The organism is Nocardiopsis nanhaiensis, from assembly GCF_054778635.1.
On record NZ_BAAGZJ010000004.1, the window covers coordinates 1 to 55,924 of the forward strand.

Annotated in this window: 56 protein-coding genes (1 of these 56 cut by a window edge); 21 read left to right on the forward strand and 35 right to left on the reverse strand. The window is 69.8% G+C overall.

Translation table 11 applies throughout. From position 1 onward, the window contains the following. Positions 1-141: 141 nt before the first annotated feature. Both ACYVD1_RS02585 and ACYVD1_RS02590 read left to right on the forward strand, forming a co-directional pair. A complete protein-coding gene (locus ACYVD1_RS02585) occupies positions 142-684 on the forward strand; it encodes a group II intron maturase-specific domain-containing protein (RefSeq protein ID WP_460767391.1) in 543 nt (180 codons plus the stop codon). Positions 685-1,253: 569 nt separating this feature from the next. Beyond that, complete coding sequence (locus tag ACYVD1_RS02590) at positions 1,254-2,585, forward strand: HNH endonuclease signature motif containing protein (RefSeq protein WP_460767394.1); 1,332 nt, start codon at positions 1,254-1,256, stop codon at positions 2,583-2,585. 608 nt (positions 2,586-3,193) lie between these two features. Here ACYVD1_RS02590 and ACYVD1_RS02595 read toward each other — a convergent pair. The 4 genes from ACYVD1_RS02595 to ACYVD1_RS02610 form a co-directional block, all read right to left on the reverse strand. After that, complete coding sequence (locus ACYVD1_RS02595) at positions 3,194-3,454, reverse strand: DUF6504 family protein (RefSeq protein ID WP_460753942.1); 261 nt, start codon at positions 3,452-3,454, stop codon at positions 3,194-3,196. Positions 3,455-3,512: 58 nt separating this feature from the next. Beyond that, positions 3,513-4,445, reverse strand: a complete 933-nt coding sequence (locus ACYVD1_RS02600) for a M48 family metallopeptidase (RefSeq protein ID WP_460753945.1) — start codon at positions 4,443-4,445, stop codon at positions 3,513-3,515. Between the two features lie 156 nt (positions 4,446-4,601). After that, a complete protein-coding gene (locus ACYVD1_RS02605) occupies positions 4,602-5,390 on the reverse strand; it encodes a DivIVA domain-containing protein (protein WP_460753948.1) in 789 nt (262 codons plus the stop codon). 186 nt (positions 5,391-5,576) lie between these two features. Then, on the reverse strand, positions 5,577-6,479 hold the full coding sequence (locus ACYVD1_RS02610; protein ID WP_460767398.1) for an N-acetylmuramoyl-L-alanine amidase: 903 nt from the start codon (positions 6,477-6,479) through the stop codon (positions 5,577-5,579). A gap of 540 nt (positions 6,480-7,019) precedes the next feature. On the opposite strand from ACYVD1_RS02610, the gene ACYVD1_RS02615 reads away from it, so the two are divergent. From ACYVD1_RS02615 to ACYVD1_RS02625, 3 genes are all read left to right on the forward strand, one after another. Further along, positions 7,020-8,081: a hypothetical protein gene (locus ACYVD1_RS02615; RefSeq protein WP_460767401.1), complete on the forward strand. Its 1,062-nt coding sequence runs from the start codon at positions 7,020-7,022 to the stop codon at positions 8,079-8,081. Between the two features lie 682 nt (positions 8,082-8,763). After that, positions 8,764-9,777 carry a DNA primase gene (locus ACYVD1_RS02620; RefSeq protein ID WP_460767403.1) on the forward strand — a complete coding sequence of 338 codons (1,014 nt, stop codon included), beginning with the start codon at positions 8,764-8,766 and terminating at the stop codon, positions 9,775-9,777. A gap of 403 nt (positions 9,778-10,180) precedes the next feature. Next, on the forward strand, positions 10,181-11,443 hold the full coding sequence (locus ACYVD1_RS02625) for a hypothetical protein (RefSeq protein WP_460767406.1): 1,263 nt from the start codon (positions 10,181-10,183) through the stop codon (positions 11,441-11,443). A 148-nt stretch (positions 11,444-11,591) separates the two neighbouring features. Here the strand turns inward: ACYVD1_RS02625 and bldC are convergent, their stop codons facing one another. Continuing rightward, the gene (bldC, locus tag ACYVD1_RS02630) at positions 11,592-11,795 is read right to left on the reverse strand and encodes a developmental transcriptional regulator BldC (protein WP_013155387.1); all 204 of its coding nucleotides are present in this window, start codon (positions 11,793-11,795) and stop codon (positions 11,592-11,594) included. Positions 11,796-12,502: 707 nt separating this feature from the next. Then, positions 12,503-13,336: a hypothetical protein gene (locus tag ACYVD1_RS02635; RefSeq protein ID WP_460767409.1), complete on the reverse strand. Its 834-nt coding sequence runs from the start codon at positions 13,334-13,336 to the stop codon at positions 12,503-12,505. Between the two features lie 253 nt (positions 13,337-13,589). On the opposite strand from ACYVD1_RS02635, the gene ACYVD1_RS02640 reads away from it, so the two are divergent. Further along, on the forward strand, positions 13,590-13,817 hold the full coding sequence (locus ACYVD1_RS02640) for a DUF3073 domain-containing protein (protein WP_460753972.1): 228 nt from the start codon (positions 13,590-13,592) through the stop codon (positions 13,815-13,817). Positions 13,818-13,970: 153 nt separating this feature from the next. Here the strand turns inward: ACYVD1_RS02640 and purM are convergent, their stop codons facing one another. The 3 genes from purM to ACYVD1_RS02655 form a co-directional block, all read right to left on the reverse strand. After that, positions 13,971-15,035 carry a phosphoribosylformylglycinamidine cyclo-ligase gene (gene purM / locus ACYVD1_RS02645; RefSeq protein WP_460753975.1) on the reverse strand — a complete coding sequence of 355 codons (1,065 nt, stop codon included), beginning with the start codon at positions 15,033-15,035 and terminating at the stop codon, positions 13,971-13,973. Between the two features lie 113 nt (positions 15,036-15,148). Continuing rightward, positions 15,149-16,645, reverse strand: coding sequence for an amidophosphoribosyltransferase (gene purF, locus ACYVD1_RS02650; protein ID WP_460753980.1), 1,497 nt, complete (start codon positions 16,643-16,645; stop codon positions 15,149-15,151). A gap of 56 nt (positions 16,646-16,701) precedes the next feature. Next, positions 16,702-17,142 (reverse strand): sterol carrier family protein, encoded by a 441-nt coding sequence (locus tag ACYVD1_RS02655; RefSeq protein WP_460753984.1) that lies wholly within the window; start codon positions 17,140-17,142, stop codon positions 16,702-16,704. A 481-nt stretch (positions 17,143-17,623) separates the two neighbouring features. Here ACYVD1_RS02655 and ACYVD1_RS02660 point away from each other — a divergent pair, with 481 nt between their 5' ends. After that, positions 17,624-18,241, forward strand: coding sequence for a DUF47 domain-containing protein (locus tag ACYVD1_RS02660; RefSeq protein ID WP_460753989.1), 618 nt, complete (start codon positions 17,624-17,626; stop codon positions 18,239-18,241). Positions 18,242-18,286: 45 nt separating this feature from the next. On the opposite strand, the gene ACYVD1_RS02665 is transcribed toward ACYVD1_RS02660, so the two are convergent. Further along, on the reverse strand, positions 18,287-19,846 hold the full coding sequence (locus tag ACYVD1_RS02665) for a PucR family transcriptional regulator (RefSeq protein ID WP_460753993.1): 1,560 nt from the start codon (positions 19,844-19,846) through the stop codon (positions 18,287-18,289). Positions 19,847-20,003: 157 nt separating this feature from the next. Between ACYVD1_RS02665 and ACYVD1_RS02670 the strand changes: the two genes are divergently transcribed. Together ACYVD1_RS02670 and ACYVD1_RS02675 are read left to right on the forward strand one after the other, a co-directional pair. Next, positions 20,004-21,260 (forward strand): NAD(P)/FAD-dependent oxidoreductase, encoded by a 1,257-nt coding sequence (locus tag ACYVD1_RS02670; RefSeq protein WP_460753996.1) that lies wholly within the window; start codon positions 20,004-20,006, stop codon positions 21,258-21,260. A 124-nt stretch (positions 21,261-21,384) separates the two neighbouring features. Further along, complete coding sequence (locus ACYVD1_RS02675) at positions 21,385-21,828, forward strand: GreA/GreB family elongation factor (protein WP_460754001.1); 444 nt, start codon at positions 21,385-21,387, stop codon at positions 21,826-21,828. Positions 21,829-21,879: 51 nt separating this feature from the next. Here the strand turns inward: ACYVD1_RS02675 and ACYVD1_RS02680 are convergent, their stop codons facing one another. After that, positions 21,880-22,866 carry a hypothetical protein gene (locus tag ACYVD1_RS02680; protein WP_460767412.1) on the reverse strand — a complete coding sequence of 329 codons (987 nt, stop codon included), beginning with the start codon at positions 22,864-22,866 and terminating at the stop codon, positions 21,880-21,882. 138 nt (positions 22,867-23,004) lie between these two features. Here ACYVD1_RS02680 and ACYVD1_RS02685 point away from each other — a divergent pair, with 138 nt between their 5' ends. Both ACYVD1_RS02685 and ACYVD1_RS02690 read left to right on the forward strand, forming a co-directional pair. Further along, complete coding sequence (locus ACYVD1_RS02685) at positions 23,005-23,421, forward strand: PaaI family thioesterase (protein WP_460754009.1); 417 nt, start codon at positions 23,005-23,007, stop codon at positions 23,419-23,421. A gap of 14 nt (positions 23,422-23,435) precedes the next feature. Then, positions 23,436-23,924 (forward strand): GNAT family N-acetyltransferase, encoded by a 489-nt coding sequence (locus ACYVD1_RS02690; protein ID WP_460754013.1) that lies wholly within the window; start codon positions 23,436-23,438, stop codon positions 23,922-23,924. A 73-nt stretch (positions 23,925-23,997) separates the two neighbouring features. On the opposite strand, the gene pstB is transcribed toward ACYVD1_RS02690, so the two are convergent. The 12 genes from pstB to ACYVD1_RS02750 all read right to left on the reverse strand — a co-directional run bounded on the left by pstB (position 23,998) and on the right by ACYVD1_RS02750 (position 34,501). Then, positions 23,998-24,777: a phosphate ABC transporter ATP-binding protein PstB gene (pstB, locus tag ACYVD1_RS02695; RefSeq protein WP_460754021.1), complete on the reverse strand. Its 780-nt coding sequence runs from the start codon at positions 24,775-24,777 to the stop codon at positions 23,998-24,000. 19 nt (positions 24,778-24,796) lie between these two features. Continuing rightward, positions 24,797-25,876, reverse strand: coding sequence for a phosphate ABC transporter permease PstA (gene pstA, locus ACYVD1_RS02700; RefSeq protein ID WP_460767415.1), 1,080 nt, complete (start codon positions 25,874-25,876; stop codon positions 24,797-24,799). Continuing rightward, positions 25,873-26,838 carry a phosphate ABC transporter permease subunit PstC gene (gene pstC, locus ACYVD1_RS02705; RefSeq protein WP_460754029.1) on the reverse strand — a complete coding sequence of 322 codons (966 nt, stop codon included), beginning with the start codon at positions 26,836-26,838 and terminating at the stop codon, positions 25,873-25,875. The genes pstA and pstC overlap by 4 nt, the downstream gene beginning before the upstream one ends. 292 nt (positions 26,839-27,130) lie before the next feature. Beyond that, positions 27,131-28,126: a mycothiol synthase gene (mshD, locus tag ACYVD1_RS02710; protein ID WP_460767418.1), complete on the reverse strand. Its 996-nt coding sequence runs from the start codon at positions 28,124-28,126 to the stop codon at positions 27,131-27,133. A gap of 1,800 nt (positions 28,127-29,926) precedes the next feature. Further along, complete coding sequence (locus ACYVD1_RS02715) at positions 29,927-30,472, reverse strand: hypothetical protein (RefSeq protein ID WP_460767421.1); 546 nt, start codon at positions 30,470-30,472, stop codon at positions 29,927-29,929. A gap of 54 nt (positions 30,473-30,526) precedes the next feature. Beyond that, positions 30,527-31,042 carry a hypothetical protein gene (locus tag ACYVD1_RS02720; RefSeq protein WP_460767424.1) on the reverse strand — a complete coding sequence of 172 codons (516 nt, stop codon included), beginning with the start codon at positions 31,040-31,042 and terminating at the stop codon, positions 30,527-30,529. A 34-nt stretch (positions 31,043-31,076) separates the two neighbouring features. After that, the gene (locus ACYVD1_RS02725) at positions 31,077-31,622 is read right to left on the reverse strand and encodes a hypothetical protein (protein ID WP_460754133.1); all 546 of its coding nucleotides are present in this window, start codon (positions 31,620-31,622) and stop codon (positions 31,077-31,079) included. 5 nt (positions 31,623-31,627) lie between these two features. Continuing rightward, positions 31,628-32,176 (reverse strand): hypothetical protein, encoded by a 549-nt coding sequence (locus ACYVD1_RS02730; protein ID WP_460754136.1) that lies wholly within the window; start codon positions 32,174-32,176, stop codon positions 31,628-31,630. Next, a complete protein-coding gene (locus tag ACYVD1_RS02735; RefSeq protein WP_460754139.1) occupies positions 32,173-32,811 on the reverse strand; it encodes a hypothetical protein in 639 nt (212 codons plus the stop codon). The genes ACYVD1_RS02730 and ACYVD1_RS02735 overlap by 4 nt, the downstream gene beginning before the upstream one ends. Further along, positions 32,808-33,344 carry a hypothetical protein gene (locus tag ACYVD1_RS02740; RefSeq protein ID WP_460754145.1) on the reverse strand — a complete coding sequence of 179 codons (537 nt, stop codon included), beginning with the start codon at positions 33,342-33,344 and terminating at the stop codon, positions 32,808-32,810. The genes ACYVD1_RS02735 and ACYVD1_RS02740 overlap by 4 nt, the downstream gene beginning before the upstream one ends. After that, positions 33,341-33,961, reverse strand: coding sequence for a hypothetical protein (locus ACYVD1_RS02745; protein ID WP_460754148.1), 621 nt, complete (start codon positions 33,959-33,961; stop codon positions 33,341-33,343). Before ACYVD1_RS02745 ends, ACYVD1_RS02740 begins: the two co-directional genes overlap by 4 nt. Before the next feature lie 84 nt (positions 33,962-34,045). Further along, the gene (locus ACYVD1_RS02750; RefSeq protein ID WP_460754151.1) at positions 34,046-34,501 is read right to left on the reverse strand and encodes a hypothetical protein; all 456 of its coding nucleotides are present in this window, start codon (positions 34,499-34,501) and stop codon (positions 34,046-34,048) included. Between the two features lie 440 nt (positions 34,502-34,941). Between ACYVD1_RS02750 and ACYVD1_RS02755 the strand changes: the two genes are divergently transcribed. From ACYVD1_RS02755 to ACYVD1_RS02770, 4 genes are all read left to right on the forward strand, one after another. Continuing rightward, positions 34,942-37,134 carry a hypothetical protein gene (locus ACYVD1_RS02755; RefSeq protein WP_460767427.1) on the forward strand — a complete coding sequence of 731 codons (2,193 nt, stop codon included), beginning with the start codon at positions 34,942-34,944 and terminating at the stop codon, positions 37,132-37,134. 86 nt (positions 37,135-37,220) lie between these two features. Next, complete coding sequence (locus ACYVD1_RS02760; protein ID WP_460767430.1) at positions 37,221-38,477, forward strand: MurT ligase domain-containing protein; 1,257 nt, start codon at positions 37,221-37,223, stop codon at positions 38,475-38,477. An 11-nt stretch (positions 38,478-38,488) separates the two neighbouring features. Beyond that, positions 38,489-39,202, forward strand: a complete 714-nt coding sequence (locus ACYVD1_RS02765; protein ID WP_460767433.1) for a type 1 glutamine amidotransferase — start codon at positions 38,489-38,491, stop codon at positions 39,200-39,202. Between the two features lie 196 nt (positions 39,203-39,398). Then, positions 39,399-40,151, forward strand: a complete 753-nt coding sequence (locus ACYVD1_RS02770; protein WP_460767436.1) for a DUF4352 domain-containing protein — start codon at positions 39,399-39,401, stop codon at positions 40,149-40,151. A gap of 54 nt (positions 40,152-40,205) precedes the next feature. On the opposite strand, the gene ygfZ is transcribed toward ACYVD1_RS02770, so the two are convergent. Beyond that, positions 40,206-41,225, reverse strand: a complete 1,020-nt coding sequence (gene ygfZ, locus ACYVD1_RS02775; RefSeq protein WP_460767439.1) for a CAF17-like 4Fe-4S cluster assembly/insertion protein YgfZ — start codon at positions 41,223-41,225, stop codon at positions 40,206-40,208. A gap of 327 nt (positions 41,226-41,552) precedes the next feature. Beyond that, on the reverse strand, positions 41,553-42,107 hold the full coding sequence (locus ACYVD1_RS02780; RefSeq protein WP_460754168.1) for a nitrobindin family protein: 555 nt from the start codon (positions 42,105-42,107) through the stop codon (positions 41,553-41,555). Between the two features lie 212 nt (positions 42,108-42,319). Between ACYVD1_RS02780 and ACYVD1_RS02785 the strand changes: the two genes are divergently transcribed. After that, positions 42,320-43,102, forward strand: coding sequence for a GIDE domain-containing protein (locus ACYVD1_RS02785; protein WP_460754170.1), 783 nt, complete (start codon positions 42,320-42,322; stop codon positions 43,100-43,102). A 5-nt stretch (positions 43,103-43,107) separates the two neighbouring features. Continuing rightward, complete coding sequence (locus ACYVD1_RS02790; RefSeq protein WP_460754173.1) at positions 43,108-43,470, forward strand: DsrE family protein; 363 nt, start codon at positions 43,108-43,110, stop codon at positions 43,468-43,470. A 115-nt stretch (positions 43,471-43,585) separates the two neighbouring features. On the opposite strand, the gene ACYVD1_RS02795 is transcribed toward ACYVD1_RS02790, so the two are convergent. From ACYVD1_RS02795 to ACYVD1_RS02815, 5 genes are all read right to left on the reverse strand, one after another. After that, positions 43,586-44,332, reverse strand: coding sequence for a phosphoglyceromutase (locus ACYVD1_RS02795; RefSeq protein ID WP_460754178.1), 747 nt, complete (start codon positions 44,330-44,332; stop codon positions 43,586-43,588). A 24-nt stretch (positions 44,333-44,356) separates the two neighbouring features. Continuing rightward, on the reverse strand, positions 44,357-44,905 hold the full coding sequence (locus ACYVD1_RS02800) for a YbjN domain-containing protein (protein WP_460767442.1): 549 nt from the start codon (positions 44,903-44,905) through the stop codon (positions 44,357-44,359). Beyond that, positions 44,902-46,200 carry a D-inositol-3-phosphate glycosyltransferase gene (gene mshA / locus ACYVD1_RS02805; protein ID WP_460754184.1) on the reverse strand — a complete coding sequence of 433 codons (1,299 nt, stop codon included), beginning with the start codon at positions 46,198-46,200 and terminating at the stop codon, positions 44,902-44,904. Before mshA ends, ACYVD1_RS02800 begins: the two co-directional genes overlap by 4 nt. Before the next feature lie 109 nt (positions 46,201-46,309). Further along, the gene (locus ACYVD1_RS02810; protein ID WP_460767445.1) at positions 46,310-47,302 is read right to left on the reverse strand and encodes an alpha/beta hydrolase; all 993 of its coding nucleotides are present in this window, start codon (positions 47,300-47,302) and stop codon (positions 46,310-46,312) included. A gap of 191 nt (positions 47,303-47,493) precedes the next feature. Next, a complete protein-coding gene (locus tag ACYVD1_RS02815) occupies positions 47,494-48,465 on the reverse strand; it encodes a YbgA family protein (protein ID WP_460754191.1) in 972 nt (323 codons plus the stop codon). Between the two features lie 83 nt (positions 48,466-48,548). On the opposite strand from ACYVD1_RS02815, the gene ACYVD1_RS02820 reads away from it, so the two are divergent. Next, entirely contained in the window at positions 48,549-49,856 is a 1,308-nt protein-coding gene (locus ACYVD1_RS02820; protein ID WP_460754194.1) for a cryptochrome/photolyase family protein, read from the forward strand. Between the two features lie 230 nt (positions 49,857-50,086). On the opposite strand, the gene ACYVD1_RS02825 is transcribed toward ACYVD1_RS02820, so the two are convergent. Beyond that, a complete protein-coding gene (locus ACYVD1_RS02825; protein WP_460754198.1) occupies positions 50,087-50,524 on the reverse strand; it encodes a hypothetical protein in 438 nt (145 codons plus the stop codon). An 80-nt stretch (positions 50,525-50,604) separates the two neighbouring features. Continuing rightward, positions 50,605-51,117 carry an O-acetyl-ADP-ribose deacetylase gene (locus tag ACYVD1_RS02830; protein ID WP_460754311.1) on the reverse strand — a complete coding sequence of 171 codons (513 nt, stop codon included), beginning with the start codon at positions 51,115-51,117 and terminating at the stop codon, positions 50,605-50,607. 220 nt (positions 51,118-51,337) lie between these two features. Between ACYVD1_RS02830 and ACYVD1_RS02835 the strand changes: the two genes are divergently transcribed. The 3 genes from ACYVD1_RS02835 (at position 51,338) to ACYVD1_RS02845 (ending at position 53,118) form a co-directional block, all read left to right on the forward strand. After that, positions 51,338-51,700 (forward strand): BlaI/MecI/CopY family transcriptional regulator, encoded by a 363-nt coding sequence (locus ACYVD1_RS02835; protein ID WP_460754203.1) that lies wholly within the window; start codon positions 51,338-51,340, stop codon positions 51,698-51,700. 5 nt (positions 51,701-51,705) lie between these two features. Continuing rightward, a complete protein-coding gene (locus ACYVD1_RS02840; protein ID WP_460754206.1) occupies positions 51,706-52,650 on the forward strand; it encodes a M56 family metallopeptidase in 945 nt (314 codons plus the stop codon). Between the two features lie 174 nt (positions 52,651-52,824). Further along, complete coding sequence (locus ACYVD1_RS02845; protein WP_460754211.1) at positions 52,825-53,118, forward strand: DUF2516 family protein; 294 nt, start codon at positions 52,825-52,827, stop codon at positions 53,116-53,118. Here ACYVD1_RS02845 and ACYVD1_RS02850 read toward each other — a convergent pair. From ACYVD1_RS02850 to ACYVD1_RS02860, 3 genes are all read right to left on the reverse strand, one after another. Beyond that, positions 53,106-53,744 carry a TetR family transcriptional regulator gene (locus ACYVD1_RS02850; protein ID WP_460754215.1) on the reverse strand — a complete coding sequence of 213 codons (639 nt, stop codon included), beginning with the start codon at positions 53,742-53,744 and terminating at the stop codon, positions 53,106-53,108. The two genes, ACYVD1_RS02845 and ACYVD1_RS02850, sit on opposite strands and share 13 nt — an antisense overlap. Beyond that, complete coding sequence (locus tag ACYVD1_RS02855; protein ID WP_460767448.1) at positions 53,707-54,348, reverse strand: hypothetical protein; 642 nt, start codon at positions 54,346-54,348, stop codon at positions 53,707-53,709. Before ACYVD1_RS02855 ends, ACYVD1_RS02850 begins: the two co-directional genes overlap by 38 nt. A gap of 148 nt (positions 54,349-54,496) precedes the next feature. After that, on the reverse strand, positions 54,497-55,924 hold the 3' portion of the coding sequence (locus ACYVD1_RS02860; protein WP_460754223.1) for a hypothetical protein. It continues 1,008 nt past the right edge of the window; the window shows 1,428 of its 2,436 coding nt (coding positions 1,009-2,436); its start codon lies off the right edge, out of view; it ends in the stop codon at positions 54,497-54,499.

Below are 55,924 nucleotides of genomic sequence, written 5' to 3' on the forward strand. Positions count from 1 at the left end.
GGGGTAGCGTCGGGCACGTCGAGGTCTTTCGGATGGATGGCGTAGGAACCTCCATCGTCGGGAGACCTCGACGTCTATCTGCGGACCGACGCGCCCGGCCGACCTACACCTTCATCTGGGAAGAGCCCCTTTGATGCGTGGATGGCTCGGAGTTTTCCGGGGGTCACGTTTGAGAGGTATGTGGATGGTGTGGTGGTGCACTGTGCCAGTGAGCAGCAGGCCCGCCATGTTCTCCAGGCGATCAAGGGCAGGATGGGCGAGGTCGGGCTGGAGCTGCATCCGGATAAGACGAAGGTGGTGTACTGCAAGGACGAGGACCGTACGGGGGATTGCCCCGATGTCGAGTTCACGTTCTTGGGGTTCACGTTTCGTCAGAGGGCGTCGATGCGGTGGGATGGGAGTCTCTTCCTGTCGTTTGCGCCCGCGGTCAGTAAACAGGCTCTGAAGAGGATGAGTGCTCAGGTGCGGTCCTGGAGGCTGCAGCATCGGACTGGCCATAGTTCGGAAGATCTCGCGCGGAAGATCAATCCGATCGTGCGGGGGTGGATGAGCTATTGCGGGGCTTTCAATAAGTGGGAGTTGTTTCCTCTTCTGAAGCGTATCAATGCCTACTTGATGCGTTGGATGCGTAATAAGTATGAGCGGTTGGGGGGGTGCGAAGAAAGCTCAGCGTGTGTGGGATGAGGGTGTGAGAAGGAAGCCTCGTTATTTCGCGCAGTGGGAGTGGACGGTGCACGCTCCTCGTTCCTGGTGATCAGGGTGATAAGAGCCGTATGACGGGAGACTGTCACGTACGGATCTGTGAGGGCCGGGGGGTGAGATTCCCCCCGGCTACTCGGCGGGGACGTGTGGTCGGGGAGGCGATGGCCCCTTCGGGGCCGGAGGGCCCCAACGGCACAAGCACGGCCTGGCGGCCGTCAATGGCCACTCCACCGGAGCGTTGACGCCTGGCGGTGTCACGGCCGGTCATGCTCTGCTGCGAACCCCTCTCGGGCGGCCCTTTCCCCGATGATCTTGCCCCTGTCTCCACCCTCGGCCGTCGAGAGTGGAGACAGGGGCAAGATCACCCCCTATCAGCGACCTGGAATTCCAGGTGCGGACAAACACCAAGGCGAGTGGGTGGATAAAGGCCATTCTGGGCGACGGAAAAATGGCGACCAAAAGGGGCGTCGGCCGGCCTGCCGAGCGCAGGTAGTCCCGAATTATCTCCGATAACACTTCCCATTGTCGGGTGCTTTGTTTATAATGGGAGAATGACGATCTCTCCTGAAGCACCCACCCCCACCGGGAACACCCCGGTGGATGTCGCGGTGGACGCTGCCCGGGAAGAGAGCGCCGGCTTCTTCGGCCGCGACGTGCCGCTGGGGGCGGCGGGTGAGGTGTTGGACCAGGCCACCCGGGTGTGGGAACAGCTCGACCAGATCAAAGTCAGTATGGCCGCCCGGCTGGCCCAGCTCGAGGCCACCGGGCAGCTGTTGGAGCAGGGCGGGCAGAAGAGCCTGGAGGCGTGGCTGCGCCACGCCTTCGGCATTCCCGCCGCGCAAGCTAATGACCTGGCCCTGATCGGGCGGGCCGAATTCCGCCAGGAAATGACCCCCACACGGGAAGCACTGGCGCAAGGAATGCTGTCGGTGGGCGAGGCCGCCGCCGTCATCAAGGGCGCCGATGCGGGGGTGGAGAAAAGGGAGAAGGGCGACCACCCCGACCCGGAGCTGTTCCGGGCGAAAATGGAGTTCGGGATCCTGGGGTTCAAGGAGACCCGGCCGAACATGTCGGTGGGCCAGATCACCCGCTTCGCCCACCAGCTGTGCATGGGGCTCAACCCGAACAAGGTGGAAAAGGACCACGCGGCCGCCCACGCCGCCCGGGGTGCCCAGCTGGTCACCACCTTCGACAAAACTTTCCTGTTCCAGGTGTGGGGCTCACCCGCCGATGCGCTGCGCCTGCAGGTGGCGTTGGACAACTACCAGGTGCCCTTCCACCCCGAAGACGGGCTGTCCAAGTACGAGCGCACCTACGACGCCCTCATGGCCGCGTTGGGCTTCGCCCAGTCCCACCAGGGGTGCGACACCCCCACCACGGCCACGGCGTTGATCAACATCACCGTGCCCGCCACCAGCCTGGCCGGCAACGAGGAAGCCGAAGACGCCAGCCCGGCCACCACCGAGACCGGGCAGGTCGTGCCCATCTCGGTGGTGCGTGAACTCCTCGGTGAGAGCTGGATCCGCCGCCTGGTCATCGAGCAGAAGAACGGCCAGGTCCTGGACGTGGGCCGCTCCTGCCGACTGGCCCCGCCCCGCATCCGGGCGGCCGCCTTCCACGGCCACACCAGCTGCGCCTGGCAGTACGGGTGCGAGGTGCCCCTGCCCTGGACCCAGGCTGACCACATCGTGGAGTTCTGGCAGGGCGGCACCACCAGCGCCGCCAACATCCAGCCGCTGTGCGCGACCCACAACCAGATCAAGCACCGGTGGTCGGTACGCCAGGACCGCCGGATGTGGTCGGGCCGCACCCGAAACCGAGGCCAGAACCGGGGCGGGGACCCGGGTGGGGACGGGGACCCAGCCCCACCCCCGAACCCGTAACCGACCACCCCCAACCACCACACCCCACCAAACACCCCACCAAACACCCCGTCACCGCCGGGCCCCTACCCGCACGCACCCATGCCCACCCGGGCTCACCCCGGCCCTCGACCCCATCCGGGGTTCGCCGCCCACCATGACCGGCCGCGACACCCCCAGCCGTCACAGCGCCGGCGGAGTGGCAGGCATCGGCCCCCAGGCCGAGGGGTTCGCAGCAGAGCATGACCGGCCGCGACACCGCCAGGCGTCAACGCTCCGGTGGAGTGGCGGCTGACGGCCGCCAGGCCGTGCTTGTGCCGTTGGCCCTCCGGGCCCATCGCCTCCCCGACCACACGTCCCCCGTTTCCTGATAGCCGCCAACCCGCCGTCGTAGCGAAGCGGGTCAAGGTGGAGCGCCCTTCGATAGCGCGCCAGCGCTTCGACGGCGACGACCTTGAGGCGCGTAGCGGAGACGGCCACCATCGGGCGGCAGGAAACGGGGAAACCCGCACCTCACAGCAAACCCCGGCACCTGGGCCGAACTCCAGCACTTGGGCCGAACTCCAGCACCACCCCGGACCCGGACGTAGTTCGGGAGGCCGCCGCGCAGAGCGGGGCGTTGGGCACCCCTAGTGCCACTGCCTTCGCATGGTCCAGCGGTCGGAGGTGGTGTCCCGGGTGATGTCGATGATGCTCGGTTCGCCCGACTCGGACTCGGCGGAGACACGCAGGAGATGGATCCCCGTGGCCGGAACACCCGGTGCCCCCGGGCGCGCGGGCCAGTCGCCGATGATCCTGCGCACCCGGAAGGTGCGGCCGCGCCAGGTGAACTGGGCGGGGTTTCCACCGTTGGTGGAACGGACGTCGATCTGTTCGTTCAGGAGACTCACACGAACAGCATATCGAACTGGTGTTCGATACCGTCAAGTCTGGCGTGGGCGTGTCGGGTCAGAGGAAGACCCGGCCGCGGCGGTCGCGGTCGCGCAGCGCGGCCATCCTCCGCGTGTTGCTGGGGCGCCGGGAGAGCAGGTGGTAGAGCAGCAGCGAACACCCCCGGTCCGTCCGTGCCCGGGCCGCCATCTCACCGATGTTCACCCGCGTGTACAAGTGCGGCCCCCCGGCGAACAGGGACACGGCGTGGGTGCCCTCGGGCAGGTGCGCGTGGGCGTGGTTGTCGGCCGTGTACTCGTTGGCGCGGGACAGGGCCGCGCCCAGCCCGGGGACCAGTTCGGCGCCCAGGGTGGCCACCCTGCGCCAGTACCCCGTGTGGCCCGCGGCGATGTGGCCGATCTGGTGCGTGATGAGGAAGGCGAGGGCGTTCGGGTCGCGTGGCCGACCACCCTCGTCGAACAGTGTCTCGGGTAGGGCCAAGTAGGTGCGAAGGCCGTGTGCGGCGGCATCGGCCCGCGCAGAAACCGGGCCCAACCGCACGTACGCCTCCGGGTTCCGCGCCAGCCCCGTGTCCGCGGACAGCGACACCACCATCCGATAGGCCTCAGGGAACTGGGTGGGTGAGATCCGCACCGACTCCGCGCGTTCCCGGGCGTAGCGCAGTCCGCGCGCGGCCCAGCAGACCAGGGGGGTGACCAGGAGAGACACCACGGTCCACAGGGCGGACCCCGACACCGACCACACCAGCCGCACCAGTGCCGCGGCGAACACCAGCGAGACCATCACGCACAGCGCGACCAGCGGCTTCTCCCAGGGGTGCGCGGCTGCGGCGACGACCTCCTCGTCTGAGTCCACGGAACAGAGCTCGCGCGAATGGCCGTGCAGTGAGGCCGAGTACGTGCCGCCCGGCCCCGGTGCGGGGGAACAGCCGGGGACCCCGTAGACCGAGCATGCGGGGGCGTGGCCCCCGGGCGGCGTCGCGTGTGGCATGGTGCTCCCCTCGGGCCGCCGGCGACAAGGGACGATTACTCCCTGTGTCTAAATATTACTTTCCGCTTTCCTTTGCGTGGGGTTGGCGGAGACGGCGTGTCCCGAGACAGGGCGTGTCCGGCGCTTTGCCCGGCCGAACAGCAGGCACGGGCGTGCCTAGGAGCGCTCGTGGAGGCGCAGCTCGTCGGCGAGGACGTCCAGGAAGCGGTCGACCTGGGCAGGGTCGTACCCCGGGCGTGCACGGGTGGTGGCGAACTGGGCCCGCTCCACGTCGTCGGAGGTCAGGGTCGCCCGTTCCGGACGGCCCTGGAGGAGGACGTGCAGCGTGTATTCGGCGCGGTCCAGGAACTCGTCGACCTCTTGCTCGTTGTAACCGGTGGTCAGCCGTGTGGTGGCGAAGCGCTGGTCCCGGACGTCCTTGGGGCCCATCCGCGGTCCTGGTGCGGGCGCTCCGGTCGGCGGCAGGTCCTGCCTGTCCTGGCCCGGGTATCCCTGCGCCGGGTGGGGATGGACCGGCTGCGGCTGCCCGGGGCCTGGCTGGCTGGGCGTTCGCTGGCCCGGATGCGGCTGGGCTGGGTGCGGCTGGGCTGGATGCTGCTGGGCCTGCTGTGCGCCGACCTGTCCCGGGTGCGGCGGCAGCGGGGGTGGCGCCGCGGGCTGGCCGAGGCCGCGGCCGGCGAGGTCGGCGACGACGCGGTCGAGGAAGTCGTCCACCTCGTCCTCGCGGTACCCGGGGCTCATCCGGGTGGTGCGGAAGCGGGAGTTGCGGATCTCGTCCGCGGTGATCAGCGGGCCTTTCCGCGGCCCGCCCTCCAACGCCACAAGGGTGGCCTCGATCCGGTCGAGGAGCTCGTCGACGTCCTCCTCGTTGTAGCCCGGGCGCAGACGCACCGTGTGGAACTTCTGGTTGCGGATGTCCGCCGGTGTCAGAGGCATGGTCCCCATTGTGCAGTTCACGAGGTTCGAAGGGGCAGTATCACGGGCCCGCGTGTGATTCGGACGCGGGCGGTGTGGCCGGGGGCATGATGGCATTATGCCGGTGGGCGGTGGTCTACGCCATACCGACCGGTAGTTTTGGCCGGGTGTGGACGCGCCCTACCCGCGCCTGAGGCCCTATTCGCGAAGGGGGCCTTATTCGCGAAGGAGGTAGGCCGCTACCCCGCGGGCGACGGAGTCGGCGGCGCCCTCCCGCCACTCGGGGTCCTCCAGGAGTTCGGCGTCCTCGGTGCTGCGCATGTTGCCAGCCTCCAGGAACACCTTCGGCACCGTGGACAGGTTCAGCCCGCCCAGGTCCGTGCGTTCATCCAGTCCCTCGTCGGCGAGGTAGTCGGCGTAGGGGATGTCGCTCCCCTCGAGGTATTCGCGACGGATGTCCTCGGCCAGCAGGGCGGAGGGCTCCACGATTTCCTCGGTGAGGTCGGGGATCACTCCGGGGGTGATGACGTGGAAACCCCGTCCCGGCTCCGGTCCGCCGTCGGCGTGGATGGACAGGGCGGCGTCGGCCTCGTTCTCGTTGCCGATCTCGGCGCGCTCGTCGATGCAGGGGCCGACACTTTCGTTGTCCTCCCGGGTGAGGATCACCGTGGCCCCGTCGGCCTCCAGCCGTTCTTGGACGAGCAGTGACAGGTCCCAGTTGAACTCGTGTTCGGCGTAGCCGTTCGCGGTCTCGCTGCCGACGGTGTCACAGGCCTTCTCGCCGACGCCGTCGGGGACCTGGGCGTTGATCTCGTCGGGGGCGTCGGCGTTGCCGCCGTTGTGACCCGGGTCGATGACCACCACCCGGTCACCGAGAGGGCCGTCGCCCGGCGGTTCCGGTTCGTCTTCGGACGGGGAGTCGCCGTTCTCGCCGTCCCCGTCACCGTCCCCGTCGTCCTGGTCCTCGGGGCCGGGCAGCGGTGGAGCGGCTGTCGGGTCGGTTTCGGGCGCGCCGTCGGCCGGGGCCGCGCAGGCCGCGGTCCAGAGGACGGCGAGACAGAGCAGGGACAGGGCGCGGGTGGCGCGGCTCCGGCGCCCCGATGGTTCGGAGACGGGCATGACCACAACCTAGCCGGTGGACACCACCCCATGTACCAGATGAATCCGGATGAAGGGCGCATTGTCGAAGTCCACATCCGGACAGGCTTGGCCAACGAGTTCTGCACAATGGACGCCGGCGCGGCTGATAAAGGTGCCGTTCTGCGCGGTCGCGCACGACGCGGCAGGTCGAGGGCGGTTTACTTGCGCAAAAGAGAATCACGCAGATCACAATGGATGGTCACCGAGGGCGACCAAATAGGTATCGTGATCTGCTTGTGATCTGGAGTGAGTGATTTGATCTTTGTGGGCCGGTAGTGTCCCTCTCGGAAATCGGGAGCCACACAACGGCTCGGTAGCCCCCTGTCCCTCTTCGGCACCACACCCGGGGCTCCCTGGTTTCCACAGGTGGTGGGCTTCTGAACGCCCCGACCTCCCCCTATCCGAACCTGGTTCGTGCTCCGTGCTCCGAGTTCTCCCCGCCTGCTTGCCAGGCGGTGGGTCGCGTGGCCAGGCCCAGTCCGATCCCCTCGGTCTGGGACGTTCCGAATGAGGATTGTTTTGCGTAACACTCGTAGTCTCACCGCACGCCGTGTCATGCAGGGCGGGATGACCTTCGTCGCCTTCGGCGCTCTGACCATGGCGGCGGCCCTGCCCGCGAACGCCGACACCGTGCTGCACGGCTCCGCCACCGCCAACGTGGCCGGGTACGAGCTCACCCTCAACGGCACGCCGCAGGGCACCCCGAACGAGATCAGCGAGAGCTTCAACGAGCAGCCGGAGACCTACCTCACGGTCGACGCCGAAGCCCGCAACTGGGTGGACGACGAAGGCACCCACTCCTCCATCACGGTGAACAGCGCCCACTTCCAGCTCACGATGCAGGACATCGAGGAGCTCATCGAGGAGTCGGACGACGACCTGCAGAGCAGCGAAGGCGACGTCGAGGAGCTCGACGAAGAGGTCTTCGGCACGCTCGACGCGGACGACGACGAGATCGTCCTGGACGTCGAGTTCGTCGACGGCACGGTCGGCGTCAAGAAGGACTGGAACGAGGAGTACTTCGTCGAGAACGACGCGCCCGAAGCCATCGTGCACCACGCGGAGGGCCCGGTCGAGGTCGAGTCCGAGCCGGTCTCGGGCGAAGAGGAAGGGGTCGACGACCGCTTCGAGGACGACATCACGTGGGACGTGGCCTACAACGGCCTCTTCGCGACCATCACCGCGGAGGACGCGTTCTGGCTCCAGTTCAGCCTTGCCGAAGCTGCTGTCGGTACCTCCGACCTCGTCATCGAGGACGACGATGACGACAAGGACGAGGACGACAAGGACGACAAGGACAACGGCGACGACAAGGACGACAAGGACAACGGCAAGGACGAGGACGACAAGGACGACGGCAAGGACGAGGACAACGGCGACGACAAGGACGGCAAGGACCACGGTACGGACGGGGGTGACGACAAGGGCACGGATGACGACCTGGCCGTCACCGGTAGCCCGATCGCCGCTCTGGTCGCCGCTGGTGCCGTGATCGCCGCCGGTGGTGGCGCCGCTGCGTACCTGGCGCGTCGTAAGAAGAACAACGCCTCCGACGAGTTCGACGAGGCCGAGGAGAACTAGTCGGCCGTCTGGCCGTATCGGTCGTCTTGGCGGTCTTGGTCGCCGGGAGCGGCTGAGACTCGTGTGACCGGGCCCCGGGGAGCCACAGCTCCCCGGGGCCTCAGTCATGCCTGTGGACTCCGCACCGTGTACCGGAGGTCACCGAACGAAGGGCGCCTCATCGAAGTCCACATCCGGACAGGATTGGTGAACGGGCTCCGCGCAAAAGGGTGTTTGCGCAGCTAATAAAAGGTTCCGTTCTTCGGTCCGCTTCGCGTGACGCGCCGGATTGGGAGCGGTTTACTTCGGGATAAAAGAATCACACAGATTATTCCGCGTGATCACCGAGGGCGATTAATGGTGCATCGTGATCTGCTTGTAATCGCGCATAGGTGATTTGATCTTTGTTGGCCGGTAGTGTCCCTCTTGGAAATCGGGAGTCACACAACGGCTTGGCAGCCTCCAGTCCCTCACCGGCACCAAGCCCCGAACTCCACGGTTTCCCCAGGTGGTGGGCTTCTGAACGCCCCCACCATCCCCCTACCCGAACCTGGTTCGTGCACCGTGTTCCAAGACCTTCCCGCTGGGTTTTCCGGCTGGATCGCGTGGCCAGGCCAGTCCTACCCGGGCTGGAACGTTCCGAATGAGGATTGTTTTGCGCAACACTCGTAGTCTTACCGCCCGCCGAGTCATGCAGGGCGGAATGACCTTCGTCGCTTTCGGTGCCCTGTCCATGGCCGCGGCCCTGCCCGCGAACGCCGACACCGTGCTGCACGGTTCCGCCGTCGCCAACATCGCCGGTGAGTCCGTCGTCCTGGAAGGCACGCCCCAGGGCACGGAGGGTGCGGCGAGCGACAGCTTCGACTTCGAGCCGGAGACCTACCTGTCGGTCAACGCCGACGCGGACACCCGCGTGGACGCCGAGGGTGTGCACTCCACCGTGACGGTGAACAACGCCCACGCCCAGCTCACGCTGGAGGACGCCCTGGGCATCATCGACTCCGCGGACACCGAACTGCAGAGCAGCGAGGGCGATGTCGAGACCTTCGCCGAGGACGAGAAGGTCGAGACGCTCGACGAGGAAGAGCTCGTCATCGATGTCGAGTTCACCGAGGCCTCGATCTCCATCACCCAGCCCTGGGACGGTGAGTACACCACCGAATTCCACCCGGGCAACATCACCGAGAACGTCAACGAGCTCGACCTCGACATCAGCACCTTCGACTTTGACGAAGCCGCCGAGTTCGACGACGTCTACGACGAGGACATCACCTGGGACGGGGCCTACGTCGCCCTGTTCGCCGGGTTTGACGCCGGCCTCCTGGGCCAGATCGACTTCCACATCGCTGACGCCTCCGTCGGTACCTCTGACCTCGTCGTCGAGGACGACGATGACGACAAGGATGAGGACGACAAGGACGAGGACGACAAGGACGACGGTAAGGACGAGGACGGCAAGGACGACGGTAAGGACGAGGACGGCAAGGACGACGGCAAGGACGAGGACGACGGCGACGACAAGGACGGCAAGGACCACGGTAAGGACGACGGCGACGACAAGGGCACGGATGACGACCTGGCCGTCACCGGTAGCCCGATCGCCGCTCTGGTCGCCGCTGGTGCCGTGATCGCCGCAGGTGGTGGCGCTGCCGCTTACCTGGCGCGCCGCAAGAAGAACAACGCCTCCGACGAGTTCGACGAGACCGACGAGAACTAGTCGGCGGGTTCAACTGAGTCGGCAGTCTTGGTCGCGGTGAGCGGCTGAGGCTCGTGTGACCGAGCCCCGGGGAGGGCGGATTCAAGGCCGCTCCCCGGGGCCTTTGTCGTTCTCGCAGTTCACGGCGGTCATCCGGGTCGAGTACCTGATCCTCCGGGGAATGGGTCCAGCGTCGGCCGAACGGTTTCCGTTTCGTGATCCAGGGACTAGGCTCGCCGTGTGGAACGCTCCGTGCACGGATCTCCACACAGACCAGTCCCCCCGACCGGACGGGTGTCACGACCCTCCGCCCCAGAACACCGCGCCCGGCCCGCCAGGTCGGCCCGCACATCCCGACCGTCGCGTCAGCGCCGTGCGGGACCGGCTCAGCCGGGCATCCCCCAGATACAACAGGAGTGTTGTGGTGACTCCCGCCAAATCGTCCGCCCGCCGCCTCCTCGCCGGTGGGACCCTTGCCGTGGCGCTCGGCGCGCTCGGCATCGCGTCCGCCGCCCCCGCTTCGGCCGGCCAGCTCGTCTGGGCGAACGCCCAGGCCTGGGTCACCGACGGGGATCTTGTCACGGGCTACTCCACCGCCATCAGCTTCGGCGGGGACACCGAGGACGGTGCGGAGGCGGCAGAGCTCTTCGGCCCCCTGGCCGAGTACGCGGAGGTCACGGGGGAGAGCAGCACGCTGGTCGACGACGAGGGGTCGAAGGCGGAGTCGGTGGTCGAGCGGGCGTCGGTCCGGCTCAGCGTCGACGACCTCATCGACCTCGGCATGGTCGACCCGGACGGGGAGGGCGCTGAGGGTACGCAGCCCTCGGAGTCGCCATCGGCACCGCCGTCGGCACCGCCGTCGGCACCGCCGTCGGGGCCGTCCGAGGAGGGACGCGACGGCCAGGACGAGTCGGAGCCCGGTGTGGAGGGCGGTGACCGGGGGGGCGGTTCCGGGGACCGAGAGCCCCAGCGGGCGGAGGAGACCGACCCGGACACACCTCGCGCGAGCCCTTCGGCTTCCCCCAGCGCCTCGAGCCCGGCTGAGGACGAGGATGAGGACGAGGACACCGTGATCCTCGGTGAGGGCGGGTCCGACAACGTCTCCGCTGACGGCAACGCACTCGAGTTCACCCTCAGCGGCCTGCGGAGCAGCGCCGTCGCCGACTACGACGGGCGGACCGAGGCGACCTTCGAACACGGCGAGCTGACCGCCTTCGGCGATCCGGTTCCGCACTTCGACGGTGACCACACGGTCGAGGACACGCTGGAGGTCTACGACGAGGACAGCGGCGACGTCCTGGACGAGGTGCCCGTCAGTGTGCGCTTCCTGGTGAACGAGGCGGGCTTCGAGGACGAGGACGAGGACTGGGTCGGTGAGGGCATCCGTTCCTCGCTCACGGTCTGGGTGCAGGTGGGCGAGCCGGACCGCGACAGCGGTTTCGCGGTGGACTTCGCCGACTCGTGGGCGGTCGGATCCACCCACGTGTCGGCGACCAAGTCCGACGACGGCGACCGGGGCGGGGAGGAACTGGAGGAGACCGCCGCCCCCAGCAGCCGACTGGCCACGACCGGCAGCTCGATCGTCGCACTGGTCACCGCCGCGGTCGTGGCGGTGGGTGGCGGCGCGGCCGCTTCCTTCCTCGCCCGTAAGCGCACCACCGCCATGGACGACCAGATCGAGGACTGACCGCGGCCGTGTGGCGGAGGCGGGGCTGTCTGCGCTGGGCCGGTCACGGTTGGGCGGGCCACCCCGCCTGGGTGACCCGCCCTGGACCTTCGTCAGCAGCCGGAGTCCGTCCGGCCGTTCCCCCCGGAATCGGCACAGACCGGGGATCTCACTCCGTACGCTGGCTGGGGATTCCGGCCAGCAGAGCGCGGACCTCAGTCTCGCGGTAGCGGCGGTGGCCGCCCAAGGTGCGGATCGAGGTCAGCTTGCCCGCCTTGGCCCAGCGTGTCACGGTCTTGGGGTCCACGCGGAACATGGTGGCAACCTCGGCGGGGGTCAACAGGGGCTCCGCCTCGGGCGTGCGAGTTGACATGTGTACGGCCTCTCCTCCTGGATCTGTGTGCCGATCCTTGAGCCTTATTCCTGGCACTTGGCCCGGATGTCCAATATTTTCGCTAGGTCCATATTGGCATCACCCGAGGTGATTACGCGACCACTCCAAGCAACTTTGCACGTGGGGGGCCAACAAAAGCCGCCCGTGGCCGCGTCACGCTAAGTGATTCTAGCGACACGTTTAGTGGCATGTGGCGTATTCGGTCAAAACTTCGTTCTCGGGCCTCGTTTTTCTCGATCCGGAGTGCCCGAAGTGCTAGGGCAGGGCTGACCGAAACCCGGGGGTCGAGCTCGGGAGAGGGGGATGGAAGCCCTGGTCAGTTGCTTGAAGGAGAAGAGTCAGGCGGGGAGGCGCCAAGGGCGCGGGCCCGCTTCGGTTGGCGGGTCGGGCCACGCGCATCCTCGGCGTGGCAAGGGTTTCTCGATTACTCAGGGTGCACTCAGTGACCGGATGGCTACAGTCTACGTCGATCCCTATCGGGCGTTATGCCCAGTTTCACGATGCTTGATGTCGTGCCCTGGGGGTGTCCGCCTCCGCGCCGCCGTAACGTGCGGAAAGTGAGCAAGCCGCGGGCGAGAAACCTGGTGTACCAGGTTGGCTCGCGGCGTGGCGCGGGGCCTCTCAGCCGCCTCGATAACGACAGTTGATCGGCGAGTGTCCATGAAAATCTGGTGATTCCATGACCGTCAGTTGGCGTGCTCCAGGGCGCGCACCGACTTCCAGCGCCGTGCGAGCCTCCTGCGGAGCTCCGTGACCCGGACCCGGTCACCCTTCTCGAGTGCCTCGACTGCCTCGGTCACCTCGGCGACGGAGCGGTCCTCGCTCAGGTGCTCGTCGCTGAGCAGGTGCGGCAGGCCTCCGTAGTCGAGTTCGAGGAGGGAGTCGGGGTGGGCGGTCAGCGAGAGCCAGTCCATGAGCTGCTCGGTGGACGTGGAGACCGCGTGCTGCCCGATGTGCTCGCTCAGCACCGCTACCGTGTGCTCGAGGCGCCGATGGGCCTGCGCGGTCTTGGTCAGGTACAGCAGGGTCCTGGTGGAGCCTGCCGACAGCACGAGGCACCGCTCCTGGTGTTCGAACGGGATGAACCAGGGAGCCGGGACCGTCCAGTTGCTCGACAGGATCCCCGGATACAGTTCCGCCCCTGAGTCGCGCCACTGCCGGTAGCCGGCCTCGGCCCGCTCGGCCTCCGGAGCGGGGACGAAGGCCTCGACCAGCGGTGTCGGCATGGAGTCCGCGAACTCGTCGAAGGCGCGCCAGGAGCGAAGCCGGGTCTGCCACGGGCACACGTACAGGCGCTCGTTCACGCGGCGGAGGTAGGCGTCGCGGCTCTCCTCGGAGGGCGCGACGACCGGCGGCGTGGTGATGAGTCTGCTCAGGCTCGCGGCGTGCTCGGAGGCCAGGGCGTTGACCCGCTTCGGTCGGTCCGTGGACTCCGCGTATCCTTCCCAGTACCTGCGGTCGCGGGGAGAGAAGGCCGCGATGGGCTGGTAGACGCGGAGATAGGCGGTGTAGGGCAGCACGATCGAATCGTGGCACAGATCGTTGCCTCAGGCACTCACCGTGAGAAGTGCCTGGTAGGAGGGGATCTCGTGCGTACGCCACATCCGTCACACCCGGGTGGCGTAGGCACGGCGGGGTCCGACCAGGTACGGTTGGATGTGTACGTAAGCTGGCGCACGCCGTCAGTCGCGTTTGGCGGCCGTCAGCCCGGTAGTGCGGGTTAGTAAGTGATCTGGGGTTCGTCGGAACCCAATCGTTGAGGGGGTCGAGCCAATGGGGCGCGGCCGAGCCAAGGCCAAGCAGCAGAAGGTCGCCCGGAAGCTCAAGTACAGCACCGGTGGGACCGACCTTGATCGGCTGCGGTCGGAGCTGGGTGTCGCTGAGGACGAGGGGTCACACTCCGGGCCGTCTGGACCGGATGATCCTTACGCTGATCCTCAGGACGACCTGGTCGACCGTTACGCGGATCTAGCCGAGAAGTATTCGGAGTCCGACAAGTAGTCGTCGGATGAGGCCGAGACTTTCGGGTCGCTCGGACAACAACCGCTGACCTGTAGCGGACACGGTTTTCCGACCGGAAGCCGTCGCGGACAGGTGGATATAGCCGGTGCGAACCACCCAGGTGGTTCGCACCGGCTATTTTCGCGTCCCTGTTCACGCGGTCCGGTACTCGCCGGTCAGCACGGCCTGCCCGGAACCGCTCCGGACCTCGCCCAGGCGCCAGGACGGAACCCCGCGGTCGGCGAGTACGCCCAGTGCGCGGTCCGCGTCGGCTGCCGCCACGATCGCGACCATGCCCACGCCCATGTTGAACGTGGCCTCCATGTCGTCCCGGGTGATGCCGCCCTTCTCCGACAAGTAGCCGAAAACCGGGGTCGGCGCCCAGGTGGAGCGGTCCAGCTCCGCGTCGAGGCCCTCCGGCAGTGACCGGGACAGGTTCGCGGCCAGGCCGCCACCGGTGACGTGCGAGTAGGCGTGCACCTCCACCGCTTCGGTGAGCGCCACGCAGTCCTTCGCGTAGACCCGGGTCGGGGTCAGCAGCACCTCACCCAGTACCCCGCCCAGCTCCGGGGCCTCCGCGTACAGGTCCAGGTCGGCTCCGTCCACGATGTGGCGGACCAGGGAGTAGCCGTTGGAGTGCGGCCCGGACGAGGCCATCGCGATCACGGCATCGCCCTCGCGTACCCGGTCCGGGCCGAGGATCGCGTCGCCCTCGACCACACCGGTGCCGGCGCCCGCCAGGTCGTACTCGTCGGGCTCCATGGCCCCCGGGTGCTCAGCGGTCTCGCCCCCGATGAGGGCGCACCCGGCCTGGTGGCAGCCCTCCGCGATCCCGCCGACGATGTCGGCGATGCGCTCGGGTACCACGGCACCGGTCGCGATGTAGTCGGTCATGAAGAGGGGCTCGGCACCGCTGACCACGAGGTCGTCGACGACCATCGCAACCAGGTCGACACCGATGGTGTCGTGCTTGTCCATCTGCTGGGCGAGCATGACCTTGGTGCCCACACCGTCCGTGGAGGTGGCCAGGACCGGGTCCTTGTACTTGGCCGTGTCCAGGCGGAACAGGCCCGCGAACCCGCTGGCGTCGGTGACCTGCTCCGGTCGGCGGGTGCGCGCGACGTGACGCTTCATCAGGTCGACGGCGCGCTCACCGGCGGCGATGTCGACACCCGCGGCCGCGTACGCGCCCGTCGCCCCTGTGCTGTCGGCTGCCACGCGAGTTCTCCTCGTTTTCGGTGGTGTGAATGCTCCCCGGCCCTGTTCCAGGGCACGCCGGAGGATCCGGACTCGGTTCCGGGCGCGGCGGACCGGATGGGCCCGCGCGCGTGTTACTTGGGGCTGGTGGCGAGAGTGGAGCCTTCCGGGGTGCCGCAGGCCTTCTCCAGCAGGTACTTGCCCTGGGAGTCGGCGTCGACCTCCAACGGGTAGACCCCGTCGAAGCAGGCCCGGCACAGCTGGTCCTTGGGCTGCTCGGACGCGGCGATGAGCTCGTCCAGGTCGACGTAGGCCAACGAGTCCGCGTTGACCGACTCGGCGATCTCGCGCTCCGTCAGGTTCGCGGCGATGAGCTCGGCCCGGGTGGCGAAGTCGATGCCGTAATAGCAGGGCCACAGCACCGGCGGGCTGGAGATCCGGACGTGCACCTCCGCGGCGCCCGCGTCGCGGAGCATCCGGACCAGGGCCCGCTGGGTGTTGCCGCGCACGATCGAGTCGTCCACGACCACGAGCCGACGGCCCTCGATGACCTCGCGCAGGGGGTTGAGCTTGAGCCGGATACCCAACTGGCGCAGGGTCTGGCTGGGTTGGATGAAGGTGCGCCCGACGTAGGAGTTCTTCACCAGGCCCTGGGCGAACGGGATCCCGCTGGCCTCCGCGTAACCCACCGCGGCCGGGGTGCCGGACTCGGGGACCGGGATCACCAGGTCGGCGTCGACCGGGTGCTCCTTGGCCAGCCGCCGGCCGACCTCTACCCGGGTGGAGTTGACGCTGCGACCGGCGATGCTGGTGTCCGGGCGGGCCAGGTAGACGTACTCGAACAGGCAGCCCTTGCGCTTGGTCGGGGCGAAGCTGCGGGAACGGACCCCTTCGCCGTCGATCACGAGGAGCTCACCCGGCTCGATCTCGCGGACGACCTCGGCACCCACGATGTCCAGGGCCGCGGTCTCGCTGGCGACGACCCAGCCGCCGGCGCCGGAGGTCTCACCGAGGCGGCCGAGGACGAACGGGCGGATGCCCTGCGGGTCGCGCGCCGCGTAGAGGGTGTCCTCGTCCATGAAGACCAGGGAGAACGCGCCCTGCACCTTGGGGAGCAGCTCCATGGCCGCGTCCTCGAGGCTCTGGCCGTCCTTGGCCCTGGCCGCGAGGAGGTTGGTGAGGACCTCGGTGTCCGTCGTGGCGCCGCGGCGCTGGTCGGGCAGCATCGCGGCCAGTTCCGGGGTGTTGATCAGGTTGCCGTTGTGGCCGAGCGCCAGACCCCCCTCGCGCGCCGTGTAGAACGTCGGCTGGGCGTTCTCCCACACCGGGGAACCGGTGGTGGAGTAGCGGCAGTGGCCGATCGCGAGGTGGCCTCTCAGCGAGTCCAGGGTCGCCTCGTCGAAGACCTGGGAGACGAGTCCCATGTCCTTGTATACGACGATGCGTTCGCCGTCACTTGTGGCGATGCCCGCGGATTCCTGGCCGCGGTGCTGGATCGCGTAGAGGCCGAAGTAGGTGAGCTTGCTGACTTCTTCGCCGGGTGCCCAGACCCCGAAAACACCGCAGGCGTCCTGCGGGCCGCGTTCGAGCGGATCGAGGTCCATGGAGAGCCGGCCGTCGGAGTACGACACAGGCACAGCTTAGCCGCTGGCTGAGGGCGGCTCGCCACTCGGGGTCGGGGCGCCGGTCATTCCCGCCACAACGGGAGGTGGGACGACAGGTCGGAGCGTACCCCGCTGGCCCGCACGCTGTGCTCGGCGACCGCGTTCGCCCAGCCGGTCCGGCCGTCTGCCAACCGCAGCCACGTGAGCGGATCAGCCTCGACCACCCCCGGCGGTGTGCCGCGCGTATGGCTGGGTCCCTCGATCACCTGGACCGCGCCGTACGGCGGCACCCGCACCTCCAGGCTGCGTCCGGGGGCGCGGTCGGCCAGTACTGCCAGGCTGCACCGGACGGCGGCTTTCAACGCGGGGCGCAGTGGCTCCTCGGCCCGAAGGACCGCCCGGACGGACGCGGCCACGGCCTCCTCGTCGGAACCCTCGAAGGCGGGTTCGCCGAGGACGGAGAGCTGGTCGTCGAGCGCGGTGCGGAGCCGCCGCACGGCGCTCGGGGTCAGGGCTGAAGGCATGCGCAGATCCTAAGACGTGTCCGGCAGATCGTTCCGGGCTCGTGCCTGGTCCACAGGGGTGTCCGGCCTGCCCCGGTGCGGGGTGGACGGAACCGGGCGAGAGGGCGAATGACAGGGGTACTTGTCATTGCGGGGCAATGGCCCGAAGGTGGACACCGGGGGATCGCCGGAGACGTCGACGGCCGACCTCTGACAGTTGAAGTGATTCCGGTCTCAGTGACCCGCTGGCCAGCGAGGGCGGGAGACGGTAGCGTCCCGAACCGTCCCGGTGTCGCCCGAGATCGGGAGGATCGTGATGGAACCCGTCTCCAACGGCGTTCCAGGCACCAGGACAGACAGATGAACGAGGGGTGACCGCGCCCGGACCGCCTTCCCCAACACTCGGCCGGAGCGTGTACCGCCCTGGACTGTCGCGCTGAAGCAGCCTGTCAGCGCCCTTAGCATCCACCAAGGAAGACCACCGCACCACCGGGAGAACGACGTGCGCCTGCGCTTGCGCCCGCGTGATGACAGTTACTACGAGATGTTCACCGACTCGGCGAACAACCTGGTCATCGGGGCCCGCCTGCTGGTGGAACTGATGAGCGACGGTGCCGACCGCGAGGCCATCACCGAGAAGATGCGTGCCTGCGAGCACGCCGGAGACGACGCCACCCACGCGATCATGCGCCGGCTCAACAAGAGCACGGCCCCGCCGTTGCACCGCGAGGACATCTACCGTCTCGCCTCCAACCTGGACGACGTGATGGACTCGATGGAGGCCGCCGTCGACCTCATCGGCCTCTACGGGCTGGAGCGCCTGCCCAAAGGCATCATCGACCAGATCGAGGTCCTCGAGCGGGCCGCCGAACTCACCGCGGAGGCCATGCCGCGCCTGCGGACCATGAAGGACCTCACCCGCTACTGGATCGAGATCAACCAGCTGGAGAACCAGGCCGACCGCATCTACCGCAAGCTCCTCGCCAAGCTGTTCAGCGGGGAGTACGACGCGCTGACCGTACTCAAGCTCAAAGACGTCATCGAGGAGCTGGAGACCGCGGCCGACGCCTTCGAACACGTCGCCAACACGGTGGAGACCATCGTCGTCAAGAACGGTTGAGCGGCAAGACGACCCCTTACCCCCAACTCCCTCACCCCCAACTCCCTAGAATCCCTGATCTTCCTGTTCTTGTGTCTCCAGGGCGATGGCGAGGGCCAGGCGCATCCGGGGCTGGTCCAGGGCCAGCGGCGTCACGGCGGCCATCCTCCGCATCCGGTGGCGGACCGTGTTGGGGTGCACCCCCAGGAGTTCCGCTGCCCCGTTCGGGTCGCCCTGCGCCTGGAGCCAGGCACGCAGCGTTTCCGCGTACCGGGTGCCCTGCTCGGCGTCGTGGCGTGTGAGATCGGCCACGGGTCCGTCGGCCGGTCGGCGGCCGGAAGCGGAGGCCATGCGGAGGCGGTGGATCAGGACGTCGCCCCAGGACTCGTCGTAGGCCACAGCGGGGCCCTCCGGGCGGGAGGCGTGCAGGGTGAGGCTCTCGTCCGCCTCCCGTCGGCTGGCCGTGAGCCTGGCCAGTTCCGCGGGGCCGCCGATCCCCGCGTTGACGACCACGTGTCCGGGGAGCGCCCGCGTGGTTTCGCGCACCCAGTTGCGGGCGGGGGACGTATCGGCGCCGCACGGCAGGATCGTGTAGACGGTACTGCCGAACACCGTGCTCCGCCCCGGGCGCGACCAGCCGAAACCGGTGGTGGCGCGTTCGAAGGTCATCAGGGTGGCGGAGTGGCGTTCGTCCGGGGTGTGCGCCTGTAGGGCCACCACCCGGTGCGGTACCGGGGCGAGCCCCAGTCGCCCGGCGGTCTCGGTCGGGTCCATCGCACCCTCAAGCAGTCGGCTCACCAGGTCGGACTCGACCTGGCGTTCCAGGTCCGCGCTGACCCGGGTGCGCAGCAGGTGCAGGGCCACCGTGCGGGCCCCTTCGGTCAGCTGCGCCGAGTGCTCGGCGTCCAAGGGCCCGTCGCACACGGCCCACAGGGAGCCCAGGAACTCACGGCCGACGCGTACCGCTACCGCGGTGCGTCCGCCCAGGCCGAGGTCGGGTTCCGGCGGCAGGTACACCGGTTCGGCGGACGAGGCCAGGTGTGCGGTGACCCCGGTGTGTTCCAGGTGGCGCTGGACCGCGTCGGGGACCCGGCGGCCCAGGATGGTGTCCCACCGGGCCTGGTCCGCGTCGGTCTGGCGGTCCGAGTAGGCCAGTACGCGCAGGCGCGGGTCCTCGATGGTCACCGGGCCGCCGACCCGTGCGGCGACCGCGTCCGCGAGCGCGGGGAGGTCCGCCGGGCCGCGCCCCGCCTCGGTCTCACCGCCCTCCAGCACCAGGCCGTACACCACCCCGGCGACCTGCCCCCAGGACACCGCGGGATCGACGCCGAGCAGGGCGATGCCGCTCTCCGCGGCGCGCGCGACCGCTTCGCGGTGCCGACCGCCCTCGTCGTCCAGCTCCGTGCGCACCACGACGGCCAGGGCTCTGGAGCGCTCGGCGAGCTCGACCGCGTGCAGCGGATCGGTGACGCCCACAGCGAGGAAGACGTCGGCCTCCTCAGGGCCGGGGACGGCCGGATCGTGCAAGGCCACCCCGTGCAGGGCCGTGTCACCGGTGGGGCGCGGTCCCCACAGCCGGGCGCCGTACGTACCGAGGATGGTGACCAGGCGGTCGAGCAGTACCACGGAACGCCTCCGGCGGCTGTCGGTCCGTTGTCGGTCTGTCACACGAGGGTACGCCGAGATTGTTCGGCTAGGACAAAGGTCGGGCGCGGCTTCCGGGAGAGACTCTGGTCGGGTGCGGCACCGCACCTGTCACCCAGTACGCACAGGAGAACACGCCATGTCCGCGAAGGGCGCGGGATCACCGCGTACCGTCATCGTCGTCGGGGCCGGGATCGTCGGCCTCTCGACCGCCTGGTTCCTTCAGAAGTACGGGGTCGGGGTCACCGTGGTCGAACGCGACACGGTGGCCTCGGGCTCGTCCTGGGGCAACGCGGGCTGGATCGCGCCGGGGTTGGCCATTCCGCTCAACGAGCCGGGGGTCCTCCAACACGGACTGCAGGCGCTTCTCGACCCGAACGCCCCGCTGTCCGTCCCGCCGACCACGGACACCGGCCTCCTGCGCTTCCTGGCCTCCTTCGCCCTGAACAGCAGGCAGTCCACCTGGGAGCGGGCCCTGCGCGGCAACGTCCCGCTCAGCTCCGCCAGCCTGGACACCTTCCAAGAGCTGTCCGAGACCGGTGTGTCGGCCAAGGTCGAGGAGGGCCCGATCACCGCCCTGTTCTCGAAGGAGAAGAAGGCCGCGCACCTGCTCATGGAGCTGGACCAGGCCCGCGCGTCCGGGCTGCCCCTCTCCTACTCCGCACTGGACCGGGACGCGGCGCGCGGACAGAGCCCGTTCGTCTCGGACGCGGTCCGAGCGGGCGTGCGGATCGACGGCCAGCGCTACATCAATCCCGGGCTGTACACACACGCCCTCGCGGACTCGGTGCGCGAGCGCGGCGGGAGCGTCATCGAGGGGTTCCGGGTGACCGGCGTCGAGGCCCGTCAGGGCCGCTTCACGCTGCGCTCCGCGCACGGGGAGACGGAGTCGGCGGACGCGGTCGTTGTGGCCACGGGGGCCTGGCTCGGCCGCCACGGGCGCGCCTGGGGGGTGGACGTCCCGCTCCGCGCGGGCCGGGGGTACAGCTTCACGGTGCCCACCGTCCGACCCGTGCCGGGGCCGCTCTACCTGCCCGAGGCCCGGGTGGCCTGCACCCCGCACGGCGAGGGCCTGAGGGTCGCCGGAACCATGGAGTTCCGCGACATCGAGGCGCCCAGGAGCGAGAGCCGGATGGACGCGATCACCGCCTCGGCCGGGCCGTACCTGACCGGGGTCGACCTCTCCGCGCGTACCGACGAGTGGGTGGGTTCCCGCCCGGTCACCTCGGACGGCCTGCCGCTGATCGGTCCCACCAGGATCCCCCGCTTGTACGTGGCGGGAGGGCACGGCATGTGGGGCCTCACCCACGGTCCGATCACCGGCCGCCTGCTCGCCAGAGCGGTCGCCACCGGCACGCTTCCCGAGACCCTGCGTCCTTTCGACCCCCTGCGCTGACCCGCTCCCCGCACGTTCCATCAGCGCCCCGTCGGACATCCGGCGGGGCGCCCTTCATACCGGACGACTCCGTGTACCGGATGCATCCGCGTACCGGGCGACACGATCCACAAGGAGACACACGATGTCCAACAGCACCTGGCTGACCCCGGGAACCCACGAACGCCTCTCCGCCGAACTGGCGGTCCTCACCGGAACGGCCGACCCGTCGAGAGCCGAGGAGTACGGCTTCCCCATCCCTGAGGACAAGGACGCCCGCGAAGCGCGCGTCACCCGCGTCCAGGAGATCCTGCGGGACGCGGTCATCGGGGAGACACCGCCAGACGACGGTGTCGCCGAGCCCGGCATGGTCCTTACCGTCCGCTACGGCGACGACCCCGAGACCGAGACGTTCCTTCTCGGGGTGCGCGACCGCGCGGCGTCGGACGGGGTGAGCGTGTATTCGCCTGAGTCCCCGCTCGGTAGTGCACTCATCGGGGCCCGGGCCGGAGAGGAGCGCTCCTACACGGTGCCCAACGGCCGGACCATCCGGGTGACCCTGGTCGACGCGGTCCCCTACGGTTCCTGAGTCCGGTGGGCCGCCCGCTGCCCGTCCCGGTCCGGACGGCCCACCGGTGGCTCAGTCCACCCGGCCCTCGAAGACGAGCACCGGGTAGAGCCGTGCGCCCTCCTCGTTCAGGAACTCCAGGGTCCACTGGAGGGTGGAGTCGTCCTCGTCGGACCAGCAGTCCTCGTCCCATGCGGCGTTCTGTTCCGGGGTGAGGTGGGCGGGAGGTGCGAGCGCCTCGCCCAGGAAGGGCGCCCCGGACGCTGTCAGCGGGTCGCCGACGGAGCAGGCACTGAGGACCGCTCCGGTGTACACGTCCTCGTCCCCGTCGTTGACGATGTCCACGCTCCAGGCGTAGTAGTCGTCGCCGTCCTCGAGGGATTCTTCCGCTGGTTCCTCGACGGGCTCCTCAACGGGAAGGTCGTCCTCGGTCTCGGGCACGTCCTCGTCTTCCTCGGCCCAGGAGTCCTCTTCCTCGAGGTCTTCGAGGTCCTCGGCGTCTTCGGGGTCCTCGAGGTCGTCTTCCTCGGGCCAGGACTCGTCCTCCTCGGGCCAGGACTCGTCCTCGGGAGTGTCGGGGTCCGCTTCGCCTTCCTCGTAGCCCGGATCGTCTGCGGGTTCGCCGTCCTCGTCCGGGGAGGCGTCGTCGGGCGCGGTGTCGGAGCCGTCCGCGGCGGCCTCAGCCGGTTCGGTGCGGCGTTCCACCGCGCCCATGGTCACGGTGAAGCCGTCCTCGAAGGTGTGGGTTGCACCCAGGGCCAGGCGGACGGGTTCGTCCGCGGTCGCGGCTCCGCCACCGTCCTCGGGTCCGGTCGTGGGGCCGGTCTCCTCAGGGGGTTCGTCGTCGGCGGTGGGTCCCGGTGAGCCGGGTTCCGCCGGGCCCTCCTCCGCCGGTTCCGGTGGCCCGTGGGTGCCCGGCCCGTTCTCCGGGGCCCGCTGCCCCGGGCTCTCCGTCTCCTGCTGCCCGTCACCGGTGGGGGTGGCGAAGTCCGGCCCACAGGCACATCCGGAGACGGCGAGTAGGACGGTGGCTGCTGGGACCAATGTGGAAACTCGCATGATGTCCCCCTCCACTCAAGGGGGACATTAGGCGTCAAATCACCACAATTGGGTCAACTGGCCAGGGTTGGACGAATTCTCTGGAGAAGCAACCAAAACGCGCCCTACAGTTGCTGTACCAACAAGTAGGAGGAAGCCGTGGCCGACGAGATCACCCCGGAGCTCGCCAACCTCGTCCTGGACGCACAACCCTTCAGCAAGCTGGTCCGGGCCCGGATCGCCGCCTTCGAGCCCGGCAGGGTCGTCCTGGAGGTCGACGTCCGTGACGACCTCCTCCAACAGAACGGGTTCCTGCACGGCGGGGTGCTCTCCTACGCGGCGGACAACGCCCTCACCTTCGCCGGCGGCAGCGTTCTGGGGCCCTCGGTACTCACGAGCGGGTTCTCCATCGACTACCTGCGCCCGGGGAAGGGTCGGCTGCTCAGCGCCCGCGCGGAGGCCCTCGAGTCCACGCGCAAGCGGGCTGTCTGCCGCTGCGACCTCGTGATGGTCGAGGACGACGGCACCGAGAAGGTCGCGGCGGCGGCCCAGGGCACCATCGCGCTGACCGGATGAGCGGAGCCCACAGCATGCCGCAGACCGTGCCCACAGCCCTGCCCGGGGTCGTCCTCGCCCTCTTCACGGGGGACGACGTCGACGCCTACCGGGAGCTCATGCGCGCCAACCGGGAGCACCTCACCAGGCACGGGAACTTCCTGGAGGAGGTCGACGCCTCGCCGGAGGCGATCCGGGCCGCGTTCTCCCGTCACGAGTCCGGAGAGGAGTGGGCCTACGGGGTCCGGGTCCACGGGCTGCTGATCGGCAGGGTCAGCCTGGTCGCGGTGGACCCGCCGCGCTACGGGCTCGGCTTCTGGCTGGACCGGGCAGCGACTGGCCGGGGCTACGCGACGGCGGCCTGCGAGGCGCTCATACAAGAGGCCAAGCGGTCCCTGGCCGCCACGGACGTCTACTGCGGAGTCATCCATGGCAACGATCCCAGCAGTGCGGTACTCCACCGCCTGGGCTTCGCCCCGGTGACCGAGTTCAACACCTACACCCGCTTCCACCGCAAGCTCTGACCACAGCCCCAGAACCGCCCGAAGCGGCCTGGGTGATCATCGGCCGACGCTTTTGACCTGGGCTTTTGTCGGCTTAACCGAAGCGTCCGGTGATATAGTTCTCCGTGTCCTTCTTCTCCGGGCGGGTGAAGATCTGGTTGGTCTCGCCCATCTCGATGAGCTTGCCGGGCTTGCCCGGGGCCGACAGGTTGAAGAAGGCGGTCTGGTCGGAGACGCGGGCGGCCTGCTGCATGTTGTGGGTGACGATCACGATCGTGTACTCCTCCTTCAGGTTGTGAATGAGGTCCTCGATCGCCAGCGTCGAGATCGGGTCCAGAGCGGAGCAGGGCTCGTCCATGAGCAGCACGGACGGCTTGACCGCAGTGGCCCGGGCGATGCACAGGCGCTGCTGCTGGCCGCCGGACAGGCCCGCGCCCGGCTTGTTCAGGCGCTCCTTGACCTCTTCCCAGAGGTTGGCGCCGCGCAGGGACTCCTCGACCAGGTCATCGGCTTCGGAGCGGCTCATCCGGGAGTTGTTGAGCCGGGCCCCGGCGATCACGTTGTCGTAGATCGACATCGTGGGGAACGGGTTGGCCTTCTGGAAGACCATGCCGATCTCGCTGCGGACCATCACCGGGTCGACCTCGCGGCCGTAGATGTCGAGGTCGTCGAGCAGGACCTTGCCCTCGGCCCGGGCGCCGGGGGTGACCTCGTGCAACCGGTTGAGGGTGCGGAGGAAGGTCGACTTGCCGCAGCCAGAGGACCCGATGAACGCCGTCACCGACCGGGGCTCGATGGTCATGGACACGTCCTCGACGGCAAGGAAGTCACCGTAGTAGACGTGGAGTCCGGAGACGTCGATTCGTTTCGCCACAGGGTGTACCTCGTGTGCTCTAGCGGGTCTTGGGTGAGAAGAGGCTGCCGATCACGCGTGCCGTGAGGAACAGGAGCATGACCGTGAGGACCAGTGTGAGCGCCGCCGCCCATGCCCTCTCGTAGTTGACGGCTCCGCCCATGCGGAACTGGGAGAAGATGAACACCGGGAGGTTCATCATCTGACCGTCGAACAGGTTCCAGTTGATGGAGACGGCGGACGAGCCCGTGGTGAGCACCAGCGGTGCCGTCTCTCCGATAACGCGCGCGATGGCGAGCATGATTCCGGTGGTCAGACCGGCGGCCGACGTGGGGAGCACCACCTTGGTGATCGTGCGCCACTTGGGCACTCCCAGGGCGTAGGACGCCTCGCGCAGGTCCCGGGGTACCAGCCGCAGCATCTCCTCGCTGGAGCGGACCACGACGGGGATCATCAGCACGGCCAGCGAGATCGCGCCCGCCGCGCCGTTGGTGTTGCCCGGACCGAAGATCATCATCCAGAGCGCGACCACGAAGAGGCCGGCGACGATGGAGGGGATGCCCGTCATGACGTCCACGAAGAAGGTGATGACCTTCTTCAGGCGGCCCTGCGCGTACTCCACCAGGTAGACGGCGGTGAGCACACCGACCGGTACGGACATGAGCGTCGCCATGCCCGTGATCATCAGGGTGCCGATGATGGCGTGGTAGGCGCCGCCCGCGTCCATGCTCGGCAGGACACCGTTCATGGACACGGTCAGGAAGTTCCAGCCGAAGCGGTCCAGACCGAAGGTCACCACGGTGTACAGGAGCGAGACCAGCGGGGCCATGGCCAAGAGGAAGGCCGAGTAGACCAGTGCGGTGACCAGGCGGTCCTTGGCCTTGCGACCGCCCTCCATCCGCGCCGATGCGGTCACGATGATCACCGTGTAGGCGACACCGGTGAGCAGTGCCCACAGGACGATGCCGAAGGAGGAGAACGCGGCCAGCACCCCGGCGACCACCATGGCGCAGGAGGCCAGCAGGACGGCGGGGAAGCGGTTCGGCAGGGTCACGGAGCGCAGCTCGTTCTCGACCGCACCCGTCTCGGGCTCGGGAGGCTGCGTGGTCGTCATGCTCATGCGGACTCCTTGTTGCCCCGGGCCACGATGTAGCGGGCGGCCATGTTGACGGCCAGGGTGATCGCGAACAGGACCAGGCCGGCGGCGATCAGCGCGGAGACGCCGAACCCGGTGGCCTCGGGGTACTGGAGCGCGATGTGCGCGGCGATGGTCTGGTTTCCGCTCTGGAGCAGGTTGAAGGAGACCGCCAGCGAGGGCGAGAGGATCATGGCGACCGCCATGGTCTCGCCCAGTGCGCGCCCCATGCCGAGCATGGCGCCGCCGACGATCCCGGACTTGCCGAAGGGCAGCACGGCCAGCCGGATCATCTCCCAGCGGGTGGCGCCCATGGCCAGCGCTGCCTCACGGTGGGCCTGCGGGACCTGGTGGAACACGTCGCGGGACATCGCGGTGATGATGGGCAGGATCATGACGGCCAGGACGATGCCCGCGGTGAGCAGGGTCCTGGCTGAGGTGGAGGTGGGACCCTCGAAGAGCGGGATCCAGCCCAGGTGCTCGGACATGCCCTCGTAGACCGGCACCAGCTGCGGGGCGAGGACCATCATGCCCCAGAGGCCGTAGACCACGCTGGGGATCGCGGCGAGCAGGTCGACCAGGTAGCCGAGCGTGGTGGCGAGCTTCCGGGGCGCGTAGTAGACGATGAAGAGCGCGATGCCGATCGCCACGGGGGTGGCCAAGAGCAGCGCGATCGCGGCCGCCAGGACCGTGCCGAAGGCCAGGGCCAGCACACCGAACGACGGGTTCTCCCGGACGTTGGCGTCCCACGCCGTGTCGGTGAGGAAGTTCGAGGTGTTGGCGGAGAGCGACGGCCAGGCCTGGATCAGCAGGAAGGCGGCCACACCCGCGAGGATCGCGAGGATCAGGAGGCCCGAGCTTCGGGCGAGCCCGGCGAATACGACATCGCCGATCCGGCGCTTGCCCGTGGGCGGCGGTGCCGCCTGGGGCGCGTCCGTGGTCGTCATGGATTCTCCGGTTCGGAAAAGGTTGTGGGGCCGGTCGCTCGGTCTGTGTGCCACTGCCCGTGAACCGCACGGGAGATGACCGCCGTGTCACGGTCGACGCGCGGAAGGCAGACGATCCGCGCCGAATGTGAAGGTAGGCGCAGGAGGTGACCAGTTGTCCCAGAGAAGGTGAACGGAAGATGAACGAGAAATCGCACTCCCGTGGCTCCAAGGGGTTCGCTCGGTGAATGTGACCAGTCGCACGTCAGCCGAGGGGTGTCCGGGCCCGGGAGCCCGCTGGGACCCGGTCGGCTCAGTCCGCGCCACCGGCGGGCTCCGCGCCTTCGGAGGGCGCGAACATCACGTCCGTGTCCCACATGGAGAACCCGAGGGACTCGTACAGGCGCACCGCGGCCTCGTTGTCTCCGTCCACGTACAGGTGAACCCAGGGCAACCCGGCGTCGCGCAGGTGGTGAAGCCCGGCAAGGGTCAGCGCACGGCCCAGGCCGGTGCCCTGCCAAGCCGGGTCCACACCCACCACGTAGACCTCTCCCACGGTCTCGTCGTCGCTGAGGCCGGCGCCGTCGGCGTGCGTCTTGGTCCAGTGGTAGGCGGCGATGGTCCCGCTGTTCGTGGCCGCCACGAAGAAGCCCTCGGGGTCGAACCAGTCCTCGACCTCGCGCTGGAGCAGGTCGTCCAGGGTCAGCGAGCCCTGCTCGGGGTGGTCGGTGAAGGCGCGCGCGTTGGCCTCCAGCCAGGCCTGCTCGTCCTGGCCCACCACGAAGGGGCGGACCTGTACCTGCTCCGCGACCTCGGGCCGCAGCGCGACCGCGGGGAGTTCGGGCGCGCTCCAGGGGCCGCCGGGCCATTCAGCGCCCAGGTCCCGCAGGGGCATGCGCATCTTGTGCAGCTCGCGGACGGTGACCCACCCGTCGGCCGCCGCCACCGACACCGCCCCGGGGGTCCGCCCGTGTGCCCACACGCGGACCCCGTCGGGTCCGGCGTCGTCGCGAACCGAGCGCAGCAGCGCGGATCCGTGTCCGCGGCCCCGGTGGGCGGGGGCGACCACCACTTCGCCGGAGTCGGGTTCGCCTTCGGTCCGTTCGACGAGCGCGAAGCCCACGACTGCGCCGTCGTCGGTGACCACGTGGTAGCGGCTGCTGCCCGACGGGGCGCCGTGTCTGACCCGTAGCAGGGTCTGTTCGGACAGCGGCGCGATCCCGTCGGTGACCCGTGCCTCCTCGGCCAAGGCCAGGACGGGGCCGACGAGTTCCGGGGCGAGGTTGTCAGTGACTAGCGGGGTGCTCATGAGCCCGAATCCTAAGGCGTGTTCGGTGGATGCTGCCCGTCGCGAGGGGGGTGTTGCGCTGTAGGCGTCCGTTGAGGGTTGGTGGTGGGCGACGGGCGGAAGGTGCTGCGCTGTAGGCGTCCGTTGAGGGTTGGCGGTGGGCGACGGGCGGAAGGTGCTGCGCTGTAGGCGTCCGTTGAGGGTTGGCGGTGGGCGACGGGCGGAAGGTGCTGCGCTGTAGGCGTCCGTTGAGGGTTGGTGGTGGGCGACGGGCGGGCGTGTCCAGTGGTGCTGGCACAAGGCCGATGAAGGAGTTCCCCTGCTGTGCACTGCCTCGCCAGCTCGGCAGCATTGCACAGTGGGGCCTGTCCGGATTTGGCTGTCGACTGAGAGATGCGCAGTGACAGTGCCGCTGGGGGCGCCCCGGGCGCGAGACCTCGGGCCCCGAGGACCCGGCCACCCAGGCGTCCTAAGAGCCTGCTGACAAGGGGTGTCGGGGTCCCTTGGCCTTGGGGTGTGCACCTGTCCACGCGGGTGTGGGGGTGGGGGTTGAGGGTGGCTGGAGTTGTTGTTGGGTGCGGGTGGTTTCCCCGTTTCCTGCCGCTTGATGGTGGCCGTCTCCGCTGCGCGCGTCAAGGTCGTCGCCGTCGAAGCGCTGGCGCGCTATCGGAGGCGCTCCACCTTGACCCGCTTCGCTGCGACGGCGGGTCGGCGGCAGTCAGGAAACGGGGGGCGTGTGGTCGGGGCTGTGGATGCCCCGGCCTTCGGCCGGGAACTGCTCCGAGCCTGCGGCCCGGTCCGGCCGTGGCCGGCCGGGTTCCTGCCCGTGGGTCTGGTTGTGTCGGCAGGCGCGTCGCAATCCAGTGGCGGGTGGGCGACGAAGGGCCCGAACAGGTGCCTGGATGGCTGGGCGCGTCCCACCGGTCTGGCGGCTCGGTGGTGGGTGGCCCATACGGGTGCGGGTGGTGCCGGTGGCCCGGTGGGGTGTGGGGTGGGGCGTGGTGAGCCCCCCTGTTGGAGGCATTGTGGGCGCCGAGTTTGCCTCCAGGGAGGGGGTTCACTGGCCCCCGGGTGCTTCTGGGCGGGGGGTCGGTGTCCCGGGTGCCTCCACCGGGGGTAGCGGCCGCCCCCCGGGGGGGCGGCCCCGGTGTCCGGAACCGGCCTGGTAGGGGTGTCCGTTGCGTCCGAAACCGGTTGATCCCCGATGATCTTGCCCCCAGCTCCACCCTCGGCCGTCGAGGGTTGAGACAGGGGCAAGATCATCGTTGGAAAGGGGGCCTGAGCCTGACCGGAAGTCCGGTGGGACGCGCTTCGCCATGCGCCCGGCCTGTTCGGGTCCTTCGTCGCCCACCGGTCACTGGATTGCGACGCGCTGACCGACACAACCAGACGGATGGGAAGGGATCCGGCCGGCCACGGCCGGACCGGGCGAAGCCCGGCCCTTCGGGCCGAAGGCTCGGGGCCCGAAGGGCCCCTTGGGGCCCCGACCACACGTCCCCCGTTTCCTGATAGCCGCCGACCCGCCGTCGTAGCGAAGCGGGTCAAGGTGGAGCGCCAATGATGCGCGAAGCGCTCGATGGCGACGACCTTGACGCGCGCAGCGGAGACGGCCACCATCAAGCGGCAGGAAACGGGGCAACCTCGCACCCGCAGGGAACCCCAGCCCACGCGGACTCCCACCCACGCGGACTCCCACCCACGCGGACTCCCACCCACGCGGACTCCCACCCACGCGGACTCCCACCCACGCGGACTCCCACCCACGCGGAAAGCGGCACACACCAAGGGGAGGGTAACCAAACCCCCTTTGTCACCAGGCTCTCAGGGCGTTCCGGGTGCCAGGCCGTCCGCTGTCCCGTGGTCGGCCTCGAAGACGTCGGCCAGGTCCCGGTTGAGCTCCAGGGTCCGCCGGGCGCGCCTGCGAGCGCGCTTCTGGCTGACGAGCATCCCGATGACGACGAGCGCCATCCCGGCGACCAGCCCGCCGAACGTCAGGGAGAGGGCGGCGACCTCGTCGAACAGGTTGACGGACTGGGCCACCATGTTGGGCAGCTGAGCGAGGAGGATGAGGGGCAGGGCGTACCGGAACCAGACGTTGTGCTGCTCCTTGAGTGATCTGTTCGCCAAGCGGCACGCCGCGTAGGCGACGTCGGACCGCTCGGCCGCCACACCCTCGCGGAGCACCCGGTCGGCCTCCCTGCGCACGGGTGAGAAGGGGTTGCCGAAGCGGGTCAGCTCCGGGTCGATGACCTCGACCGTGGGTTCCCCGTGCCGGCGTTTCCAGCGGAAGCCCATCACCAAGCAGAAGAACCCGGCCGCGAAGAGGACGAAGGCCAGCCCCAAGAGCGTGGCGTACAAGACGATCACTGCGGTTCACCTCCGGAGTTGCCGTGGTTGGGGCGAGTAGGTCTCGCGGGGCCGTCACTCCTTCCCGACCGTGTAGGGGGCGGCCAGTTCCCGGTTCAGGGTCAGGGCGCGCTCGGCCCGGGACCGGGCCCTCCTGCGTGCGAGTGGTATCCACACGGTGACCATCCCGGCCAGGAGTACGCACAGGGTCCCGCCTAGAACGATCGCCAGCGGGTGTTCGACCAGGGTTCGGAGGGTGAGGCCGAGCGCGATCCCCTGGCCGAGGAGCATCGCCACCCACCCGGTGGTCTCCCAGGGGTTGGAGAGCTGGAGGAGTATGTTCCTGGACAGCCGACACACGACGTGAGCGGTCTCCGGGTTGCCCGCGGCCGCGCCGTCGCGGATCAGCCGGACCGCTTCCCGTCTCGCCTGTGACAGGGGAGGGCTGGCCATGCCCGGTTCCGGGTCGAGGAGCGGATTCCAGATCGGGTCGTTCCGGTTCTTCCAGCGGAAGTTCATCACCAGGCAGAAAACGGCGACGAGCAAGAGGACACCGCTCAGTGCAGCGAGCGCATAGACGAGTACCGTCACGGCGGTTCACCTCCGAGGGTGCTGCGGGCAGGGGTCAGTAGGGTTTGCGCCACTGATCACCCCACTCCGGGGCGCGCTCGGGCGGTTCCTCGGGCGCTTCCGCGGCGAGGTCCTCGTTGGCCCGGACCGCCTTCCCAACCCTGCGCAGGTCGCGGCGCCGCTGGTACGGGACGACCGCGGTCAGGGCGGCCGCGGCCCCGAGTGCCGCGATGAGCACCATCCACGGGGTGCCCGGTCTGTTCAGTATCAGGTTCACCGTGTTGAGGGCGACTATTGCGAAGACCAGGGTCTGCGCCTTCCACGCCCACGGGTTCTCCCAGCGGAGGCGCAGGTCCTGGGCGACGCGCACGGTGAGATGGGCCGTCGCCGCGTCCGGTGCGGTCTCACCCGACCTGACCAGGTGCCGGACACGGCGGCGCTCCTCGTGGCCCGTGGTCTCCCCTGTGGGTGCCCAGCTCCAGTAACCGGGGCGCCCCCGGGCGCGGTTCCAGCGGTGGGCTTTGACGTGCAGGAAGACGCACGCGGCCAATCCGAACAGGACCACGATCAGCAGGGACGAGTAGAGCGTCGGGTGGTTCACGGGATTCACCTCGGCCTTTCGGTCGAGTCCGTTCCCGCGCCCTTGGCAGTGGCCGGGTATGCCCTGGCCAGGTCCTGGTTGAGTTCCCAGGCCCGGATCGCCCGGCCCAGCAGGCGCACCTGTTGGACGGGGAGGAAAACGACCCCCGCGGCCAACAGTGCCGCGCACGAGGCGAGCACGAGCGTCATCCCGGTTGTGTCGGCGAGCACTGCCTGCACAGCGAAGTAGGGGGCCTGGTACACGAACAGGAGCGGCAGGATCGCCCGGTACCAGGGGTTCTCGTTCTGTCGAACGGCCCGCTTCGCGCACAGGCGCGTGGCATAGGCGGTCTCCGGCCGGTCCGCGGCCTCGCCCCTGTGGGCCAGGCGGGCGGCCTCCTTGCGGACCGATTCGGAGAAGGGGGAGTCGACCCCGTGGAGTTCGGGATCGAGAGCCCACATGGCGGCCGGTTTTCCGCGCCGGATCCGCCACCGTCGGCCCATGACGGCGCAGGTGACCACACCGGCCGCCGAGGCCCCGAAGCACACGGCGAGGAGGATGCCCAATGGCGTCACGGCACTTCACCCCGCTTTCCGGCCGCGGCTTCCGCCGACCGCGTGGACAGGTCCTCTTCGTACGCGGCCACGGCCGCAGCCTCCGCGCGTTCGTGCTCGGCCCTGGCGCGGGCCTCCTCCCCTTCGCGTTCGGCCTCGTATGCGGCTGCCCGGTGCTCGTTGGCTTCCAGCGCCCGCCTGGCTCGGCGGAGGGTGCGCCTGATGTGGAAGGGGCCGACCGTGAACACGAGAAGCATGACGGCGATGGCGGCGCCGTAGAGGAGCATCCTCGACAGTGCGTCGGTGTCCAGGAACGCGTTCGCCGCCCCGGGGAGCTGTATGAGCAGAATCAGCGCCCACAGGGCCTGGGACCAGGGGTTCTCGAACTGGCGGATCCGCTGCCGGGCGATCAGCCGCGCGACGTAGGCGGCCTCGGCGCTCTCCGCCGCGGTACCTCGGCTGACCATCCGGTTCGCCTCCCGTCGGACCGGTGAGAAGGGGCCGCCGAAACCGCTCAGCTCGGGCTCGCCGATCAGAGCCGACCACGGTGGCCGCCCGTTGCGAAGACGCCAGCGTCGGCTCATGACCGCGAAGAAGGCGGCCGCGGCCACCACGACACCCAGGAAGGTGAGAAGCAGGATGTTCGTCGGCGTCACGGCCCCTCACCGCCCTGGGGAGCGCCAGCGGGAGCGTAGGCGTCGGCCAGCTCTTGATTGAGTTCCAGGGCCGTCCGTGCGCGGGCCAGTGCGCGCGTCTTCGTCGCGGGCTCCAACACGGAACCCGCAGCCAACACCACCGCGCCGAGGGCGAACACCGCAGTCATGAAAGGCGTCTCGGCCTGGACGGACACATTGACCAGGTTGGGGACCTGGAAAAGGAACAGTAGGGGCAGGACCGTCCGGTACCAGGGGTTCTCGGTCTGGCGGATCGTCTGCCGCGCCAGCAGACAGGCGACATGGGCGATCTCCGGATCGTCCGCCTGTCTGCCTTGCCGGGCCAGGCGGGCCGCCTCCTTCCTGACCGGGTGGGAGACGGGGGCACCGATCGTGTACAGCTCCGGATGGAAGCCGGTCAGGGCGGGTGGTTTCCCGTGGCGGAGACGCCAGCGCCGCCCCATGACCCCGCAGATGATCAGGGCCGGTACGAACGCGAGAACCAGCCCCACCCAGAGGTAGTGCATCGGCGTCATGAGGGCTCACCCGGCCGTGTGTGGAGGGCGTCGGCTTCTTGTGACTGCGGGGCCGGGCCCTCGCGGTGGGCGGCTCTGGCGTGGGCCTTCTCCCGTTCGAGCTCGGTCTCGTAGGCAGCGGCCCGGTTCTCGTTGAGGTCCCACGCCTGTCTGGCGTTGCGGAGACCGCGGATGAACTGGAAGGGGGCGAGAACCAGGAGCACGACGAAGAAGACGAGGGAGAGACCCCAGAAGAACGTGTGCGCCGTGGACTCGGACCCCGTGGCGATGTTGGCCAGATTGGGGATCTGGAGCACCAGCGCCATGAGGATCATGGCGTTCCACCACGGGTTCTCCCACTGGCGGATCCTCTGCCTGGCCTGGAGACGCGCCACGTAGGCGACCTTGGGGTCCTCGGCCGTGCGCCCCTTGCGCACCAGCCGCAGCGCCTGCCAACGCACCGCGGAGAACGGGCCGCCGAAGCCCGACAGCTCCGGCTCGGTGTTCCACCAGGGCAGGGATGGCTTCCCGTGGCGTATGCGCCAGCTCCGGGCCATGAAGGCGCAGAGCACCAGTGCGGTCAGACCGGCGGCCATGAAGGCAGTGAGGGCCGTGAGGAGGAGTTGCGTCGTTGTCACGGCGGTTCACCTCCGGGTGGTTTCGTGGAACTTCGTGCGGCGCTGAACTGTGGGCCGGAACCCGATCCCGGCCGGGCGGTCGGCTCAGCGTTCCCTGGGCGGAGGCGGGGCCGGGGCCTCCGGTGCTTCGGCGGCGAGGTCACCGTTGGCCTCGATCGCTCGGCGGGCGCGGAACAGGTCGCGGCGCCGTTGGAGTGGCAGGTGGATGCCAAGGGCGAGCGCGGCGATCGCGAACCCCGCCGGGAGCCAGTTGCCGAGGTTCAGCGCCACTTGGAGCAGGTTGAGGATGGCGATGCCCAGGACGAGGCAGAGCCCCACGGTCTGCCAGGGGTTGTCCCAGCGCCTCAGCAGCTCACGTGCGGCGGAGACGGTCAGGCGCGCCAGTTCGGGGTCGGGCGCCGTCTCTCCGGAGCGGAGGTAGGGCTTGACACTGCTCATCTCCGCGGAGGTCGGAGCGTCGGTGGGCAGGGCGCGGTGCATGAAGCCCGGTCGTCCCCGCTGCCGGTTCCAACGGGCACCCAGCACCGCGGTGACGACCATCGCGGCCAGGAGCAGCGCCGCGACTGTAAGGAACAGCCCGAAGAGGATCGGATGGGCCGAGATGGGGGGCTCACTCCTTGGAGCGACTAGTCCGTTTTATGCCTCTGTCCCTCCTCACCATGCCCGATGTTCGGGCGGGAAACCTCCGGGAGCGGGGCCGGAGGCCTCCGGGAGCCCCGGCCGGGACACGGGAGCGGGTTGTCCACAGGTGGGCGATTGGGGCTGGAAAGCGGTGGGCGACCCTGCTTCACTGATGATCACGGCCACGTCGTCCGGAGCGGGCGGACACCCCCGTGTTCGCCCCGGCCCACGGCTGGTCTGTGGCAAGCACGCCGGGTGCTGGCAGCCCAGTGCCCGAACTCCGGCCCCGCGGCCGGAGCCCCGCGTGAACGATTCCCCGGCGGGTCCCTCTCTCCCGCCGGTCAGGAGGTGTTCGGACGGTGCCCACACCACGGTCATCGGCGACCGCGGCCAGCACACCCCGAGGTGAGGCGGGGCGCACGTACCTCGGATGGCGGCACAAGGTCCTGCTGCCACCGCCGGGACCCGCTCCGCGCCGCCCCGCCCCCGGGGACACGGAGAACCTGAGCGAGGACTGGATCGCCGGGCAGCGCGACAGCGAGGCGCAGACCAACCGGCCGCTCTACTTCGCCCTGGGCGGACTCGGGCTCCTCGCCTTGCTCTTCCCGCTGCTGTGGGGCATGCGGATCCTGCCGGGCAGCCTCGCCCTGGGCGGCGTGTTCGCCTGCATGGCTATCGCGGCACCGGTCGCCTTCGCGCTCGTGCAGAGTCGGCAGGTGATCGCGCGGCGGCTCGAGGAGGCCGAGGAACGGCTGACCGAGGAGAGGGCCGAACGGGAACGGGCCCTGCACGAGCAGCAGCGCGAGCACGCGCGCCGACACACCGAATGGCAGGCTGCGGCGCGCGCCTACGAGGCCCAGCCGCGCTGGTACGGGCTGACCGTGCCCTCGGGAACTTCGGCGGTGCTCGTGGTGGGCGGTACCGACACCGGCTGGTCCGCCCTCCTCACCACGATCGGGATTTCCCGGTTGCGTGAGGGCGGGGACCTCACCGTCGTCGATCTCACCGGCCACGCGGTCGCCCGGGAGCTGGTCCACCTCTCCCGGCGCTGTGCGGTGGAGCCACGCCAGTGGGTCCTCCCGGCTGACCTGCCCAGGATGACCCTGGGCACCAACCTGGACGCCGGACAGCGGGCCCGCATCCTCTCCGCGGTGGCCGCCGCCTCCGGACAGGTCGAGGACGTGGACGCCGACGAGACCCTCCTGTTGCGGCTGCTGGAGGTGCTCGGCCCGGGTGTCGGCATAGACCAGCTCATCGGGGGCCTGCGCGCCTTGGTGACTCCGGAGGACGATGCTGCCGAGGACGACCCCGCCCTGGCCCTGCTCTCTTCGGCGGAGCGTTCCCGGGTCCGCGAGCGCTGCGCCGACGACCCGGGCGTGCGCGAACGCGCCTGGGCGCTGGAAAGACGGCTCAGCCCTTTCGAGTCGGTCGGAACCCGCGCGGACGACGGCGCTTACGCACAGGTCAAGATCATCTCCACGGACCGGGCTTCGGGCGAGACCGCGGCCCGGGTCTACGGGACCTACGCGGTGGCGGCACTCAGCGAGTTGCTGGAGACCCGCGCGCCCGAGCCGAGCGGGGCTGCGGGACGGCGCTCGAAGGCGCGCCCGAAACGGATCCGCACCGTCGTGGTCTGCGGGGCGGAGACGCTTCCGGCCGAAGAGGTGGACCAGGTCCTGAACGCGGCCGCTGACGGCGGGGTCGAAGTGGTCCTCATGTTCCGCGACGCGGTGCCCGCGGCCTTGGAGCACTTCGACGACCCCTCCTGCCTGTCGGTGGTGATGCGCCAGCGCGGTAGGCCGGAGGAGCTCGCGCGGATGGTCGCTGAGGCCCCGGATGACGACGGCCGGGACCCGGAGCGCCTGGCGCTGCACCGGCTCACGGAGGTGATCGGAGAAGCGGTGGGCGGTTCCGTCACCGAGTCCGACGAGGAGGTGGACGACGGGAGTGGGGACGACCTCTTCTTCCCCTCCCCGCATACCGAGTCCGGGGCGATGATCCGCAACGCGGCCGCCGCGATCACCCCTCTCGACCTCGTGCGGCATGTGAGATCCGCCACGGCCTGGGGGCGTGCCACCGCCCAGGCCGCCGAGATCGACACCCCGGTTCGGGCCGACGAGGAGGATGACCCGGCTACCCGGGCCAGCGGGCTGGACGCGGAGTCGTTGCGCGAGCTTCCCTCCACGGCGGCCCTCGTCCTGAGCCCCGAAGGTCCGGTCATCGCCGACACCAACCCGGGTATCCTCACCCTGTCCACAGCCACACTGGCCACCGCCGAGGACGCCCGGAACACCGGTAACGGCGGGGGCGTTGGGCATGATGGCGGGTCCGACTCCGCCACGGGCGACCGACGATCCGACCGGCGCTCCGGAGACACCAGGCCGCGGTTCGCGCCGCCCGGGGGCTCCGGTCCGTCCGACTCGCCAGGGGCGCCGGGAAGGGCCGACGCCGCGGACGCTCTGGAGCCGGCCGGAGCCGACGACAGCCCCGACCCGGAGAAGGTCCCACCCAACCTCGGGCCGCCACCCGAACGATTGGACTGGCGGGTCTGAGCACCGGTGGACAATAGGCTTGGCCCGACACATCGCCCGCCGCCGAAGCGCGAGCGTGCGGGTGATCTAGCGATGGTGGAGAGTAGATGAGCGAGCTTCCCTTGCGCGCCCAACTGGCCTCGGTACTGGGCAGGAGTGCAGCAGGCCTGTCCAGGGCCACCGGACGCGGAGACGGCTCCGTCATCGGTGGACGGGTCGCCCTCAAGGTGGAACCGGACCTGCTCGGCAAACTCGCCCAAGGCCGCCGCCTGGCCCTGGTGAGCGCGACCAACGGCAAGACCACGACGACCCGGCTCATCGCGCAGGCGCTGCGCGAGTTCGGCGACGTGGCCACCAACGAGTACGGCGCCAACATGCCCACCGGGCACATCACGGCCCTGGCCAACAACAAGGCGGCCGTCAACGGTGTGCTGGAGGTGGACGAGAAGTACCTTCCGCAGGTCCTCCAGACAACCAACCCCGCCTTCGTGGTCCTGATGAACCTGAGCCGCGACCAGATGGACCGCGCCTCCGAGATCAACCTGCTCGCGAAGAAGTGGCGCACCGCCCTCGCGCAGACCAACACCCATGTCATCGCCAACGCCGACGACCCGCTCGTGGCCTGGGCCGGCCTCGGTGCCCCCAACGCGACCTGGGTTTCGGCCGGTCAGCGGTGGAAGGAGGACTCCTGGTGCTGCCCCGAGTGCGGCGGCCACCTCAAGCGCGAGGAGGACCCGTACTGGGAGTGCCCGGAGTGCGGTCTCGCCCGGCCCCGGGCCACGTGGTCGGTGGACAACGACAGCGACACCCTGACCGCCCCCGACGGGCAGCAGCTCAAGCTCCGGATGAACCTGCCCGGTGACGCGAACCGCGCCAACGCCGCGATCGCCGCCGCGACCGCCGCGGGCTACGGAATCCACCCCGAGCGCACCCTGGAGCGGCTGCGCGAGGTCACCTCAGTGGCCGGGCGCTACACCTCGGTGGTCACCATGGGGGTCGAGGTCCGGCTGCTCCTCTCCAAGAACCCCGCCGGGTGGCTGGAGTCCTTCGCGGTCCTCAGCCCGCCCCGGGTCCCGGTGATCCTCGCGGTCAACGCGCAGATCCCCGACGGCAAGGACACCTCCTGGCTGTGGGACGTGGACTACACGGTCCTGAAGGACCGGCGGGTGTTCGTCATGGGTGAGCGCCGTACCGACCTGGCGCTGCGCCTGGAGACCGACGGGGTGTCCTTCGAGGTCGCCGACCGGGTGGACGAGGTGCTGAACCGGCTCAAGGCCGAGCAGCCCGACATCACCAAGGTCGACGTCATCGCCAACTACACAGCCTTCCAGCAGATCCGCACGGCGTACGGCCGCGTCCAGTAGGGGAGACACACATGACGGACAACAGCAGCGCCCTGCGGATCGTGTGGATCTACCCCGACCTGCTCAGCACCTACGGGGACCAGGGCAACCTCCTCATCCTCAAGCGCCGGGCCGAACTCCGCGGCATCTCCACCGAGATCGTGCACGTCCACTCCAGCGACCCGGTGCCCGAGCAGGGGGACATCTACCTGCTCGGCGGCGGCGAGGACCGGCCGCAGATCCTGGCGGCCGACCGGCTCCGCGCCGACGGCGGACTGGGCCGGGCCGTCGGCCGGGGCGCGTGCGTGTTCGCGGTCTGCGCGGGTTACCAGATCATCGGCGAGAGCTACGGCGACGACGAGTCCAACCCTCTCCCGGGTGTGGGCATCCTCGACATCCGCAGCGGCCGCGGCCAGACCCGTGCCGTGGGTGAGATCGTGGCCGAGGTCGACCCGGCGCTGGGCGTCGGCCGGATCACCGGTTTCGAGAACCACCAGGGCCGGACCGCTATCGGTGGCCAGGCCCGTCCGCTGTCGACCACGGTGAAGGGCATCGGCAACGATGACCGCACCGAGGGCGCCTACCAGGGGCAGGTGCTGGGTACCTACCTGCACGGCCCGGCCCTGCCGCGCAACCCGCAGCTGGCCGACCTGCTGCTGCGCTGGCGCGTGGGCCAGCTGAACCCGCTGCCCCCGTCCTGGGGCGAGCGCCTGCACGACGAGCGCCTGGCCGCCGCCCTGCGCTGACGGGCATCCGGGGCACGCTCCCGGTAGCCGTTTCGGGAGCCCGGTGGGTCCGCCTTCCGGGCTCCCGTTGTGTTCTCGTCCCTGCCCCGCCGCGGAGCCCGGGTGAGGCAGCGGAGCTTGGGTGAGGCGACGGGCGGTGGCGGGCAAAGAGGCCACAATCGCGGAATGCCGCGAAAGTGACGTGCGTCACATAAGTATGAGTGCCAGTGATCCCCGCCAACGGTTCCAGAGCCGTTCCATCGCGCTCGCGCGGACCCTCGCCATCCCCGTGGCGGTGCTCGTGGCGGCGGCGGGGTGCACGGCCGGTCTGGTGACGCTGGGCGGGGTGCCCACGCCGGAGGTGCGGGTGGTGCTGGGCCAGGAGGACCCGGCACCCGAGCCCGAACAGGGCCCCGCCGTCGAACCGGAGGCCGCGCCGGAACCCGGAACCGAGCCCGCACCGGAGCCCGAACCCGGAACCGAGCCCGCACCAGTCCCGGAGCCCACCGCCGAAACCGCGCCGGAGCCCAGGGATCCGGCGGCGGAGGAGGCAGCAGGGGCCGAGCTCGCCGACTCCGCCCCGCCCTCGTCCTACAACGGGAACACGACGTCCGTCGGGGCCTTCAAAGTGGTGGTCGAGGTGGCCTACACGGACGACACCATCACCAACGGGGTGGGCTCCTTCGCTGCTGCGCCCGACGGCTGGGAGTACCACATCTACCGGCTCAACGTCACCAACGAGGGGTCGTCCCCGGCGATCTTCGACAGTTACGGAACCGTCGGCACCACGACCGAGGGCCTGGAATACGCCAACGACATCGAGGCCGAGGCCACCGTCGCCTGGGACTACTTCTGGGAAGAGCTCAACCCGGGCGCGACGGTGACCACGCACATCATGTTCCTGGCACCCAACGGCACCGAGTTCGCCCATGTCCTGGTCGCCGGCCAGAGCGACCTCCGCCCCGGCTGAGCCACCGGTGCGGCCGGGGCCACCGCCCCGGCTGAACTGCAGGCAGGACCGGAGCTACCGGGGTTTGCGGCGGAAGTCGTCGAGGTTCGCGTTGGCGCCGGTGTCCGGGTCCACGACCACCTCCTGCCGGGCGGCGATGTCGTCGACCACCAGGTCGGCGTCGGTCGGGGCGTTGCGCTTCACCAATCCGAGAGCGATCGGGCCCAGTTCGTGGTGGCGTGCGGAGGTCCCCACCCTGCCGACCTTGCGGCCGTCCAGCTGGATCTCGCTCCCGCGCTCCGGCAGCCGCTCGGCGGTGCCGTCCAGGTGCAGCATCACCAGGCGGCGCGGAGGACGGCCCACGTTGTGCACCCGCGCCACCGTCTCCTGCCCCGGGTAGCAACCCTTTTCCAAGTGCACGGCGGAGCCGATCCAGTCCATCTCGTGCGGGATGGCGCGGTCATCGGAGTCCAGGCCCGGGCGGGCGCGGTGCTCGGCGATCCTGTGCGCCTCGTAGGGCCACATGCCCGCCGCTCGGGCCCCGGCCTCGGTGAGCTGCTGCGCGGTGGCCACAAGGTCGGCTGAGGGCACGAACAGGTCGGTCTCGTCGGCGGTGGCCCGGGTGAGTACACCTTTGACCGCGCCGACCACCTTCTCCCGATCCGGGCCGAGCACGGTCAGCACCGAGAAGGCGTCGGAGAGGTCCTCGACCTCCAAACGCAGCATGAACACCATGGAGTCCAAGAACTCCGCCAGCCCGGGGCCCCCGCCCGGCTCGGTGTGGATCCACGTCGCCGCACCGTCGTCCACCAGGGACAGGTGGTGGCGCAGGTGGCCGCGGGTGTCCATGATGAGCGCCTCGGTGGCGGTACCGGGGGCGAGGTCGAGGGTCAGCTGGCTGGTGATGTCGTTCAGCCAGCCGAGGCGGTCGGGGCCGCTCACGCGGACCACGTCCCGGTTGCTCCGGTCGACCCAGGCGCTCGAGCGTTCGATCGCGCGCGCCTCGTGTGCGGGGTCGCCGTAGTGCGCGGCGACGGCGGAGTCGGGGCGGTCGGCGCTCACGGCACCGGGTGTGGTCAGCAGCGGCGAAGTCATACAGCAGAGGCTATCCGGCCCGCTCAAGACTCCGAAGACACGGTAGTGACCTGGGGATATAGGTCACAGAAAAACACTTGCCCCGCGCCGACCACGGGACGTACCTTCGTTGGCACGCAGGAAAGGAGGTGGTCCAAGAAATGATTCATTCTAGGACTGGCGAGGTGGCCGTCCGCTAGGACGACGCTGAGCATTCGCTCGACGTCGTTCGCGCGAATCCCAGACGGACACCCGGACCCCGGGCTGCCGGAATTTGTCCGACCGGCCCCGCAGACGCGGGAGACAGCCCGGGGTTCGTTCTTGCCTTGTCGCGGCCCTTTCCGCGGCCTACTTCTTGTCGGCTCCGCCGGTCCGCTTCAGCTGAGCGGACATGTACGAGCGCAGGTCGTGTCCGCGCGCGGCCAGGTCCCAGGCGTAGCCCAGGGTGTCCCGCTCGTCGCCGAACAGCCCGTAGAGGCGGTGCGAGGCCTGTACCTCCAGCCCGGTGATGGTGTGCATCACCGCGTTGGTGGCCATCTCCACCCGGTTCGCGAAGACGTTGCCCAGGTAGGACTCGATGAAGCCCTCGTTGTGGGCGATCAGCACTTCCAGGTGGATGATGTTGTCGGCGTTGTCCTTGGCGTACTGGGCGGTGTCATCCTTGGACAGGGCCCGCCAGTAGCCGGACTCCTCCGTGATGAGCTCACCGAGCGTGCCGTCGGCCTTCATCCGCCAGGCCCTGCTCCGGAAGTCCAGATAGGGCATACCGTCCCTGACGGTGAACTCGACCTCCTGCCCGAACTGGAGCTCTTCCTCGTCGGCGTATCCGGCGACGCCGACGCCCTCCCAGCGCCCGAACAGGAACGACAGTTTCTCCAGATCGGGGTGTACCTCAGCGTCCATAGCTCCCGAGACTAACGGCGACGAGGGGGTGGCGGTGACGACTCGCGGCGTGCCTGTCCGGTGCCACCTTGGGTCCGTGGTCTGGACATGCCCAATTGGCCCCGCTTTCCCGGAGAACTGGTAAAGATTGTCTCCGTAAGACGCGGTGTGGGCACGGGGTTCGGGGCCCACCGCCGTCGCTGACCTCGGACACGCTTTCAAAGGGGCTGCCTGTGCTTTTGGTGATCGGTGTGGCGCTGCTCGCCATCGCGGCAGTGCTCCTGCCGCTGACCGTCATCGGAATGCGCCGCTGGCTCCGGCAGCGCGGTTTGGCCCAGCTCAGGCCCAGCGCCCTCGCCGCCCGTGCGGGCCAGCGCGTGACGCTCACCGGTGCGGCCGCCCCCGGTCCCGGCGGGCCCGTCGAGTCCGGACTGGCCGGTTCCGAGTGCGTGTGGCACGGCCACGAGGTCCTGCGCCACTACCGTCCCCTCGCACGCGACCGGTCCGACGGCGCGGTCAGCGAGCGCGCCTGCGACTCGATCGCCGACTACGCCTCCGACGAGCTCTTCGGCCTGGTGGCCGAAGGGCGGACCGGTGCGGCCGAGCGCATCTACGTGGACCCGGCGGACAGCGAGCCCCGTGACGCGGAGCTGTGCCTCAAGCGCGTGGTCGGCCGTCCGCAGCCGGGGGTCGCGGCCGCGGCGGACGATCTCCTGCCCCGCGTGCGAGGCAGGATCTCGGGCGTCTTCCGCGGCGAGACCATCGAGTTCGAGTACCGCGAGTGGATCATCCGGTCCGGTGCCCGGGTGCGCGTCACCGGCCAGCTCGAGGTCCGGGACGGCCGCGTGGTGCTGGCCGCGCCTAAGGACGGCTCGCTCAGTATCGAGCACGGGATCCGGGAGAGGCCGGTCCGGACCTCGCCCCGCCGGACCGAGGCGATCGTACTGTCCGCAGCCTTCGGCCTCTGCTTCATCGCGGGCGCTGTCGCCACCGCCATCGCGCTCTCAGTAGGGTGACGGGCATGTCTCGTTCCCTGGTGATCAAAGTCACCGCCGGTGATGACTCCCCCGAGCGGTGCAACCAGGCCTTCACGGTCGCGGCGGCAGCGGTGGCCAGCGGGGCCGACGTCTCACTCTGGCTGACCGGGGAGTCCTCGTGGTTCGCACTGCCCGGCCGGGCGGAGGCGTTCGAACTCCCGCACGCGGCGCCGCTCCAGGACCTCCTGGCCGGGGTGCTCGCCGCGGGCCGCGTGACGGTCTGCACCCAGTGCGCCGCCCGCCGGGACCTTACCCAAGACGACCTGATCGAGGGCGTGCGCATCGCGGGCGCGGCGACCTTCGTCGAGGAGACCCTCCGAGAGGGCGCCCAGGCCCTGGTCTACTGACCCTGTTCGACCCCGGAAAGAGCGGGCCGTCCACGACCGGGCCCCTCCCGCGCCGACCCCGGGAACGACGGTGCCCGCACCGCCGAGGCGGTACGGGCGCGGGACAGGTGCCGGGTTACTTCTTGCCTTGGTTGGCGACGGCCTCAATGGCGGACTTGGCGGCCTCCGGGTCGAGGTAGGTGCCGCCCGGCTTGGTGGGCTTGAACTGGTCGTCCAGCTCGTAGACCAGCGGGATGCCGGTGGGGATGTTCAGGCCGGCGATGTCGGCGTCGCCGATCCCGTCCAGGTGCTTGACCAGTGCACGGAGGGAGTTGCCGTGTGCGGCCACCAGCACGGTCTTGCCCGCGGCCAGGTCCGGGACGATGCTGTCGTACCAGTACGGCAGGGCGCGGTCCAGGACGTCCTTGAGGCACTCGGTGCGCGGCGCCAGCTCGGGCGGGAGCAGGCTGTAGCGCGCCTCCCCGGCCTGGGAGTAGGGGTCGTCGTCGGCGATGGGCGGCGGGGGCGTGTCGTAGGAGCGGCGCCAGACCATGAACTGGTCCTCGCCGTACTCCTCGCGGGTCTGCGCCTTGTCCTTGCCCTGCAGGGCGCCGTAGTGGCGCTCGTTGAGGCGCCAGGAGCGCTCGACCGGCAGCCAGTGCAGGTCGGCGGTCTCCAGCGCGAGGTTCGCGGTGCGGATCGCGCGCTTGAGCAGCGAGGTGTGCAGGATGTCCGGGGTCACCCCGGCAGCCTTCAGCAGCTCGCCACCGCGGCGTGCCTCTTCCTCGCCCTGCGCGGACAGGTCCACGTCCACCCAGCCGGTGAACAGACCCTTCGCGTTCCAGACGCTCTCACCGTGTCGCAGCAGTACCAGAGTTCCCATGCGGACAAGCCTAGCCAGCCCGCCCTACTGGTCGTTCCCCGGCTCGGTCAGATGGGCGAAGGCCTTCAGGTTCCGGGTGTCGTGACCGCGGTCGACCCGCCACTTCCACTCCTTGCGGATGGCCGAGACGAATCCCAGTTCCAGAGCGGTGTTGAAGTTCTCGTCGGAGTAGGTGAGCACGCAGCCGAGCAGGCGGTCCACCTCATCGGGTGTGACGCCGCCCAACGGCAGCCTCCCTCGGAGGTACACGTCGCCGACCTCGTCCGAGGTGAAGGCCATCCCGTACATGTCGGCGCTGCACCGGGTCAGCCACTGGTAGAAGGCGGCGTGGTTCTCGTCCGGCTGGCGGCAGAAGAACGAGGTGAGGGTGAGGCTGTGCGGACCGGCCTCCAACCACACCAGGGTCTTGAGCTTGGCGGTACCGGGGATCGTGACCAGGAACGAACCCGTGCGCGGGCGCTCGACCTCCAGCCCGCTCTCCGCCAGGGCCTGGTCGATCGCCCTGATCGCGCTCTCGCGCACCGTCTCCGTCGCCACGTTCTCGCCTCTCGCCTCTCTTCGGGCCGCCGTCATCGGCAGGCGGCCAACTGCAGCTCTCGGGGGGTGATGGCGCCCCGGTACACGGCCAACAGCTCGTCCACGGTCCGCGACCACCCCAGGGTGGCCGCGTGCTGGGGCGCGGCTTCGGCCAGCTTGGCACGCCAGGCGGGTTCCGCGATCAGCCGGTGCAGTTCCGCCGCGTAGCGGCTCGGGTCGTGTCCGTCCACCAGGACCCCGGAGACGCCCCCGGAGACCGCAGTGGTCAGCCCGCCCACGCGCGCGGCCAGCACCGGGGTGCCGCAGGCCTGGGATTCCACGGCCACCAGCCCGAAGGATTCGGAGTAGGACGGCACCACGGTCACGGTTGCGGCCCGGTAGTAGTCGGCGAGGCGGCTCCGGTCCTGTGGCGGTTCGAGGCGCATCACGTCGGCCACGCCCAACGAGCGCGCGAGGTCCGTGAGCAGCCGCGGTTCCCGCTTCCCGCCGCCGGACAGGCCGCCGACGACACCGATCACCAGACGTGAGCGGAGCGAGGGGTCGCGTTCGAGGAGTTCGGCCGCGGCGCGGATGAGCACGTCCGGGGCCTTCAGCCGCTGGACCCGGCCGACGAACAGCAGCAGCTCGGCGTCGCGGGGCAGGCCGATCCGCTCCAGGGCCTCGGCACGGGACCCGGGGGTGAAGGTCTCCAGGTCGACCCCTGGCGGGATCGTGCTGATCTGGTCGCTCCGGGCGTCGTAGAAGTCGGTGAGCTGGCGCGCCTCGTCCGGGGTGTTGGCGATGAGCCGGTCGGCCTGCCGGACCAGCTGGTCCTCTCCCTTGACCCGGGCCTCCGGTTCGGGTGCGTCCCCTCCGGCGAGGGCGGCGTTCTTGACCCGGGCCATCGTGTGCATGGTCTGCACCATCGGTACGCCCCAGCGGCGGGCGGCCACCACCCCGGCCTTGCCGGACAGCCAGTAGTGGCCGTGCACGAGGTCGTAGTGGCCCGGTTCGCCCTGTGCCTCGGCGCGCAGCATCCCGAAGATGAACGGGCACAGGTGTTCGTCGAGGGTGTTCTTGTCCAGGTGCCCGTAGGGCCCCGCGGGGACGTGCCGAACGTTCACGCCCGGCGCGAGCTCGACCACCGGAGGGAGGTCGGGGCTGGTGGCCCGGGTGAACACGTCCACGGCCACTCCGCGCTCCGCCATGCGGCGGGCCACTTCGACCACGTACACGTTCATCCCGCCGGCGTCACCGGTGCCGGGTTGGTCGAGGGGGGAAGTGTGCAGGCTGACGGTCGCGATCCTCGAGGGGACCGCCGCCTGTTCGCCCAACGGTACGGGTCCGGACACCGGTGGTCCCTCCAGGTCGTGTGTGCAAGCCGTAGTCGTCAACAGCGACGAAGGTACACACTGTTCCCTACCGGACCGTCCGAGGGGGCGGGGATTGACCCGTTCGGGGTCAGGGTGTAGTAGCCCATCCTGACACGAGGAAGTCCACCGTCTCCGGGAAGGTGCGCGTCCAGGTGGCCAGATCGTGGCCGCCGCGCGGGCTGAGGGTGGTGACCGTCATACCGCGGTCGGTGAGCAGTGCGGAGAACCGTTCGGCCTCGCCGTGGATGCTGCCCTCCTGGAGCGGGGTGTGGTCCTCGCGCCCCTCGACCAGCATGAAGCTGAGATCGCGCACCTCCTCCGGCTCCAGAAGGCGGTCGGGGGAGTGGGGCGCGGTGTCCTCCCCGAAGACCCCGTGGGGGTCGTCCACGCGGAAGTAGCCCGCCCAACTGACGGCTTGGGAGTAGAGGTCGGGGTGGCGCAGGGCCAGTGCGGCGGCGCCGTAACCACCCATCGAGAAGCCGCCGATCGCCCGCAGCGACGCGGGGCGCGGGTGGTGGCCCTCCACCGCGGCCACGACCGTTTCGGTGACGAAACTCTCCAAGGCGAAGCTTCCGTCGTGGGCGTCGCCCCACTCCGTGGTGGAACCGCCGGGACCCTGCCCGTGCGGGGCGGCGATGACGAACTCGACCCCCGACCGGCACATCTGCCGGTCCAACATCTCTCCCAGGTCCGCGTCCATGAGGGTGCGGTGGGTGGAGGCGGAGCCGTGCAGCAGGTACAGGACGGGCAGGTCGGCGCTGTCGGGGCCGGGCGGGCGCCGAATCCACAGCGGGCGGCCCTCCTCGGGGGCTCCGGGCTCCGGCAGGTGGACGACCTCGTCGCTGCCGGGCTCGTCGCAGACGGCGACTTGGCCGGGATGGGGGATCGGTGCCGGTGTTGATTCGGCGTCCGGCGGGAAGTGGGCGTGCCCGGTGGCCAGCTCGGGCTCCGGAGGGGAGAGGTGGTGGCCGAACCGTTCCACCAGTGTGTCCTGGGGTGCGGTGGCCAGCGAGGCGGCGATCAGGGCCACGGCACAGGAAGCGAGGAGCACGGTGGCGCGGCGGGAGAAGGAGGCGAACACGTCGGAACCTCGAGGGTCGGGGGTAACCGGAGCTGCTGTGGGCGAGCGGACTGTAATTACCTACTGTAGTTGAACGTGTTCGCTGTGTGTGGAAGAAGCTACGACGTGCCCGGCGCCCGGGTGGTCGGGCTCCCGGGGCCTCGGGGCCCCGGGATCTCGGGATTCGGTGCTCCCGGGCATCGTCGTTGCGGTCAGACCGCCACGGGGTGCCGCAGCCGCAGCGGATCCGGATAGGGGTGCAGGAAGGTCTGGTTGGTTGCCCACTCCACGTTCTCCGCCGCGCAGTGGTGGCGCAGCAGGGCCACCGGGAGGCTGAGCGGGGCCTGCCCTTCCCGGTAGTCCTCGATCTCGGCCAGGAGGCCGTGCCTGCGGGTGTCGTCCAGCAGCGGGCTGATCATCCCGAAGGTGTGCTGGAGCACGTTGGCGTTTCTCCCCCGGCTCGCCTTGAGCGCGAGAGTGCGCTGGAAGGCCTCCGTGTAGGCGGCCGCCACCTCCTCGGTATCGCTGGCCCCGACCCGGGCCACGATCCGGCCGGTCTCCCGGTAGCCGTCGGGCGAATGCGCCATGAGCTGGAGTTTGTGCCGGGTGTGGAAGTCCACCAGGTCCCGCGGGCGCCACGCCGAGTCCAGCAGGGCGCGCAGCCGGGCGTGTGCGAAGACCCGCTCCACGAAGTGCTCGCGCAGCACCGAGTCGGACAGGCGGCCCTGCTCCTCCACGGGAAGGTACGGAAGCAGGGCGGTGAGCCGGGCGGCGAAGGCGCCGCGGCCGGTGCCGCGCAACCGGTCGCCGTGGTCGTCGAACACCGGTAGGGAGAACAGGCCGCAGCTCGGAGACTTGTTCTTGAGCACGTAGCCGTCCAGGCGGCGCAGTTCGGCGAGGTGCCGGTCGGCGACGTTGGCGAGGTCGTCGGAGTGGTCCGCGCCGTCCTTGCTGGAGATCACCCGGTCGGAGCCCTCGGAGTCCTGGAGCCGTAGGGTCGGCCGGGGCACGCCGAGTCCGATCTCGGCTTCCGGGCAGACCGGTAGCCAGTCCACGTGCCGGTCGAGTTCGTCGGTGAGGAACCTGTGGCGCGAGTGGCCCCCGTTGTAGCGGACGGGTGCGCCGAGGAGGCAACTGGAGACCCCGACAACGGGGCGGACGACTGGGCTCGGAGACGGGTTCATAACCGGGCCGTACCCAGCGTCGGTCAAGGTAACCACCAGGGATAACGGGCTGTAGTGTGCAAGCGACCCTTAGCGAAGGAGCGATGTTGGCCGCCCCCTCCATAGTCCTGTTCACCCAGGACCTGCGCCTGCACGACCACCCCGCACTCACCGCTGCCCTGGAGGGCCCCGGTCCCGTAGTGCCCCTGTTCGTCCTCGAACCCGCCCTGCTCCGCCGCGCGGCCCGCAACCGCCTCGCCTACCTCGCCGAAGCCCTCGCCGACCTCCGGTCCGGGCTCCGCGAACGCGGCGGCGACCTGGTCCTGCGCCGGGGTGACACCGCTACCCAGGTCCGTGCCCTGGCCGGGGAGACCGGGGCCGAAACGGTCCACTTGAGCTCGGGCGTCAGCGGGTTCGCGGCGCGGCGGCTGAAGAAGCTGTGCGCCACCGGGTTGGGCGTGCGGACCCACGCCGGGCTGACCGTCGTCCAGCCGGGGGCGGTCACACCTGTCAGCGGTGACCACTACAAGGTGTTCACGCCCTACTGGCGGGCCTGGGAAGCGGCGGAGTGGCGCGAGGTACTGCCCGAACCGGGGCGGGTGGCCCTGCCGGCAGGGATCGATCCCGGGCCGCTGACCGCACCCGAGGGCGGCGTGGGAGCCCTTTCCCCGGAGCGCGTGCGCGGCGGGTGGACTCGCGCACGCGAGCGCCTGCGCAACTGGCTCGACCTGGGCCTCGCCGACTACGCCGAACGACACGACGACCTCCCCGGCGCCGCCACGTCGGGGCTCTCAGCCGACCTGCGTTTCGGCTGCCTGTCGCCGCTGGAGCTGGCCCGGGCCGCGGGGAGCCTCCCGGGCGGCTCCGCGTACGTCCGGCAGCTCGCCTGGCGCGACTTCCACCACCAGGTGACCGCGGCCTTCCCGGAGATCAACACCCGCGACTACCGCCCCCGGGACCGGGAGTGGCGCGACGACCGGGACGCCCTCACCGCCTGGAAGGAGGGCCGTACCGGGGTGCCCGTGGTGGACGCGGGCATGCGGCAGCTCCTCCGCGAGGGCTTCATGCACAACCGCACGCGGATGATCACCGCGGCCTTCCTCACCAAGACACTGCTCGTGCACTGGAGGGAGGGCGCGGCGCACTTCGACGCGCACCTTACCGACGGCGACGTGGCCAACGACTACGGCAACTGGCAGTGGGTCGCCGGGACCGGGAACGACACCCGCCCCAACCGGGCCTTCAACCCGTCGCGGCAGGCCCGCCGCTTCGACCCCGGAGGCGAGTACGTGCGGCGGTACGTGCCCGAACTCGCCGACCTGTCCGGGGCACGGGCCCACACGCCGTGGCTGGAGGGGCCCGGCGAGGGTGTCGGGGGCTATCCGCCGCCGATCGCCGACCCCGGCCGCTGATGCGGTCGATCCGGGGCCGGGACGGTCAGGGCCGGTCCTTGCAGAGCCGGTCCGGCTGAATGCGAGACGGTTCGGTCCGGTCAGGCGTTGTAGTGACCGCAGTTGGGGCAGGTGCGGATCCCGGCGTTGAGGTACTCGCCGCACCTCTCGCACTGGCCGACGATGGGTTTGTCGTGCTTGGGGGACATAGCGGGGGTGGGGCGGGGGAGTGGGGAAACGGGCCTCAAGAGTCATCCTTCCGTCTCGGCGAGCCCGTCGATGATGTCGTCCAGGACGAGTGTGCGGTCCACGGTCGACATCAAGCGCAGTTCCCGGAGTGCGGGGACGGTGTCCACGCTGTCGCCCTCGGCTCCCGTCACCGTGCACACGCGCATGCAGTGCTGGGTCGGGGCCTGCCAGAAGTCTCGTTCATCGATGGGGGCGATGCGGTACACGGTCGCGGGGTACTGGGAGGGCCTGCTGGGGGAGTGCCACTGCTGTACGCGGGACAGGACGAAGCCAGTGATCAGTGAGTCGAAAACACCCTCCGACGCGAGGTCGGCCAGGGCGTCCTTGTCGCCTTCGGCACGGCAGGCGTCACACCCGGCGAGTTCCGCGCGCAGCAGCCAACGGGCGCGCGCGTGACTCACCTCTGGATTCTTGAGCTTGCTCGGATGCCGATGTCCCATACACCGGAGAGTACGACGCGCTGGATCCCGGTGACAGCCGGGGCTCGCGCACCGGGCCGGACCGCTGGCCGGGACTCCGGTCAGGCGCTGTCGAAAGCCCTCCGGAACGCGTACAGCGCGGTCTCGTCGAACAGCACAAGCTCCACCAGCGGCACTTTGGTCTCCGCGGTGCGCAGGGCCTCGGCGGCGATGCGCGCGGCGTCCTCCAGCGGCCACCGGTACACACCGGTGGAGATCGCGGGGAAGGCCACCGACGTCGCACCCAGCTCGCTCGCGACCCGGAGCGACTCGGTGAAGCAGGAGGCCAGTACCCCCGAGCGGTCCTCTGACTCGCTGTACACCGGGCCCACGGTGTGGATCACCCAGCGGGCGGGCAGCTCTCCCGCCGTCGTCGCCACCGCCTGGCCCGCGGGCAGGCCGTCGCCGTAGCGCGAGGCGCGCAGTTCCCGGCACTCCGCCAGGATCGCCTCGCCGCCCTTGCGGTGGATGGCGCCGTCGACCCCTCCGCCGCCCAGCAGTGAGCTGTTGGCCGCGTTGACGACCGCGTCCACGTGCTGTTCGGTGATGTCCCCCCGAGACAGGTGGATCCGCATCAGGACAGTCATGGTCCTCTCCAAAGGCGTCACCGGCACAGGTGTCACCGGCCCCCTACCCGGGGCGCGGGACATGCATCACTCCGGCTTGACACGGTTCGTTGGAACACCCGCGAACCGGACCCTTGCCCCGGGGTCTGAACACCCTTGCTTACCGGCAATCCAGACTTAACCCGGGGGTGGGAGAGGGGGTACTACCGACCGTCGTAGACTTACGTACATGAATCGGCTTGGCGAACTCGAACGCGCGGTGATGGATGTACTGTGGGCACGCAACGAACCCATGACGGTTCGCGAGGTCGGCAAAGCACTCGCCGAGCGGGACCTGGCACACACGACCGTCATGACCGTGCTCGACCGGCTCGCCAAGAAGAAGGTCGTCGACCGGGTACGTGAGGGTCGTGCGTGGCGGTACAGCCCGGCAGCGAGCCGGGAAAGCTACGTTTCCGAGATGATGTTCGACGCACTCGGGCAGACGGTGGACCGTGACGCGGCCCTGGCCGCCTTCGTCCAGTCCATGGACGGCCAGGAGGCTGAAGCGCTCCGGCGCGCACTCGCGGAAACCGAGCAGCCAAGGAACTAGTCCGTATGGTCAGTGCCGCCCTCCTCACACTCGTCGCGGTCAGCTGCCTCGTCGCAATGGAAGCCCTCCATCGGGCGAAGTGGCCCTCCCGCGGCCCGTACACGGCCGTCATCGCATGGCAGGCCCTCGGCCTGGCCTGGGGTGTTTCGACCATCGGCGCACTGGTGGCCTACGGCCTTTCCTCCTACGAGCTCGGAGCCGCGGGCGGACTGATGGCGGCCGCCACCGACCTGGTCACCGGCGAGTTCATCCTCGCCGAGTTCTCGCAGGGGATCGAAGGCATAAGCCATCTGGCCGCCGTCGCCCTCGCCCTGGTCCTGACCCTGGTGCTCTTCTCCGGTCTGGTCGCCTCCTTCGTCCAGGTGGTCCGGGTGCGGCGCCGCCACCACGACCTCCTCGAGCTCGTGGCCAGCGACCACCCCGACGTCCCGGGCGCCCGCGTGGTGGACCATCCCGCGGCAGCGGCGTACTGCCTGCCCGGGGTACTGCGCTCCCAGGTGGTCATCAGCGCCGGTGCGCTGGAGATGCTCGACAACCGTGAACTGGCCGCCGTGCTCGCCCACGAGCACGCGCACCTGCGACAGCGCCACGACCTGGTGCTGCTGCCGTTCTCCTCGCTGAAGCGGGCCTTCCCGCGCGTGCGGCTGGTACGGACCTACTACGAGAGCGTCGCGCTACTCATCGAGATGTGCGCCGACGACCAGGCCCGCCGCAAGAGCACCTCCCGTGAACTCGCGATGGCCCTGCTGCGCTTCGGGGCCGCGGGCCCCGCCCCGGTGCCCGCCGGCGCCATGGCCGCTGTCCGTCAGGCCGAGCCCGCCGTGATGCGCAGGGTCAACCGCCTCCTGCGCCCCGATGACGAACTCCCGTACCACGCGGGTGCAGTCATCATGGGTAGTTCGGCGTTCCTCCTGGCTACCGTCACCTGCCTCTGGCACATTCCGCTCTGACCTGCGAATCCGCGTACACGATCGCCCGCTCACACCCTCGGACACGCCGCGGCCACGGGCCAGCACTGTGAGACCAGCCTCCTCCGGGCACGATTGGCATGTCCTGTCCGTTTACCGTGGAGAGCGGGCGGAACCCCCGTTCGAACGCGCGTAGCACGGGAGTGTTGAGGCTTCATGGGATTGATCTGGCAGCTCATCTATCTGGTCACGTTCGTGGCGAGCCTGTACGCGTTCATCGAGGCCCTGCGCACCCCGGAGCAGGCCTTCGTGGTGATGGACAAGCAGACCAAGCAGCTGTGGTTGATCCTCACCGGCGTCGCTTCGGCGGTCTCACTCCTGGCGGTGTTCTCCGGGCAGGGCATGTTCGTCATCCTGAGCCTGGTCGCCACGCTCATCTTCCTGCTGGACGTCCGGCCCGCCATCAAGGGCATCAGCGGAAACCAGAACAACGGTCCCTACGGGCCCTGACGGAGGTCCCGTCCGTGAGGTGCGGCCGCGTCGGAGCGTAGCCCGGACAGGCACACGTCGACGAGCGGGTCGGCGAGTTCGGCCAGCCGGACGGCGGGGTCCATCAGCCACTGGACGAGGCAGCCCTCGATCGCGCCGACCACCACCGTGGCCTCGGGCTCTCCGACCCCGGGGCGCAGGTCTCCCTCCTCGGCGGCCCGCCTGAGCAGTTCGGCCACGGCGGCCCGGTACTCGCGGTAGACCGAGGCCATGTCCAGCGGTGTCCTGACGTCCGTGTGGCGGCCCGCCGCCCACAGGTCGACCATGACCCGGGTGAGGTCGGGCTCGTCGGCGAGCATCGCCACGGCCGACCGGACCAGCCTGCCGAGCCGCTCCAGGGCGGGCTCCTCCTCCGCCCGTGCCCGCTCCAGCACGGTGGCCGAGCGCGCGGCGAGCCGTTCGAACGCCCCGCTCAGCACCGCCTCCCGGCTGTCGAAGGAGAGGTAGACGCTGCCCTTGGCGACGCCCGCCTCGGCGGCGACGTCCTCGATCCGGCTCGCGGCGAACCCCTGCCGGGCGAACACGCGCACGGCGGCGGACAGGATGTCCTCACGCCGCGCCGACCTGTCGATCCTCTTCGGTGCCATGGTCCGCCTCCCCCGCAGTCCGCTGTTCCGCTCCGGGGAGCATATGGCCGATCAGCAGCTTGACGAGCATGACCGGGGCCAACCACACCAGCGCCCCGGGAACGGGGAGCAGAACGAGCGCGGCGGCCGAGCCGGTCACGGTGGCGCCGAGCGCCACGGGAGCCCGCAGCGTGCTCGGGGTGAGGCCGACGGCGACCGCCCCGGTCAGGGCCAGAAGGTAGAGGGCGGCCGCCGTCCACCAGCCCAGGCCGGGAACGAACAGGGCCAGCACGAACGGCTGGACGTGGGCGGCCACGAACAGCAGGCGGTGGCGGAGCGTACGGCCCGGTCCGTGGTACCGGCGTTTGCTGGCAGCGGTGGCTGTCGCGGCGGCGCCGCCGAAGAAGTCGAAGGCGACGAGGCCGACCACCGCGGTCGCGGTCCAGGGCAGCCCGGCGCTCAGGCAGGCTCCGACGGCGATGAGGGTGCCGACCAGCGCGCTGGCCAGGGTTGCGGTGACCTCCCAGGGGGAGGGGTCCGGGCCCACTAAGCCCGCAGTGGTCCACCGCCAAGCGCGGGCGAGAGGACCGGTGGACGGGGGAGTGAGGGACGGCGCGGTTGTCACGGTGTCTCCGATCTTATTATGACTGACTGGTCAGTCATAATAAAAGACGTTGGATCGGCGGGAAAGTGGGCGGCCCGAACCCAACCCCCCGCCTCCGCGGGCGGCCAGCCCCCTCGTCGGCGGCCTGCGGGTCGGGCCGCCCGAACCCTTACGGAGGTCCGCTTGGCCGACGGGTGTTCGGGTCTCCCTTCCCGCCCAGCGACGTGGCGTCCGGTGGGAGCACGCTCCACAGCGACTCCGCGTAGGCGGGATCGCTGGTGTAGTACGAGTGGCCGAGGATCTCCGGACGCCTCGCCTCCCCCGGTGGCGCGTCGTAGGAACGCGGGTCGGGTACCGGACCGGCCTGCTCGACGTACTCCTCTCCGCGGCCCTCGGGCCCCAGGCGGCGGACGGGCCCGGCGATGGCGTCGGTGACCCGCCACAGGTTGCGCCAGGAGTGCACCCGGCCCGCGAGGTCCGCGAAGGACGCCGGGCCGAAGTAGGCCGGGAAGTAGCGGGCGTACAGCCGGTCCAGCGGAGACCCGTGGGTGACCAGGGAGACCCGGTCCAGGCTCTCCTCCGGCAGCTGCCACACCGTCGCCGCGGCCAGGACCGAGCCCTGGGAGTGCCCCGAGAGCACCACGCCGGTGCCCTCACGGGCCATCCGGGCCACCCGGGCGGTCAGCTGGGGGACCGCCCGCTCGGCGTAGGAGGGCGGCGCCAGCGGGTGCGCGACCCTGGGCCAGAACGTGCCCACGTCCCAGACCGCACCGACGGCCTGGCGGGTCGGCCGGTCGCGGTAGGCGCTGCGCCCGATCCAGGCCAGACCGGCCAGGGCGGCCCCGCCGAGGATCGAACCGATACCGACCATCGCGGTCAGGGTCTCCTGCGCCAGCCCGCGTACCTCGCTCGCCACCGCGGCGGGAGCGTCCGCCGGACCGGCCACCAGGTTGCCGGTGAAGATGGAGTACAGGGCGAGCCCCACGAGCGGCACCACCGGGAGGAGCAGCGCGGCCAGGATCGCGGGCAGCACCTCGGTCAGCTGCCCGACCGCCCTGGCCCTGGCGATGGCCCACGTACGGCGGTCGCGCACGCTGCGCTCGTACAGTGAGGTCACCTCGGGCAGCTGGTCCCGTACCCGGCCGCGCAGGCCCACCGCCAGGATCCCCGCCACGACCAGCACGATCACCGCCTCGAAGGTGAAGGCCAGCTGCAGCCAGGAGTAGGCGGTGGGCGGGGACAGGTCCAGGCAGTCCGCCTCGGGGGCGTTCATCGAGCCGCAGCCGCTCAGCCACAGCGATCCCTGGTAGACGAGCGCAGCCGAGAATCCACCGCCCAGGAGGGTTCCGAGGGCTGCCGTCGACGGCCCCGCGAGCCCTCGCATCGGGGTCCGGGTATGCGGGCGGTCGACCGCGAACAGGACCAGCGCGGACACCAGCAGGAGCAGCACGAGCGCGCCTTGGGTGGCGAAGAGCGTGTTCAGCATGGTGCCGCTACCGGGCAGCCGCCCTTCGGCCACCCACTCGGGGCGCGGCCACACCGTGTACACGGCCACGGCGGCGACCAGGACCAGCGTGGTGTCGCGCAGGATGCGGCA

Bases quoted from the DNA above. Each gene is read 5' to 3' on its own strand.
- ACYVD1_RS02585 (WP_460767391.1), top strand. From the start codon at position 142: ATGGCTCGGAGTTTTCCGGGGGTCACGTTTGAGAGGTATGTGGATGGT.
- ACYVD1_RS02590 (WP_460767394.1), top strand. From the start codon at position 1,254: ATGACGATCTCTCCTGAAGCACCCACCCCCACCGGGAACACCCCGGTG.
- ACYVD1_RS02600 (WP_460753945.1), bottom strand. From the start codon at position 4,445: ATGCCACACGCGACGCCGCCCGGGGGCCACGCCCCCGCATGCTCGGTC.
- ACYVD1_RS02605 (WP_460753948.1), bottom strand. From the start codon at position 5,390: ATGGGGACCATGCCTCTGACACCGGCGGACATCCGCAACCAGAAGTTC.
- ACYVD1_RS02610 (WP_460767398.1), bottom strand. From the start codon at position 6,479: ATGCCCGTCTCCGAACCATCGGGGCGCCGGAGCCGCGCCACCCGCGCC.
- ACYVD1_RS02620 (WP_460767403.1), top strand. From the start codon at position 8,764: ATGACCTTCGTCGCTTTCGGTGCCCTGTCCATGGCCGCGGCCCTGCCC.
- bldC (WP_013155387.1), bottom strand. From the start codon at position 11,795: ATGTCAACTCGCACGCCCGAGGCGGAGCCCCTGTTGACCCCCGCCGAG.
- ACYVD1_RS02640 (WP_460753972.1), top strand. From the start codon at position 13,590: ATGGGGCGCGGCCGAGCCAAGGCCAAGCAGCAGAAGGTCGCCCGGAAG.
- ACYVD1_RS02655 (WP_460753984.1), bottom strand. From the start codon at position 17,142: ATGCCTTCAGCCCTGACCCCGAGCGCCGTGCGGCGGCTCCGCACCGCG.
- ACYVD1_RS02670 (WP_460753996.1), top strand. From the start codon at position 20,004: ATGTCCGCGAAGGGCGCGGGATCACCGCGTACCGTCATCGTCGTCGGG.
- ACYVD1_RS02675 (WP_460754001.1), top strand. From the start codon at position 21,385: ATGTCCAACAGCACCTGGCTGACCCCGGGAACCCACGAACGCCTCTCC.
- ACYVD1_RS02680 (WP_460767412.1), bottom strand. From the start codon at position 22,866: ATGCGAGTTTCCACATTGGTCCCAGCAGCCACCGTCCTACTCGCCGTC.
- ACYVD1_RS02690 (WP_460754013.1), top strand. From the start codon at position 23,436: ATGCCGCAGACCGTGCCCACAGCCCTGCCCGGGGTCGTCCTCGCCCTC.
- pstA (WP_460767415.1), bottom strand. From the start codon at position 25,876: ATGAGCATGACGACCACGCAGCCTCCCGAGCCCGAGACGGGTGCGGTC.
- pstC (WP_460754029.1), bottom strand. From the start codon at position 26,838: ATGACGACCACGGACGCGCCCCAGGCGGCACCGCCGCCCACGGGCAAG.
- mshD (WP_460767418.1), bottom strand. From the start codon at position 28,126: ATGAGCACCCCGCTAGTCACTGACAACCTCGCCCCGGAACTCGTCGGC.
- ACYVD1_RS02740 (WP_460754145.1), bottom strand. From the start codon at position 33,344: ATGACGCCGATGCACTACCTCTGGGTGGGGCTGGTTCTCGCGTTCGTA.
- ACYVD1_RS02750 (WP_460754151.1), bottom strand. From the start codon at position 34,501: ATGGTCGTCACCGCGGTGCTGGGTGCCCGTTGGAACCGGCAGCGGGGA.
- ACYVD1_RS02760 (WP_460767430.1), top strand. From the start codon at position 37,221: ATGAGCGAGCTTCCCTTGCGCGCCCAACTGGCCTCGGTACTGGGCAGG.
- ACYVD1_RS02765 (WP_460767433.1), top strand. From the start codon at position 38,489: ATGACGGACAACAGCAGCGCCCTGCGGATCGTGTGGATCTACCCCGAC.
- ACYVD1_RS02770 (WP_460767436.1), top strand. From the start codon at position 39,399: ATGAGTGCCAGTGATCCCCGCCAACGGTTCCAGAGCCGTTCCATCGCG.
- ygfZ (WP_460767439.1), bottom strand. From the start codon at position 41,225: ATGACTTCGCCGCTGCTGACCACACCCGGTGCCGTGAGCGCCGACCGC.
- ACYVD1_RS02780 (WP_460754168.1), bottom strand. From the start codon at position 42,107: ATGGACGCTGAGGTACACCCCGATCTGGAGAAACTGTCGTTCCTGTTC.
- ACYVD1_RS02790 (WP_460754173.1), top strand. From the start codon at position 43,108: ATGTCTCGTTCCCTGGTGATCAAAGTCACCGCCGGTGATGACTCCCCC.
- ACYVD1_RS02795 (WP_460754178.1), bottom strand. From the start codon at position 44,332: ATGGGAACTCTGGTACTGCTGCGACACGGTGAGAGCGTCTGGAACGCG.
- ACYVD1_RS02800 (WP_460767442.1), bottom strand. From the start codon at position 44,905: ATGACGGCGGCCCGAAGAGAGGCGAGAGGCGAGAACGTGGCGACGGAG.
- ACYVD1_RS02815 (WP_460754191.1), bottom strand. From the start codon at position 48,465: ATGAACCCGTCTCCGAGCCCAGTCGTCCGCCCCGTTGTCGGGGTCTCC.
- ACYVD1_RS02820 (WP_460754194.1), top strand. From the start codon at position 48,549: ATGTTGGCCGCCCCCTCCATAGTCCTGTTCACCCAGGACCTGCGCCTG.
- ACYVD1_RS02825 (WP_460754198.1), bottom strand. From the start codon at position 50,524: ATGGGACATCGGCATCCGAGCAAGCTCAAGAATCCAGAGGTGAGTCAC.
- ACYVD1_RS02830 (WP_460754311.1), bottom strand. From the start codon at position 51,117: ATGCGGATCCACCTGTCTCGGGGGGACATCACCGAACAGCACGTGGAC.
- ACYVD1_RS02835 (WP_460754203.1), top strand. From the start codon at position 51,338: ATGAATCGGCTTGGCGAACTCGAACGCGCGGTGATGGATGTACTGTGG.
- ACYVD1_RS02840 (WP_460754206.1), top strand. From the start codon at position 51,706: ATGGTCAGTGCCGCCCTCCTCACACTCGTCGCGGTCAGCTGCCTCGTC.
- ACYVD1_RS02845 (WP_460754211.1), top strand. From the start codon at position 52,825: ATGGGATTGATCTGGCAGCTCATCTATCTGGTCACGTTCGTGGCGAGC.
- ACYVD1_RS02850 (WP_460754215.1), bottom strand. From the start codon at position 53,744: ATGGCACCGAAGAGGATCGACAGGTCGGCGCGGCGTGAGGACATCCTG.